The organism is Streptomyces sp. NPDC046261 (assembly GCF_040646235.1).
Lineage (GTDB): Bacteria > Actinomycetota > Actinomycetes > Streptomycetales > Streptomycetaceae > Streptomyces.
Genome location: NZ_JBEYZU010000012.1, coordinates 110,707 through 164,175 on the forward strand (window position 1 = coordinate 110,707; position 53,469 = coordinate 164,175).

At 71.5% G+C, this 53,469-nt stretch carries 60 protein-coding genes and 1 pseudogene (2 of these 61 cut by a window edge); 25 read left to right on the forward strand and 36 right to left on the reverse strand.

Annotation, left to right across the window (positions count from 1 at the left end; all coding sequences use genetic code 11):
* Positions 1-161 carry the 3' end of a type III effector protein gene (locus tag ABZ956_RS21330; RefSeq protein WP_361895793.1) on the forward strand. 523 nt of this gene lie to the left of the window's left edge, so 161 of the gene's 684 nt are visible here — the last part of the coding sequence; the start codon falls outside the window, past its left edge; it ends in the stop codon at positions 159-161.
* Positions 162-214: 53 nt separating this feature from the next.
* Here the strand turns inward: ABZ956_RS21330 and ABZ956_RS21335 are convergent, their stop codons facing one another.
* On the reverse strand, positions 215-727 hold the full coding sequence (locus ABZ956_RS21335) for a hypothetical protein (protein WP_361895796.1): 513 nt from the start codon (positions 725-727) through the stop codon (positions 215-217).
* Between the two features lie 258 nt (positions 728-985).
* Here ABZ956_RS21335 and ABZ956_RS21340 point away from each other — a divergent pair, with 258 nt between their 5' ends.
* The gene (locus tag ABZ956_RS21340) at positions 986-1,705 is read left to right on the forward strand and encodes a sulfite exporter TauE/SafE family protein (protein WP_361895799.1); all 720 of its coding nucleotides are present in this window, start codon (positions 986-988) and stop codon (positions 1,703-1,705) included.
* 115 nt (positions 1,706-1,820) lie between these two features.
* Positions 1,821-2,480, forward strand: coding sequence for an endonuclease (locus tag ABZ956_RS21345; RefSeq protein ID WP_361895802.1), 660 nt, complete (start codon positions 1,821-1,823; stop codon positions 2,478-2,480).
* A gap of 47 nt (positions 2,481-2,527) precedes the next feature.
* Here ABZ956_RS21345 and ligD read toward each other — a convergent pair whose 3' ends face one another.
* Together ligD and ABZ956_RS21355 are read right to left on the reverse strand one after the other, a co-directional pair.
* Positions 2,528-3,472, reverse strand: coding sequence for a non-homologous end-joining DNA ligase (gene ligD, locus ABZ956_RS21350; protein ID WP_361895805.1), 945 nt, complete (start codon positions 3,470-3,472; stop codon positions 2,528-2,530).
* A gap of 16 nt (positions 3,473-3,488) precedes the next feature.
* Entirely contained in the window at positions 3,489-3,875 is a 387-nt protein-coding gene (locus ABZ956_RS21355) for a DNA polymerase ligase N-terminal domain-containing protein (protein WP_361895991.1), read from the reverse strand.
* Between ABZ956_RS21355 and ABZ956_RS21360 the strand changes: the two genes are divergently transcribed.
* Positions 3,769-4,065, forward strand: a complete 297-nt coding sequence (locus tag ABZ956_RS21360) for a DUF2267 domain-containing protein (RefSeq protein ID WP_361895808.1) — start codon at positions 3,769-3,771, stop codon at positions 4,063-4,065. The genes ABZ956_RS21355 and ABZ956_RS21360 overlap by 107 nt on opposite strands.
* A 10-nt stretch (positions 4,066-4,075) precedes the next feature.
* Here ABZ956_RS21360 and ABZ956_RS21365 read toward each other — a convergent pair whose 3' ends face one another.
* From ABZ956_RS21365 to ABZ956_RS21375, 3 genes are all read right to left on the reverse strand, one after another.
* Complete coding sequence (locus tag ABZ956_RS21365) at positions 4,076-4,387, reverse strand: thioredoxin family protein (protein ID WP_361895811.1); 312 nt, start codon at positions 4,385-4,387, stop codon at positions 4,076-4,078.
* A gap of 196 nt (positions 4,388-4,583) precedes the next feature.
* Entirely contained in the window at positions 4,584-6,305 is a 1,722-nt protein-coding gene (locus tag ABZ956_RS21370; protein ID WP_361895814.1) for an acyl-CoA dehydrogenase family protein, read from the reverse strand.
* 96 nt (positions 6,306-6,401) lie between these two features.
* Complete coding sequence (locus tag ABZ956_RS21375) at positions 6,402-6,959, reverse strand: PadR family transcriptional regulator (protein WP_361895817.1); 558 nt, start codon at positions 6,957-6,959, stop codon at positions 6,402-6,404.
* Between the two features lie 166 nt (positions 6,960-7,125).
* Here ABZ956_RS21375 and ABZ956_RS21380 point away from each other — a divergent pair, with 166 nt between their 5' ends.
* Positions 7,126-8,103 (forward strand): PrsW family intramembrane metalloprotease, encoded by a 978-nt coding sequence (locus ABZ956_RS21380; protein ID WP_361895820.1) that lies wholly within the window; start codon positions 7,126-7,128, stop codon positions 8,101-8,103.
* A gap of 70 nt (positions 8,104-8,173) precedes the next feature.
* Here ABZ956_RS21380 and ABZ956_RS21385 read toward each other — a convergent pair whose 3' ends face one another.
* The 4 genes from ABZ956_RS21385 to ABZ956_RS21400 form a co-directional block, all read right to left on the reverse strand.
* Positions 8,174-9,154 (reverse strand): lytic polysaccharide monooxygenase, encoded by a 981-nt coding sequence (locus ABZ956_RS21385; protein WP_361895823.1) that lies wholly within the window; start codon positions 9,152-9,154, stop codon positions 8,174-8,176.
* 142 nt (positions 9,155-9,296) lie between these two features.
* Positions 9,297-10,790, reverse strand: a complete 1,494-nt coding sequence (locus tag ABZ956_RS21390; protein WP_361895826.1) for a cellulose binding domain-containing protein — start codon at positions 10,788-10,790, stop codon at positions 9,297-9,299.
* Between the two features lie 196 nt (positions 10,791-10,986).
* Positions 10,987-12,468, reverse strand: coding sequence for a HAMP domain-containing sensor histidine kinase (locus tag ABZ956_RS21395; RefSeq protein WP_361895829.1), 1,482 nt, complete (start codon positions 12,466-12,468; stop codon positions 10,987-10,989).
* Positions 12,465-13,205, reverse strand: coding sequence for a response regulator transcription factor (locus ABZ956_RS21400; RefSeq protein ID WP_361895831.1), 741 nt, complete (start codon positions 13,203-13,205; stop codon positions 12,465-12,467). The genes ABZ956_RS21395 and ABZ956_RS21400 overlap by 4 nt, the downstream gene beginning before the upstream one ends.
* A 33-nt stretch (positions 13,206-13,238) precedes the next feature.
* On the opposite strand from ABZ956_RS21400, the gene ABZ956_RS21405 reads away from it, so the two are divergent.
* Together ABZ956_RS21405 and ABZ956_RS21410 are read left to right on the forward strand one after the other, a co-directional pair.
* The gene (locus ABZ956_RS21405) at positions 13,239-13,781 is read left to right on the forward strand and encodes a hypothetical protein (RefSeq protein ID WP_361895834.1); all 543 of its coding nucleotides are present in this window, start codon (positions 13,239-13,241) and stop codon (positions 13,779-13,781) included.
* Between the two features lie 123 nt (positions 13,782-13,904).
* The gene (locus ABZ956_RS21410) at positions 13,905-14,561 is read left to right on the forward strand and encodes a hypothetical protein (protein WP_361895837.1); all 657 of its coding nucleotides are present in this window, start codon (positions 13,905-13,907) and stop codon (positions 14,559-14,561) included.
* Positions 14,562-14,603: 42 nt separating this feature from the next.
* On the opposite strand, the gene ABZ956_RS21415 is transcribed toward ABZ956_RS21410, so the two are convergent.
* Both ABZ956_RS21415 and ABZ956_RS21420 read right to left on the reverse strand, forming a co-directional pair.
* Positions 14,604-15,110 carry a GNAT family N-acetyltransferase gene (locus ABZ956_RS21415; protein WP_361895839.1) on the reverse strand — a complete coding sequence of 169 codons (507 nt, stop codon included), beginning with the start codon at positions 15,108-15,110 and terminating at the stop codon, positions 14,604-14,606.
* Positions 15,111-15,281: 171 nt separating this feature from the next.
* On the reverse strand, positions 15,282-15,656 hold the full coding sequence (locus ABZ956_RS21420) for a cupin domain-containing protein (RefSeq protein ID WP_361895842.1): 375 nt from the start codon (positions 15,654-15,656) through the stop codon (positions 15,282-15,284).
* Between the two features lie 105 nt (positions 15,657-15,761).
* Here ABZ956_RS21420 and ABZ956_RS21425 point away from each other — a divergent pair, with 105 nt between their 5' ends.
* Complete coding sequence (locus tag ABZ956_RS21425) at positions 15,762-16,202, forward strand: MarR family winged helix-turn-helix transcriptional regulator (RefSeq protein ID WP_361895845.1); 441 nt, start codon at positions 15,762-15,764, stop codon at positions 16,200-16,202.
* A gap of 48 nt (positions 16,203-16,250) precedes the next feature.
* Here the strand turns inward: ABZ956_RS21425 and ABZ956_RS21430 are convergent, their stop codons facing one another.
* The gene (locus tag ABZ956_RS21430) at positions 16,251-16,718 is read right to left on the reverse strand and encodes a hypothetical protein (RefSeq protein ID WP_361895847.1); all 468 of its coding nucleotides are present in this window, start codon (positions 16,716-16,718) and stop codon (positions 16,251-16,253) included.
* Between the two features lie 129 nt (positions 16,719-16,847).
* A complete protein-coding gene (locus ABZ956_RS21435; RefSeq protein WP_361895850.1) occupies positions 16,848-17,837 on the reverse strand; it encodes a helix-turn-helix domain-containing protein in 990 nt (329 codons plus the stop codon).
* 101 nt (positions 17,838-17,938) lie between these two features.
* Here ABZ956_RS21435 and ABZ956_RS21440 point away from each other — a divergent pair, with 101 nt between their 5' ends.
* Entirely contained in the window at positions 17,939-18,652 is a 714-nt protein-coding gene (locus tag ABZ956_RS21440) for an HD domain-containing protein (RefSeq protein WP_361895853.1), read from the forward strand.
* An 8-nt stretch (positions 18,653-18,660) separates the two neighbouring features.
* Here ABZ956_RS21440 and ABZ956_RS21445 read toward each other — a convergent pair whose 3' ends face one another.
* Entirely contained in the window at positions 18,661-19,206 is a 546-nt protein-coding gene (locus ABZ956_RS21445) for a hypothetical protein (protein WP_361895856.1), read from the reverse strand.
* Between the two features lie 208 nt (positions 19,207-19,414).
* On the opposite strand from ABZ956_RS21445, the gene ABZ956_RS21450 reads away from it, so the two are divergent.
* The gene (locus ABZ956_RS21450) at positions 19,415-19,801 is read left to right on the forward strand and encodes a hypothetical protein (RefSeq protein WP_361895859.1); all 387 of its coding nucleotides are present in this window, start codon (positions 19,415-19,417) and stop codon (positions 19,799-19,801) included.
* Between the two features lie 21 nt (positions 19,802-19,822).
* Here ABZ956_RS21450 and ABZ956_RS21455 read toward each other — a convergent pair whose 3' ends face one another.
* Positions 19,823-20,116 (reverse strand): hypothetical protein, encoded by a 294-nt coding sequence (locus tag ABZ956_RS21455; RefSeq protein WP_361895862.1) that lies wholly within the window; start codon positions 20,114-20,116, stop codon positions 19,823-19,825.
* Between the two features lie 305 nt (positions 20,117-20,421).
* Here ABZ956_RS21455 and ABZ956_RS21460 point away from each other — a divergent pair, with 305 nt between their 5' ends.
* Positions 20,422-22,038, forward strand: a complete 1,617-nt coding sequence (locus tag ABZ956_RS21460; protein ID WP_361895864.1) for a hypothetical protein — start codon at positions 20,422-20,424, stop codon at positions 22,036-22,038.
* Positions 22,039-22,565: 527 nt separating this feature from the next.
* Positions 22,566-22,748 (forward strand): hypothetical protein, encoded by a 183-nt coding sequence (locus ABZ956_RS21465; protein WP_361895867.1) that lies wholly within the window; start codon positions 22,566-22,568, stop codon positions 22,746-22,748.
* Between the two features lie 358 nt (positions 22,749-23,106).
* Here the strand turns inward: ABZ956_RS21465 and ABZ956_RS21470 are convergent, their stop codons facing one another.
* From ABZ956_RS21470 to ABZ956_RS21495, 6 genes are all read right to left on the reverse strand, one after another.
* Positions 23,107-23,427 (reverse strand): hypothetical protein, encoded by a 321-nt coding sequence (locus ABZ956_RS21470; RefSeq protein ID WP_361895870.1) that lies wholly within the window; start codon positions 23,425-23,427, stop codon positions 23,107-23,109.
* Between the two features lie 152 nt (positions 23,428-23,579).
* Positions 23,580-24,029 (reverse strand): DUF523 domain-containing protein, encoded by a 450-nt coding sequence (locus ABZ956_RS21475; protein ID WP_361895872.1) that lies wholly within the window; start codon positions 24,027-24,029, stop codon positions 23,580-23,582.
* Positions 24,030-24,119: 90 nt separating this feature from the next.
* Positions 24,120-24,971: a methyltransferase domain-containing protein gene (locus tag ABZ956_RS21480; RefSeq protein WP_361895875.1), complete on the reverse strand. Its 852-nt coding sequence runs from the start codon at positions 24,969-24,971 to the stop codon at positions 24,120-24,122.
* A 207-nt stretch (positions 24,972-25,178) separates the two neighbouring features.
* Entirely contained in the window at positions 25,179-25,610 is a 432-nt protein-coding gene (locus ABZ956_RS21485; protein ID WP_361895877.1) for a hypothetical protein, read from the reverse strand.
* A 207-nt stretch (positions 25,611-25,817) separates the two neighbouring features.
* Positions 25,818-27,074: a DUF1266 domain-containing protein gene (locus ABZ956_RS21490; RefSeq protein ID WP_361895880.1), complete on the reverse strand. Its 1,257-nt coding sequence runs from the start codon at positions 27,072-27,074 to the stop codon at positions 25,818-25,820.
* A gap of 89 nt (positions 27,075-27,163) precedes the next feature.
* The gene (locus ABZ956_RS21495; protein WP_361895883.1) at positions 27,164-28,027 is read right to left on the reverse strand and encodes a hypothetical protein; all 864 of its coding nucleotides are present in this window, start codon (positions 28,025-28,027) and stop codon (positions 27,164-27,166) included.
* 126 nt (positions 28,028-28,153) lie between these two features.
* Between ABZ956_RS21495 and ABZ956_RS21500 the strand changes: the two genes are divergently transcribed.
* On the forward strand, positions 28,154-28,825 hold the full coding sequence (locus tag ABZ956_RS21500) for a DUF4232 domain-containing protein (protein WP_361895886.1): 672 nt from the start codon (positions 28,154-28,156) through the stop codon (positions 28,823-28,825).
* A gap of 72 nt (positions 28,826-28,897) precedes the next feature.
* Here ABZ956_RS21500 and ABZ956_RS21505 read toward each other — a convergent pair whose 3' ends face one another.
* Positions 28,898-29,473, reverse strand: coding sequence for a TetR family transcriptional regulator (locus ABZ956_RS21505; protein WP_361895888.1), 576 nt, complete (start codon positions 29,471-29,473; stop codon positions 28,898-28,900).
* 170 nt (positions 29,474-29,643) lie between these two features.
* On the opposite strand from ABZ956_RS21505, the gene ABZ956_RS21510 reads away from it, so the two are divergent.
* A complete protein-coding gene (locus ABZ956_RS21510; RefSeq protein WP_361895891.1) occupies positions 29,644-30,399 on the forward strand; it encodes a ferritin-like domain-containing protein in 756 nt (251 codons plus the stop codon).
* A gap of 277 nt (positions 30,400-30,676) precedes the next feature.
* Here the strand turns inward: ABZ956_RS21510 and ABZ956_RS21515 are convergent, their stop codons facing one another.
* Positions 30,677-31,108 (reverse strand): nuclear transport factor 2 family protein, encoded by a 432-nt coding sequence (locus ABZ956_RS21515; protein ID WP_361895893.1) that lies wholly within the window; start codon positions 31,106-31,108, stop codon positions 30,677-30,679.
* Positions 31,109-31,206: 98 nt separating this feature from the next.
* Between ABZ956_RS21515 and ABZ956_RS21520 the strand changes: the two genes are divergently transcribed.
* Both ABZ956_RS21520 and ABZ956_RS21525 read left to right on the forward strand, forming a co-directional pair.
* Positions 31,207-31,770: a PadR family transcriptional regulator gene (locus tag ABZ956_RS21520; protein ID WP_361895896.1), complete on the forward strand. Its 564-nt coding sequence runs from the start codon at positions 31,207-31,209 to the stop codon at positions 31,768-31,770.
* A 183-nt stretch (positions 31,771-31,953) separates the two neighbouring features.
* A complete protein-coding gene (locus ABZ956_RS21525; protein ID WP_361895899.1) occupies positions 31,954-33,174 on the forward strand; it encodes a beta-ketoacyl-[acyl-carrier-protein] synthase family protein in 1,221 nt (406 codons plus the stop codon).
* A gap of 60 nt (positions 33,175-33,234) precedes the next feature.
* Here ABZ956_RS21525 and ABZ956_RS21530 read toward each other — a convergent pair whose 3' ends face one another.
* Entirely contained in the window at positions 33,235-33,468 is a 234-nt protein-coding gene (locus ABZ956_RS21530; RefSeq protein WP_361895902.1) for a hypothetical protein, read from the reverse strand.
* Between the two features lie 560 nt (positions 33,469-34,028).
* Here ABZ956_RS21530 and ABZ956_RS21535 point away from each other — a divergent pair.
* Complete coding sequence (locus ABZ956_RS21535; protein ID WP_361895905.1) at positions 34,029-34,976, forward strand: glycosyltransferase; 948 nt, start codon at positions 34,029-34,031, stop codon at positions 34,974-34,976.
* Positions 34,977-35,004: 28 nt separating this feature from the next.
* Here ABZ956_RS21535 and cutA read toward each other — a convergent pair whose 3' ends face one another.
* The 5 genes from cutA to ABZ956_RS21560 form a co-directional block, all read right to left on the reverse strand.
* Entirely contained in the window at positions 35,005-35,325 is a 321-nt protein-coding gene (gene cutA / locus ABZ956_RS21540; RefSeq protein ID WP_361895908.1) for a divalent-cation tolerance protein CutA, read from the reverse strand.
* A gap of 30 nt (positions 35,326-35,355) precedes the next feature.
* Positions 35,356-36,381, reverse strand: coding sequence for a peptidoglycan-binding domain-containing protein (locus tag ABZ956_RS21545; protein WP_361895911.1), 1,026 nt, complete (start codon positions 36,379-36,381; stop codon positions 35,356-35,358).
* Positions 36,382-36,426: 45 nt separating this feature from the next.
* Positions 36,427-37,011: a GNAT family N-acetyltransferase gene (locus ABZ956_RS21550; protein ID WP_361895914.1), complete on the reverse strand. Its 585-nt coding sequence runs from the start codon at positions 37,009-37,011 to the stop codon at positions 36,427-36,429.
* Positions 37,012-37,085: 74 nt separating this feature from the next.
* The gene (locus tag ABZ956_RS21555) at positions 37,086-38,360 is read right to left on the reverse strand and encodes an APC family permease (RefSeq protein ID WP_361895917.1); all 1,275 of its coding nucleotides are present in this window, start codon (positions 38,358-38,360) and stop codon (positions 37,086-37,088) included.
* Between the two features lie 149 nt (positions 38,361-38,509).
* A complete protein-coding gene (locus tag ABZ956_RS21560; RefSeq protein ID WP_361895920.1) occupies positions 38,510-39,760 on the reverse strand; it encodes a GH25 family lysozyme in 1,251 nt (416 codons plus the stop codon).
* Positions 39,761-40,092: 332 nt separating this feature from the next.
* Here ABZ956_RS21560 and ABZ956_RS21565 point away from each other — a divergent pair, with 332 nt between their 5' ends.
* Positions 40,093-40,917 carry a DUF1206 domain-containing protein gene (locus ABZ956_RS21565; RefSeq protein ID WP_361895994.1) on the forward strand — a complete coding sequence of 275 codons (825 nt, stop codon included), beginning with the start codon at positions 40,093-40,095 and terminating at the stop codon, positions 40,915-40,917.
* 87 nt (positions 40,918-41,004) lie between these two features.
* Positions 41,005-42,099 carry a glutamate--cysteine ligase gene (locus tag ABZ956_RS21570; RefSeq protein WP_361895923.1) on the forward strand — a complete coding sequence of 365 codons (1,095 nt, stop codon included), beginning with the start codon at positions 41,005-41,007 and terminating at the stop codon, positions 42,097-42,099.
* A 107-nt stretch (positions 42,100-42,206) separates the two neighbouring features.
* On the opposite strand, the gene ABZ956_RS21575 is transcribed toward ABZ956_RS21570, so the two are convergent.
* Complete coding sequence (locus tag ABZ956_RS21575; RefSeq protein WP_361895925.1) at positions 42,207-43,442, reverse strand: MFS transporter; 1,236 nt, start codon at positions 43,440-43,442, stop codon at positions 42,207-42,209.
* Between the two features lie 122 nt (positions 43,443-43,564).
* Between ABZ956_RS21575 and ABZ956_RS21580 the strand changes: the two genes are divergently transcribed.
* Positions 43,565-44,503, forward strand: coding sequence for a LysR family transcriptional regulator (locus ABZ956_RS21580; protein WP_361895927.1), 939 nt, complete (start codon positions 43,565-43,567; stop codon positions 44,501-44,503).
* Between the two features lie 9 nt (positions 44,504-44,512).
* Here ABZ956_RS21580 and ABZ956_RS21585 read toward each other — a convergent pair whose 3' ends face one another.
* Together ABZ956_RS21585 and ABZ956_RS21590 are read right to left on the reverse strand one after the other, a co-directional pair.
* Positions 44,513-45,337 (reverse strand): class I SAM-dependent methyltransferase, encoded by an 825-nt coding sequence (locus ABZ956_RS21585; protein ID WP_361895930.1) that lies wholly within the window; start codon positions 45,335-45,337, stop codon positions 44,513-44,515.
* 216 nt (positions 45,338-45,553) lie between these two features.
* Positions 45,554-46,648 (reverse strand): ABC transporter permease, encoded by a 1,095-nt coding sequence (locus tag ABZ956_RS21590; protein ID WP_361895933.1) that lies wholly within the window; start codon positions 46,646-46,648, stop codon positions 45,554-45,556.
* Positions 46,649-46,835: 187 nt separating this feature from the next.
* On the opposite strand from ABZ956_RS21590, the gene ABZ956_RS21595 reads away from it, so the two are divergent.
* The 4 genes from ABZ956_RS21595 to ABZ956_RS21610 are packed head-to-tail and all read left to right on the forward strand — an operon-like array spanning position 46,836 to position 49,435.
* Positions 46,836-47,732 (forward strand): SigB/SigF/SigG family RNA polymerase sigma factor, encoded by an 897-nt coding sequence (locus ABZ956_RS21595; RefSeq protein ID WP_361895936.1) that lies wholly within the window; start codon positions 46,836-46,838, stop codon positions 47,730-47,732.
* A 2-nt stretch (positions 47,733-47,734) separates the two neighbouring features.
* Positions 47,735-48,046: an STAS domain-containing protein gene (locus ABZ956_RS21600; RefSeq protein WP_361895939.1), complete on the forward strand. Its 312-nt coding sequence runs from the start codon at positions 47,735-47,737 to the stop codon at positions 48,044-48,046.
* Positions 48,043-48,975 (forward strand): anti-sigma factor RsbA family regulatory protein, encoded by a 933-nt coding sequence (locus ABZ956_RS21605; RefSeq protein ID WP_361895942.1) that lies wholly within the window; start codon positions 48,043-48,045, stop codon positions 48,973-48,975. The genes ABZ956_RS21600 and ABZ956_RS21605 overlap by 4 nt, the downstream gene beginning before the upstream one ends.
* 25 nt (positions 48,976-49,000) lie before the next feature.
* The gene (locus ABZ956_RS21610; protein WP_361895945.1) at positions 49,001-49,435 is read left to right on the forward strand and encodes an SRPBCC family protein; all 435 of its coding nucleotides are present in this window, start codon (positions 49,001-49,003) and stop codon (positions 49,433-49,435) included.
* A 111-nt stretch (positions 49,436-49,546) separates the two neighbouring features.
* Here the strand turns inward: ABZ956_RS21610 and ABZ956_RS21615 are convergent, their stop codons facing one another.
* The 3 genes and pseudogenes from ABZ956_RS21615 to ABZ956_RS21625 form a co-directional block, all read right to left on the reverse strand.
* Positions 49,547-51,946: a phosphotransferase gene (locus ABZ956_RS21615; protein ID WP_361895948.1), complete on the reverse strand. Its 2,400-nt coding sequence runs from the start codon at positions 51,944-51,946 to the stop codon at positions 49,547-49,549.
* A complete protein-coding gene (locus tag ABZ956_RS21620) occupies positions 51,943-52,911 on the reverse strand; it encodes an MFS transporter (RefSeq protein ID WP_361895951.1) in 969 nt (322 codons plus the stop codon). Before ABZ956_RS21620 ends, ABZ956_RS21615 begins: the two co-directional genes overlap by 4 nt.
* Positions 52,794-53,279: pseudogene (locus ABZ956_RS21625) on the reverse strand (MFS transporter); the annotation flags it as partial. The gene ABZ956_RS21620 and the pseudogene ABZ956_RS21625, both read right to left, overlap by 118 nt.
* A 90-nt stretch (positions 53,280-53,369) precedes the next feature.
* Between ABZ956_RS21625 and ABZ956_RS21630 the strand changes: the two are divergent.
* Positions 53,370-53,469, forward strand: partial view of a nucleoside deaminase gene (locus ABZ956_RS21630; protein ID WP_361895954.1) — the 5' end (the start) only. 518 nt of this gene lie beyond the right edge of the window; only the first 100 of its 618 coding nucleotides appear in the window; the start codon lies at positions 53,370-53,372; its stop codon lies off the right edge, out of view.

A 53,469-nucleotide genomic window follows, 5' to 3' on the forward strand; every position in this document is an offset into this window, starting at 1 on the left:
TCGCCGACAACGACGCCGCCCGACTCGTCGCTCCCCTCGCCGGCACCCATGCCTACCTGCGGGCCGGCCACCCGGACCTCGCGGCGCGCGTCGACGACATCACCCACCACACCCACCGGCTCCGCCTGAACAGCAGCGACCAGCGCCGGAACGGCACCTGACGTACCGCGCACGGCCGCGTGGACAGCGGCGGCCCAGGATCATCCGGCCTGGATCATCGCTGCAGCTCAGCGGTGAATCCCTGGTCGATGGTGAAAATCGTGACGTCGCCGCCCGAACGTGCGGTGCCGCTCCCCGACTCGGTCTCCGTGGCGGGGTGGAAGGCACCGGACGTGGTGGTGCCGCTGCCGGACTCCGATGCCTGCCCGGCATTCGTGACGAAGGTTCTGGTCATCTCGAGGGCCGTCGTCTCACCGGTGTTGAAGGTGAGGGTGTCCTGCGTCTCGGTCGTCACCGTGGACCCCGACACGGAGAACGAGCCCCGCATCCTGATCTCGGCGGACGTGATGTCGGGCCGGCCGGGCGCGGTGCAGGTGAGATCCCCGCTGCCCTGGGCGTCCCCGACGAACCCGCCGACCGTCATTCCGAAACTGCCGGAACAGCGGACGAGTGTGGTGGCCGCGGGTTCCGCCGCGACGGCGGCGGGCACTGGTCCGAACGCGAGCCACCCGGCGGCGAGCACCGCGCCGGCGCATCGACGCGCGGCCACGATCGCATACATGGTCATTCGCCCTCCCTGCTCATCGGCCGATCCCGCCGTGCGGCGGGATCGTAGGGGAGGACGGTGCGCACCATCCCTGAGCGAATTGTCCTATTCCTGTCACGGGGACGCCATCACTCACTCAGGTGAGGAGGCGCCGACGACAGCCCGCTACGCCACCTGGGTCATCCCGGACAGTGCGGCGCCCGGCTTCCTGCGGGCTGTCGCCGTACTGTGAGCCGCGATGTCGCCCCGAACCGCTGCCTGCGCCGACGGGAAACCGCCGTGCTGACCGCCGTGCTCGTGGTGGCGGCGACGTTCGCCACCTCGGTGCTGTCGGCTGTCGCCGGGTTCGGGGGCGGCGTGCTGCTGCTGTCCGTCTTCATCGCCGTCTTCGGTGTCCGCGACGCGGTGGCCATCCTCACCGTCGCCCAGCTGGCCAGCACGGTGAGCCGGGTGTGGTTCAACCGCCGGGAGATCGACCGCCGTCTGGTGCGGGTGTTCTCCCTGGGGGCCGTGCCGGCGGCGGTGGCGGGTGCCCTCCTGTTCAGCGCGGTCTCGCTGCCCGTCCTCACGCGGGTCATCGGCGCCCTCGTCCTGGCCATGGTCGTCTGGCGCCGCTGGCGACCCCGCAGCCTCAGGCTCGACGACACCGCCTTCGCCGCCGTCGGTGCGGCGTCCGGGTTCGGCTCGGCCCTGATGGGGGCGGCCGGGCCCATGGTCGCGCCGTTCTTCCTGGCCCGCGGGCTGGTACGGGGCGCCTACATCGGGACCGAAGCCGCAGCCGCCCTGGTGATGCACCTGGTCAAACTGCTCGTGTTCGGCGCCGTCGCCGTCCTGACCACCAGCAGTGCCCTGACCGGCCTGGCCCTTGCCCCGGCGGCCGCCGCGGGGGCCTGGGCGGGCAAGAAGATCACCGACCGGCTCCCCGTACCCGTCTTCGTCGCCGTCGTCGAGGTGGCACTCGTCGTCGCGGGTCTCCTCCTCCTCATCACCGGAGGATGAGACTCGTCACCGGAGGATGAGACCCATCAGCGGAGGTGATCCATCCGGCACAAAGCGGGGCGCGCGCCGGGGCGTCGGTCGACCGGAAGGGACCGGGCCACGGCAGACTCGTTCCATGAGCACCGGGGACCGGGACATCGCCGCGGCGCTGCTGCGATCGCACGGGCAGACGTACGCCGAAGAGGCCGGCATCCGGCTGCGGGACACCCCGCAGCCGCTGTACCGGCTCGTCGTGCTCGCCTGCCTGCTCAGCGCGCGTATCCGGGCGTCCATCGCGGCCGACACCGCGCGCAGCCTGGCGGAGGCCGGGATGAAGGACCCGCGGCGGATGGCCGGAGCCACATGGCAGCAGCGTGTGGACGCGCTGGGCAAGGGCGGCTACCGCCGGTACGACGAGCGCACCGCCACCCAGCTCGGCGACGGCGCGCAGCTGCTGCTCGACCGCTATCGCGGGGACGTCCGGCGCATGCGCGAGGAGGCGGACGGCGATCCCGGGCGGCTGCGGAAGCTGCTGCAGGAGATTCCGGGGCTCGGTCCGACGGGCGCGGACATCTTCCTGCGCGAGGTGCAGGGCGTGTGGCCGGAGGTGTATCCGAGCTTCGGCGGCAAGGCCGGTGAGGGAGCCGAACGCCTGGGGCTGCCGCGCGACCCCGGCGCACTGGCCCGACTGGTCAAGCGTGAGCAGGCCCCGGCGTTCGCCGCCGCGTTGGTGAGGGCGGCACTGGATAAGGAGATCGCCGACGACGTGCGGAAGACCGCCCGGGAAGGTGACTGAAGGGGCGCCAGGGGCCTGCGGGCTTGAAGGGGACGTCGGCGAGGCGCTCAGCCGCCTGTGCGCAGCGCTTCGAGCCGGCGGCGTGCCGGTCCCAGTGACCGGCCGCGTACCGTCCTGTCGTCCTGCCAGGGGTCGTGGTCGAGGCGGCTGCCGATCGTGGTGAGGGTCCAGCGGTCCGAGGTCAGCTCCGGTTCGTCGACCTCGTCCCAGCTCAGCGGGGTGGCCACGGGGGCGCCGGGCCGGGCCCGGACGGCGTAGGGGGCGACGGCCGTCTGGGCGTAGGCGTTGCGCTGGGTGTCGAGGTAGAGGCGGCCCCGGCGGGCCGCTTTGCGCGGCTCGGTGGTCAGCCGGTCCGGATGGCGGGCGGCGAGCAGGTCCGCCAGGTCGCGGGCGAAGGCGCGGACGTCGTCGAACGGCGTGCGCCGGTCCAGAGGGACGAGGACGTGCAGGCCGCGCGATCCGGTGGTCATGACCATGGAGGGCAGCCGGAGTTCGTCCAGCAGGTCCCGCAGCAGCAGGGCCGCTTCCCTGACGGGGGCGAAGTCGTGCCCGGGCGGGTCGAGGTCGATGACCAGCCGGTCGGGGCAGTCCGGACGGTCGGCCCGGGCGAGCCAGCGGTGCGGCGTGACGCACGCCTGCCCGGCGAGGTAGACCAGGGTCGCGGTGTCGTCGCAGAGGACGTGGGTGACCGTACCGCCCTCTTTGGCGAGTTCCGCACGGTGCACCCAGTCGGGGAAGTAGTCGGGGACGTCCTTTTGGAGGAAGCACTCGCCCTCCACCCCGTCCGGGCAGCGCTCCAGCATCAGCGGCCGGCCGCGCAGATGCGGCAGCATGCGCCGGGCGGCCGTGCGGTAGTACTCGGCGAGATCGGCCTTGGTGAGAGCGGTCTCATCGGTGCCGCCCCCGGTACGGCCACGGGTGCCGCCGGCGGGGAAGAGCACCTTGTCGGGGCGGCTGATCTCCACGGTATGCCGGCCGGCACGGATCCTCATGGCGTTCCCCTTCCGGTCACCCGCTCTCCGCGGCGCTCTCGGCCCGTACCTGCCGCAGGGTGCGCCCCGTACGGGCCGAGCGGGCCCGGGCGGGGTCGGGTGAGCCGTGTGCGGCGGCGTGCCGGTCCTTCCGTTTGACCAGGACCGATGCCTCGTCGCGGCCTTCGCGCATCCTGGTGAGCGAATATCCGCCGCGCAGTTTGCTCCCGTCCATCCAGAACGACGCGTGGCCGTGCCGCAGTGCCTCGGCCATCGGCACTTCGCTGCCGTCGCGGCCGGTGGTCTCGTTGCGGTAGGTGCCCTCGTCCCAGACGATGACCGTCCCGGCGCCGGCCCGGCTGCCCGGCGAGGCCGGTGAGGCGCTGCTCGCCGAGGCACACGACGTGCCGCGCCCGTGGGACAGCGGGGAGTTCGTCGAACGCCTCGCGCACGTTTTCGGCACCTCGGAGCCGGAAGCGACGGCCGACGCGGTAGCCGTGCTCGGCGCCGTCGGTGATGCCGTCGGCGACGAGGGGACCGAGGTGCTGTTGGGGGCGCTGCCTGCCGGCTTCACCGTCTTCTTCAGCCGGCCCGGCAGGGGTCGCCACGGCTGAACGGGTGCCGTCACGAGCTTCCCGTGCGTGCTTGGTCGATCAGATCCCGCAGTGTCTGCGGATGGGGTGCCACGACCTCGGCGAGTTTGGTGCCCTTGCGGAATGCCATGAAGACGGGCACGGGCCCGACGCCCGCCTTCTGGGCGATCTCGAACGCGCCGTCGATGTCCACCGAGAGGAAGTCGACGGTGTCGGCGTATTCGGGAAGTCCGGAGAGCCGTTCGAAGACAGGGCCGATCACCCGGCAGAGCGGGGCCCATGTCGCACAGAAGCCCACCACGACAGGCTTGTCCTGGCTGATGGCCACCTCGAACTCTGTCAAGCTCGTCAGCGGTGTGACAGCCATATGCTCCGGCCCCTCGACGCGTCGATTCTCAACCCTGCAGCGCCCGGGAAGCGGCGCGGCTCACGCAGCTCACCGTTCCACGACTCCCGCCGTCGCGCACGCCGACAGCCGCGAACCCCGCCGGGCACGCCGGCCCGCGCGGTGGCGGACCGGCGTCCCTTTCCCTCCGGTGTTACGGCGCCATCTCGTACGCCCCGGACAGCGCCTCGACGCGCTCCCATACGCGCGCCGAGCGGGCCTCGTCGACGACCGGGCGGCGGACCGCGCCCAGGGCCCAGTGCTGCTGGGCCTCGGTGGCGGAGTCCTTGCCGTGGAGCTCGACGGCGTGCGCGGAGAAGTCGCGGACGAGGACGGCGAACAGTTCGTCGAGGACGTCCTCGTCGAGGCCGCTCAGGCGTGCCTGTTCCAGGATCAGCTGGCCGTGCACGACGAGCGCGAACAGCTGGCCGACGGCGAGGAGGAGATCGAGGTCGCGGCTCTGCTCCTCGTCGGGGGCCGCGGTGGTGACGAACTCGCACAGCGCGTCCGCCTGCTCGCGGAAGCGGGCCACGTTCGGTACGCCGGCGTAGGCGTCGTAGGCGGTGCGCCAGTCGTGGAAGCGGATGGCGCCGAGGCCGCGGGCCGGTCCCTGCCGGAAGAGGAACGCGTCGTCGGCCGCGTCCAGGCGGGTCGGCACGGGCGCGTACTCGGCCGGGTTCAGCAGGTGGTTGCCCATGAACTTGAGGATCAGCGCGAGGTTGACGTGGACGGTGCCCTCGAGCTTCGGCAGGCCCCGGATCTCGGTGGCGGCCTGGGCGAAGTAGGTGTCCTTCTCGAAGCCCTTGGCCGCGATGACGTCCCACATCAGGTCGATGACCTTCTCGCCTTCCGTGGTCACCTTCATCTTCGTCATGGGGTTGAAGAGCAAGTAGCGGCGGTCGTCGGGACCGGCGGAGCGGAAGTAGTCGACGGCGCGGTCGCTGAAGAGCTTCATCCCGACGAGGCGGACGTAGGCGTCGGTCAGCTCGCGGCGCACGTGCGGGAAGGCGGTCACGGGGCGGCCGTAGAGGACGCGGTTGTGCGCGTGGGTGACGGCCTCGTACATCGCGTGCTCGCAGATGCCGATGGAGGCCGTGCAGAGGTTGAACTTGCCGACGTTGACGGTGTTGAGGGCGGCGTCGAAGGCGGCGCGGCCGGTGTGCAGGACGTCGTCGGCGGCGACCGGGTAGTTCTCGAGGCGGAACTCGCTGACGTACTTCGAGGAGTCGACGACGTTCTTCACGAGGTGGTACGACGGGTGGCGGCTGTCGGCGGCGAAGAAGACGTAGCCGTCGGGCCCCTCGATGTCGGTGCGGCGGCCGAAGACGGAGACGAGCCCGGCGGCGTTGCCGTTGCCTATGTAGTACTTGGAGCCGCTGGCCCGGAAGCCGCCGTCGCCTTCGGGCTCCAGGAGCATGTCGGTGGAGTAGATGTCGGCGCCGTGGGTCTTCTCGGACAGGCCGAAGGCGAACACCTCGCCCTGGGAGAGGAGCTCGGCCGCGCGGGTGCGAGCGGCGGCGTTGTCGCTCTGCCAGACCGGGCCGAGGCCGAGAATGGTGACCTGCCACGCGTACCAGTAGTCGAGCCCGTAGAAGCCGAAGATCTCGTTGAGGGCGGCGATCCGGGCGGTGTCCCAGCGCTTGTCCTCCTGGCCGGCGGCGGCCGCGGCGGGCGTGAGGAACGTCGCGAACAGCCCCTCCTTGGCGGAGAACGCGAGGAAGTCCGCCAGCCAGGCACGGGAGCGGTAGTCCTCGATCAGCTTGCGCTTGCCGCGCTCCTCGAACCAGTCGACGGTGGCGCGCAGCAGCCTGCGGGTCTCGGGGTCGAAGTGCGCGGGGTCGTAGGTGCGCGGGTTGAACAGCAGCTGGTCGGTCATGGAGGTTCGCCTCTCCGACTCGGGAGTTGGGAATGGTGGTTGGGGATGGGACGGGGCGGGGACAGGGACGGGGACGGGGCGGATTCGGCGCCGGGTTCAGCGCTCGGCACGGATCCGGTACAGCGTGGCGAGTACGTCGTCGAGCCAGGCGAGCGTCATCCGCTCGTAGGCGATGCCGCCGCGCAGGACGACGTGTTGCAGTTCCCGTCCGGCGTCGGGCGTCGTGGGGGCCTCGGGTCCGGTGAAGTCGCGCAGTTCCCCGGCGAGGTAGTGCGTGAGCCGGTCGGTGTGCGCCTGGTGGTGCCGCTCGACCTCGCGGATGAGGGCGGCCGGGTCGTCGAAGGCCGCGCCCCGGATCTTCACGGCGAGGTCGTGCCGGACGCTCTCGGGCTCGATCGGTTCGTGCAGCCACTGGGAGAGGGCGGCCCGCCCGAGGGCGGCGACGGAGTACTCCTTCTTGTCCGGCCTGCCCTGCTGCGGCACCTCGCGGACGTCGATCCAGCCGTCGCCCTCCATCCGCTTGAGGACGCGGTAGATCTGCTGATGGGTGGCGGTCCAGAAGTAGCCGATGGACCGCTCGAACCGCCGGGCCAGCTCATAGCCGGAGCCCGGCTTCTCCAGCAGAGAGACGAGGATCGCGTGCTCGAGCGCCATACCCCGGATCCTGCTATGCAACTCGTTTCATAGGCAAGCATCGGCCGTCCGGGTGAGACGCGGCTCACCCGGACGGCCGGGGCAGAGCAGGGGCGTGGACGCGGCAGGCACGCCCACCGCCAGCCCTAAGATCAACCCAAAGCAGGCAAACCAGGAGGAACCCCCTATGGCGCATCCCGTCGGCCCCGGTGACGCTCCAGGGCCTCCCCCACCGCCGCCGGGCGTGCCGCCCGCGCGAACGCGCCTGTGGTGGCGTTGCCTGGTCGGCGGGGTACTGCTGTGGGCGGCCACGGCCGTGGTCACCTACGGCACACGGAACACCAACCTGCTGCCGACGCTCATCCTGCTGGGCAGCTTCCTGACGCCGACGGTATTCGTCCTGTGGGCCTACGAACGGGACGGCCGCGCCCTCGGAGCCGGCCTGATCCTGGGGTGCTTCGCGCTGGGTGGCCTGCTCGGTGTGCTCGGCGCGTCGGTGCTGGAGGCCTATCTCCTGCACCCGTCGGTGGGCCTGTTCCTCGGCGTCGGCCTGATCGAGGAAGCCGTCAAGATCGTCGCGCTGATGCTCGTCCTCCGCCGCCACCCGCACGTGTCGGGGGTCCGGGCCGGACTCGTCCTCGGCGCCGCGGTCGGCTTCGGATTCGCCGCGTTCGAAAGCGCCGGCTACGCCTTCAACGCGGTCACCACCGTCCACGGGCTCAACTTCCGCGCCCTGATCGAGACCGAGATCCTGCGCGGAGTGCTCGCCCCCTTCGGCCACGGGCTGTGGACCGCCATCGCCGGTGGCGTGCTGCTCGCCTGTCGCGAGCCGGGCGGCAGGTTCCGCTTCACCGCGCCTGTCGTGGGCACCTATCTCGGCGTCGCCATGCTGCACGCTCTGTGGGACTCCATGCACGGAATCGCGGTATGGCTCGTCATCCTGCTCACCAGCACCACTCTGGACACTCAGCTCTTCGCCAACGGCTATCTGCCCGAGCCCACCGCCGAACAGAAACACCTGTTCACCGTCTTCTCGGTCGGTGGCCTCGTCGTCGTCACCCTCGCCGGCCTGAGCTGGCTGCTCGCACTCGCCCGGAGCGGAGCCCGGCCGCCCAAGCCCGCCCCACCGCTCTGGGGCGAGCGCCGCAGTCCCCCCGGCGGCTGACATGCCGGGGGGCCGATGGCGATCTCACGCTCACACGAGGCGGGCGGATGCCGCCACTCTGTCGCCTGCCTCAGGCGCGGTTCCGGAGGGCGCGTCGCCGCATGACCAGCAGCAGGATGGCGGAACCGGCTGCCAGGATTCCGGCGCCCCCGACGGCCAGCACCGTCGTGCGGCTGTCGCCGCCCGTCTCCGCGAGATGCCCGCCCTGGGCGGCCGGGGCGTTGGCGGCCTTCGCCGCCGAGTGCGGCTCGTGCCCGTCCCGGACGTGCCCGCCCTCGCCATGACCGTCCCCACCGTCCCCACCGTCCCCACCGTGTCCGCCGTGGTCGACCGTCGACTTGGCGGCCGATTCGGCGATCTGCTCGTCGCTGGGAGCGGCCGCCGCGGCCGCTGCCAGTGTCTTCGTCGCCGGGGCCTTCCCGCCGAGGTCCACGTCGGAGCAGGTGTAGAAGGCCTCAGGGCTGTCCGAGCGCTGCCAGATGCTGTAGACGAGGTGACGGCCGGACCGCTTCGGGACCGTGCCGTCGAAGATGTAGCTGCCCTCCTTCAGCGTGGGGTTGGTGACCTTGGCGAACGGCTTCGCCTCCAGGTCCGTCCACTTCAGCGGCTTCTTCGGGTCGTAGCCCTCCTTCGTGATGTACAGCTCGAACGTGCCGCGGTGCGGGGCGGTCGCCCGGTAACGGAAGGTGTGCTTTCCGGCGGCCAGTCGCGTACCCGGCCAGTCGGCGCGAGGCATGTCCAGGCCCTTGTACTTGGCGCGGCCGGCACTGCACAGCTTGCCGTCCGGGATGATCTGGCGGTGGCGGCCGGCGGCGTCGCCGATGTTGACCTCGTTCCAGTCGTAGAGCGGCTGGGTGCCGCCTGCGGCGACCATCGCCTTGCAGGCGGCCGTCCGCGGATGCTCGGGGCCTTCCGCGAAACAGGCGGACACCCGGCTGACGGGATCCGTCAACGAGCCGTGTGCCGTGGCCGGTCCGGCGGTCAACGCGGTGAGGGCGAGGGGGGCGACGCCGAGCAGGGACACTCGCAGGGCCTTGTGACGCATGTGCATGGGGGTCTCCTAGTGGGTGAGGGGGGTGGCCCCGCACGCCGGCCGTGTGGTGGGGGGTGCCGTGCGTGCGGGGCGGTGTGGGGGGTGCGTGGGGGTATGGAGGGGCTGCGTGGGGGGGGGTGTGCGTGTGGGGGGAAGCTCGTCAGCTGCGGCCGGCCGCCGCGAAGGCCTTCGTGAACGCGAACTCGTCCTGCAGGATCGAACTACAGGTCGCGGAAGCGGAGTTCTGGGCACCGCCCGGGCACTGCTTGTCGCGCGCGGCGGACCACATCGACAGCCAGCCGATGCCCTTGGACCGGGCGAACGTCACCAGCTGGGCCGCGTCGTCCACCTGGAAGACCTCGACGGCCACGTCGTTGACACCGATCATCGGGGTGACCGCCACGGCCTTCCACGCGGCCTGGTCGCTCAGCCCCAGCACGCCCTTGACCTGCGCCTGGGTGGCGGTGGCCGCGTCGATCGCGTACTGACCCATGTCGCCGTTGAAGGACGATCCGTAGTCCATCGCCATGATGTTGACGGCGGATATGGCCACGCCGTTCCTCTTCGCGTTCTCGACCAGCTTGACGCCGTCCTGGGTGAGACCCGTGGGCATCACCGGCAGGGTGAAGGACACATCGAGGCCCGGGTGCTTCTTCTGGAGCAGGGCGATGGCCTGGGCCCGGCGCGTGTTGGCGGCCGTGTCGGGCAACGCGCTTCCTTCGATGTCGAAGTCGACCTTGGTGAGCTTGTACGCGTCCACGACCTTGCCGTACGCGGCTGCGAGCTCATCGGCAGAGGAGCAGGCGAGCCCCAGCTCGGCGCCGGCCGCGCCGCCGAAGGAGACCCGTACGTCGCCGCCCGCCTCCCGCAGCGGGGCGATCTGCTGGGCCACGGGGTTGCTGCCGAGGTCGCTCACGCCGCCCCACTTGGGGGTGCAACCGCCCCCGGAGGTGATGAAGGCCAGGTTGAAGTTCTTGACGCCGGTCTTCTTGGCGGTGCCCAGAAGGTCGTAGGCGGGGTGGAGGACGGTGTCGACGTACGGGGCGAACGCGGCGCTCTTGCCGCCCGGAGCCGGCGAGCTCGCGGACGGGCCCGGCCGGGACGGCTCCGACGACGGCTTGGAGGTCGGCTTGGACGACGGTGTGGAGGTCGGTCCGGACGTCGGACCTGATGTCGGATCGGAGGTCGGGGCGGTGGGCCGGGGGCGGTCGGGGGACTCGCCCAGGGAACACGTGCCGTTGTCGATCCGGCAGGCGACCGGCCCGCCGGCCCTCCCGTCGCCGGCGGCGACGAATCCGACGGTCACGGACTTGCCCGGGGCGATCGTCCCGTTCCAGCTCTCCGGTGCGACGGTGACGCTCCGGCCGTCGACCGTGTGCTTGCCGTTCCACAGCGAGGAGATCTTCGTGCCTTCCGGGAGCTCGAACGTCAGCTTCCAGCCCGACAGCTCCTTGGCCGTGCCGTTCGTGACCACGAACTGCCCGGTGTAGCCGCCCGCCCAGGAGTTGGTCCGGGAGAAGGCCGCGCCGACCGACGCGGCGCTTGCCGTGCCGGTGATGGTGAACGCGGCGCCTGCCGCCAGCACAACGGAGATGCCGACGCCGGTCAGCTTCGCCTTACGGCTCACTCGTCGACGATGTGCGGAGGAACCCATCGCGTACCTGCCTGTCGTGTGTTGGGGGGTGACGCGGCAGCACGCTAGCGGGAGCGAAACGGACCAATCGCCGAATCGTGAGCCCGGCCCCGCTATTTATGGCGGACTTAAGAAACGCATGGGTGACGGTTAAAGAAGCGGGGCCGCTTCCGGGAGAAACGTCCCGGGCGGACGGGAGTTGGCGGGGCCGGTCCGCTCAGGAGCCCGCACGGCCCGCCCCTCCTCCCGTACGGCGCCGCACGCCCACGCGACGGATCCCGCGGCGCCGTTCACCCCGTCGCTGCTTGTTTCCCCGTTCCAGCGAGAGCCACACCCGTATCTCGGTTCCGCCGAGCACCGACCGTCCGATCCGTACGTCGCCGCCGGTGGACTCCGCGACCCGGCGCACGATGTCCAGGCCGAGGCCGGTGGAGCCGGGGCCGCCGGCGCCATGGCCGCGACGCAGCGCGGCATCCGGGTCCGTGATGCCCGGGCCCGCGTCGGAGACGAGCACGATCACGGCGTCCTCGCTGTGATGCACATCCACCGCGAACGCGGTGCCCTCGGGGGTGTGCCGGAAGACGTTGCCGAGCATCGCGTCCAGTGCGGCGACGAGTTCGGGGCGGGCGACGGGGACCCGTACGGTCGCGTCGACACCGGCGAGCCCTACCGTGCGCCCCTCGTCCTCGGCGAGCGCGGACCAGAAGGCCATCCGGTCACGGATCACTTCACAGGCGTCGCAGCCGAGCGTGGGGCGCTCCTTGCGCTCGCCTTGTTCACGGGCCGTGCGGATCAGCTGGTCGATCTCGCGTTCCAGCTGGGCGACGGCGGCCCGGGTCTGGTCGGCGGCCGGGCCGTCGCCGAGCGAGGCGGCGTTGAGACGGAGGACGGTGAGCGGGGTGCGCAGCCGGTGCGAGAGGTCGGCGGCCAGCTCCCGTTCGTTGGAGAGGAGCTGCACGATCTTGTCGGCCATGGTGTTGAACGCGACGGCCGCGGCGCGCAGTTCCGCCGGGCCGTCCTCGCGTACGCGCACGCCCAGCTTCCCCTCCCCCAGCTCGGCGGCGGCCTCGGCGAGCCGCTGCGCCGGGCGGACCAGGCGCAGGCCGAGGCGGTCCGCGGTGGCGAGGGAGCCGAGGATCAGCCCGAGGCCCACGCCGGCGAGGATCACCCAGGACGTGGTGACGCCGTTGGTGACCGCGCGGTGCGGCACGTACACCTCGACGACCGCGAACTCACCGGTGCTCAGGGCCGTCGGCTGGAGCAGGGCGTAGCCGCCGGGCACGGAGGTGACGGCGGAGCGGCCACGGCGGGCTGTCTCCACGTCGCGTGGGGCGGCCCGGCGCCGGCCGATGTCGTACGCCTCATACGCCTCATACGCCTGATGCGCCTCGTGTGCGTCAGGCGCCTCGGGCGCGTCGGCCGTATCAGCCGTCCTTCCGGGCCGGGTGCCGGCGTGGCCGGGTACGTGGACGGCCATGCGTCCGTCGCCGCCGGCCTGCGAGCTGGCGACCGCCCGTTCGAGCTGGTCGCGGTCGGTGGTGATGGCGAGCGCGGGCCGGATCTGGGCCGCCTGGCGCTCGGCGTCGGCGAAGGCGCGGTCCCGGGCCAGTTCCTTGACCACCAGGCCGAGCGGCACGGCGAAGGCCAGCACCACCATCACCGTGACGGCCAGCGAAACCCTGATGAGCGCCCATCTCACGCCTGCTCCAGGAAGGCCGGCGGAGGCGTCGAAGGCGGCCCCTGGGGAGGCTCCAGCTTCACCCCCACCCCGCGGACGGTGTGCAGATAGCGCGGCTTGGCGGCGGTCTCGCCCAGCTTGCGGCGCAACCAGGACAAGTGCACGTCGATGGTCTGGTCCTCGCCGTAGGACTGCTGCCATACCTCGGCGAGGAGTTCCTTGCGGGGGACGACGACGCCCGGCCTGCCGGCCAGGTAGGCGAGCAGGTCGAACTCACGGCGCGTCAGGTCAAGGGCGGTTCCGTCAAGTTCCGCCAGCCGGCGCAACGGGTCGACCGACAGGCCGCCGACCCGCAGCACCGTCGGCGGCAGCGGTTCGCCCGCGGCGCCGCCGCCCCTGCCGGCCCTGCGCAGCACGGCGGCCATGCGCGCGGTCAGGTGTGCCACGGAGAACGGCTTGACCAGGTAGTCGTCGGCTCCGTCGGTGAGCAGCCGGATGATCTCCGCTTCGTCGTCCCGCGCGGTGGCCACGATGACGGGGACGTCGGTGATGCCGCGCAGCATCTTCAGCGCCTGCGCCCCGTCGAGATCGGGCAGTCCCAGGTCGAGGATGACCAGGTCGAAGCCGACCTGGGCCACTTCGCGCAGCGCCTCGAGGGCGGTTCCGACGCTGCGTACGGTGTGCGAAGCCTCGGTCAGCTGCCGGATGAGGGCGGAGCGCACGAACGGGTCGTCCTCGACTACGAGCAGTCTTGCCATGGCCCGCACCGTACGCCATTCGGGTGAGGCACTATGAGCCAGGTGAGGCGAGGAATCATGCAGGCCCTGGCGTGGGCGCTGGCGACCGCGGTCGCCATGGCGGTGTCCTGGTACGGGGTACGTACCGTTCTGGCCGGCACGGCCTACGAGCCACCGCGCGCCCTGCCGATCTCCGGTGGCGCGGCGCCGACTTCAGGCGGGTCGGCCTCCTCGACCCACGGGCCGCAGCCGTCGCCGTCTCCCGCACGGCCGGGTGCCGGGACCCCGTCCGCGACCCGCGCACCACTACCCACCCCACCCGCCCTCGGTACCGGGGCCGTACAGGGCGCCGACGCCCAACCGCCGTCGGCTGCGGGCGAGGTGAAGAGCTATCCGGTCCGGGGCGGGCGAGCGGTCTTCGATCTCGGCGAGAGCTCGGCCACGCTCGTTTCGGCGACGCCGGACGAGGGTTGGCAGATGCGGGTGTGGAAGCAGAGCGCCTGGATCCGGGTGGACTTCGTGGCCGGCACAAAGACCACCTCGGTGTTCGTCACCTGGAACGGCCACCCGCCCCAGGTCCAGACGGTGGAGAGCTGACGCCTGGGGGACGGGGCGCCGCCGGCCCCGGTCGTCCTCGGGGAGGCCGGTAGGTGACCTCGACACATGGCGGGGCCGGCGTGACACTTCCCGCGATGCTTCGTCCGAGAAGGGAGCTCCAGCGTGATTCACCTCAGTGAGACCCTGGCCCTGCAGACCGTCGAGGACTTCCTCGACGCGGATGACCTCGCCCGGCTGGTCAAGATCATGGACGCCGAGCTGGCCGCCACCGGCTGGAAACCCCGCTCACCGGCTGACGTGGTCCTGGCTCCGGCCCAGGCACAGGAGATCCTGCAGGCCGCCACCGTCCGCGCGATCCCGGTCCTGCGACGGGTCCTCCCCTCGGTCACGACGCATGCGCCGTGGGCGTACACAGAGCTGACGCCCGGACAGGATGTTCCCGCTCACATCGACGGCATCCCCGACCCCGCCGTCCGGCCGCGCCGGCTGGGGCGCATCGGCGTGGTCCTCGACGGTCCGGGCGGGGGCGGCGAGTTCTACGTCGAAACCACCTCCAGCCCCGCCATCTGGTCGGGGCAGGCGGTCGGGGAGAGCGAGGGATACGCGCCGGGTACCACACTGACCCATCGGCTGCCGCATGACCGCGCCCACCACTCCACCCCGGAGTGGCTGCGCGATGCCGTCCGCACCCGTTGGGTCGCCCACACCCCGCCCGGCGTCGCCGTCGCCTACGGAGCCCAGGTCCTCCACGGCGTACTGCCCGTCCACGCCGGCCGGTTGCGCAAGTTCGTCACCGACCTCACCGACGCCCCCGCCTGAACCCGCGCGTCAGCCATACAGGGTCGGGCCCGTTCCGGCTGGTCACCGTGCGAGGTCCTGAAGGATTGCGCTCAGGTCCCGGGTGTAACGCGTCCCCGGACGGCCGTCCAGCAGGATCTCACCGGTGGGCACGAATCCGGTGCGGGCCAGTACGGCCCGCGATCCGGGGTTGTCGAGCGTCGTCACGGCCCGCAGCGCGGTCAGCCCGTACTGCTCCGCGGCAAGGACACAGACCCGTCGTACGGCGGTCGTCGCGAGACCCTGACCGGCGGCCTTCTCGGCGATCCGGTACCCGAGCTCAGCCGAACCGTCCGCCACATCGATCAGATTGACCCGCCCCACCACCTCACCCTCGCTGCCCACCAGGACGTGGAAGAAGTGCAGACCGGCGGCCTGCTCGGCGAGCAGGGCGGCGTGCCGGGCGGCGAAGTCGGTGAAGTAGTCGTCGCCGCGGTCGGGTATCGACGCCGCGAAGTAGGCCCGGTTCTCCCACTCGAACGCGAGCAGGGCCGGGGCGTGATCGAGGCGCAGAGGCTGAAGTTCGGGCATGGGAGAACGTTACGTGTACGCACACGGGCCCCCGGCGGGCCAGGCACCGGGCCCTCTCCACTCGGGGCCACCGGCATCGAGCTGACGTAGTTCGGGCTCCACCAGCGCGCACTGTCAGCGGAGTACGCGCTGGTGGGCACGCCGGGGGGTACCGGTACCCCCCGGCGGTCCCTAGTTGGCCCAGGGCGGCGTGAGGGTGCTGCCGTCGCTCAGCTCGGCGCTGAGCCCGACGCGCGTGGTGACCCACATGGACGCGGGCTCGTCGGTGGTGTTGGCCACCGCCAGCGCGGAGCCCGCCGGGGCCACCGCGGCGTCGCCGGCACCGAGTTCGGCGGTCTCGCCGTCGATGGTGAGCCGCAGCCGGCCGGACAGAACGTAGAAGGCCTCCTCGTGGCTGATCACGTGCGGCTGCGCCACCGTTCCGGCCGGGATCTCGCCGCGCCAGGCCGCAAGGTCCCGGCTGCCGGTGGCAGGCCTGACGTAGGAAGTGAAGCGGACGCCGTGTATCTCGTGGACGGCGGCTTCGTTGCTGCGGATGAAAGGCATGTCGGGCTCCCCGTATGACGTAGGGGACGTCATGGACGTCGATAGGACCTATAGACAAGTTGCTTGCCCATATAGACAAGCAACTTGACCAGTTATAGTCAAGCCATGGATGACGCCCTGGCCCTCCCCGCGCTCGTGCTCGCCCTCTCCGGACAGCTGGTCCAGAAGATCCATGCGCGCGTGTCCCAGGAGGGGTTCGAGGACCTGCGCCCCGCGCACGGCTTCGCCTTCGCCCGCATCTCCTTCGGCGATGCCACCACCGCCGATCTGGCCGAGCACCTGGGGGTCACCAAGCAGGCCGCCGCCCAGCTGGTCGAGGAACTGGTCCGCAAGGGTTACGTGCTGCGCCTCCCCCACCCCCACGACGCCCGCGCCAGACTCCTGGGACTGACCGAGACCGGCTGGGCCGCCACCCGTGCCGCCGACCAGGCGGCACGGGCAGCGGTCGCACCATGGCGAGAGGCACTGGGCGAAGAGCGCTTCAAAGAGCTCGTCGCCGACCTGACCCGGCTCGCACCGCACGGTCCGATCCGCCCCGCATGGTGAGCCGGGACCGGCACCGGACGCCGCACCTACGTCAGCCCATTACGGCGGTCAGTTGATGGACAGCCAGGGAGAGTAGACCCGCGGTTCGGGGTAGATGAACTTGCGGGTCTCGCCGTCGTAACGGGCGTTCTGCAACTGTATGTTCCCGCCCTCGCGCATGTTGTAGTTGCACTGGGCCCACTTGCCGGCGGTCAGCTTGTTGCGGCAACCGCCGGAGCGGCCGTAGTCGGTCCGCCACAGGCCCACCGCGGACTTCCCGTCGGCCTTGGTGTCCTTGACGTAGACCTTGTCACCCGCCTTGTCGAAGCACGTGATGACGCCGGTGCTGGCGATGCAGGGCAGTGCCGCCGTGACCGCTTCGGCGTTCTCGCTGCTGACCACACTGTCGTCGACCTCAATCCCCTCGACGTTTTCCGCGAACGCCTGCCCGCTGAAGGCCGTGACCGACACGACCAGTGCGGCGATGCCGATCCCGGCGGACGACAGCGACTTCTTCCAGTGCGTGCTTCTCGACATCTTCCCAACCCCTTCGCGATGGATCGCCCACCCGTGGACGGGTGGGCGATCGAGCTTCCCGATGCGCACACCGTACGCGCAAGCGAACAGCGTGCGCAAGGGTCGTGGCTTCGCCGCTCGAAGTCGCCGTCAGGAGCGTTGCGAGGGGACGGGTGGTTCGTCGGGGCGTCGTCGACGGAAGGCGGTGCGGTAGGCGTGAGGGGAGGTGCCGGTGTGGCGGGTGAAGTGGTGGCGCAGGGTGGTGGGTGAGCCGAAACCGGTGCGGTCGGCGATGTGTGTGACGGGCAGGTCGGTGGTTTCCAGGAGTTGCTGGGCGCGGTGGATGCGGGCACGCAGGAGCCACTGCAGGGGCGTGGTGCCCGTCTGGGTGCGGAAGTGGCGGTTGAGGGTACGGACGCTGATCCTGGCGTGGTCCGCGATGTCGGCGAGGGTGAGGGGCCGGTGGAGGTGGTTCTCCATCCAGCGCAGCACCGGCTGGAGCGCTGTGGGGTCGGTGGGGGGCAGCGGGTGTTCGATGTACTGGGCCTGGCCGCCGTCGCGTTGGAGCGGCATGACGGTCCGGCGGGCGGTGGCGGCGGCGAGGTCCGCGCCGAGGTCGCGGCGTACCAGGTGCAGGCACAGGTCGAGTCCGGCGGCCACGCCGGCTGAGGTGATCAGGGTGCCGTGGTCGACGAACAGCACGGCGGGATCGACGTCGATGTGAGGGTGACGGCGGGCCAGTTCGGCGGCGTACTGCCAGTGTGTGGTGGCGCGGTGGCCGTCCAGCAGGCCGGTGGCGGCCAGGGTGAAGGCGCCCACGCACACCGAGGCCAGGCGCGCCCCTCGGGCCGCCGCCTGTTGCAGCGCCTCGGTGACCGCGGGGTGCGGCGGGCCCAGGAAGCCGGCATGGGCCGGGATGACGATGGTGTCGGCTCCTTCCAGGCCGTCGAGGTCGTGGGGGGTGTGCATCTGGAAGACGCCGTGTTCGGGGGAGGTGGTCACGCTACGGCCCGGGGCGCAGATCCGGACCTCGTAGTGCGGGCTGCCGGCGGCTTGGTTGGCGGTGCCGAAGACCTGGCCGGGGAGGGAGAGCTCGAAGGGGACGACGCCGTCGGGCGCGAGAACAGCCACCACAGTCATGGCCAGAACTTAGCGCAGGTCGTCATTACGGCCACTGGGCCGGGGTCGCGGAAGGCCGCAGGATCGGGGAAGTCGTTGCTGATCGCGAGGGAGTTCCCGCCGTGACCCATGCCCTGCCCGCCCTGTCCGCCCTGCCCGCCGCATACGAGGCTTTCGACCTGCCGCACACGCAGCTGGCCGTCCACGCGCTGCGCTTCGCCGAGGAGGCGGAGTCCCCGCTCATCTTCCGGCACAGCGTGCGCAGCTACCTCTTCGCCCGGGAGCTCGCCGGCCATCACGGTATGAAGGCCGGGGTGGACTTCGACGACGAGCTGGTGTTCCTGGGCTGCGTCCTGCACGACCTGGGCCTGTCCGAACAGGGCAACGGGGACCAGCGGTTCGAGGTGGACGGCGCCGACCTTGCCGCCCGCTTCCTGCGCGACCACGGTGCCGATGAGCAGACGGTGGCGGTGGTGTGGGACGCGATCGCCCTGCACACCTCGGAGGGGATCGCCTCCCGCAAGGGTCCGGAGATCGCGCTGACCCATGCGGGCATCTCCGCGGACGTCCTGGGCAGCGACAAGGACCTCCTGCCCGACGGGTTCGCCGACCGCGTGCACGCCGCCTTCCCCCGCGAGGACCTCGCCTTCGCCATGACCGACCTGATCGTCCAGCAGGCGCTGGCCAATCCCGCCAAGGCCGGCCCTCTCAGCTTCCCCGGCCAACTCGTGCGCCGGCACCTGCCGCAGGACGCCCTGCCCGACTGGTACGACCTGATCGCCCAGGCCGGCTGGGGCGACCGGCCCACCACCGCCCGCCCGACCACCGCGCGTTAGACCTTCACCTACCCTCGGCGGTTCGCGGGGCGGTGACGGCGGTAGTAGGACACGGTGACGGCGGCGAGGAGCGGGCCCCAGAGGATCAGTGGTTGGTAGAGGATGCCCACGACGAGGTTTCCGGCGGCCGTCATGTCGTCGTGCGGGTAGGTCCACCACCGGACGACGTCGGCCCAGAGCGCGGTCATGGCCACCGCGCCGAGAGCGGCGGGAACGACGGCCGCCATGGGGCGCACTTTTCGCCCTCCGATCAGCGGTATCCACCGGGGCACGACCTCGCCCCACGGGCGTACCAGGCCGACCGTGAGGAAGGCCGCGAGCTCACAGACGACGCTGAGCGCCAGCATCCAGACCTTCGCGCCGACCGTCTGGAAGTCCTCGAAGCCGGCTTCGGTGTAGCCGGCCGGGTATCCGAGCACCAGGGCGATGCGCCAGAGCCCGCTCGGCAGGACCACCCACGGTGTCAGGCGTGCGGCCCGGACCGCCCAGCGGGGCGGCGGCGCCACGGGGGTGACGGTGGTGCTGGCGGTGGGTGCGCTCGTATCGATGCTCATGTCGATCATCGTCGCGCGCGGTCCGACCGGCCGCGTCCACCTGTGCGGTCGACCCGGGCGGCCGTGGGAACGAGGTTGGGACGGTGGCCTCCCCCGTGCGGGGGAGGCCACCGTCGTTCCCGAGGCGAGGCGTAACTGGTGATCTTTCCGTGCGTTGCTCCATCCGGGCTCCATGTGGCGGGGCCCAGGAAGAACGAGGTCGCTCACCATGCACGACACCATCAAGAAGATCATCACGGGGATCGCGACAACAGCGGCGGCGCTCGGCTGCCTCGTCGCCGCAGGACCGCCCGCGTCAGCGGCGGGCAAGTGGTGCAACAACTCGGTCTGTATCGAGACCTACGACCACGGAACCTACCTGGGCAGGGTGGAGGTGTCGGTCGTCAACACCAATCAGCCGCACCGCATCAGCGCCCGGGTGTGGACCACCAACGGCTGGAGCGCCAGGACCAAGACGGAGGACGTCGCATCCTTCAGGACGTACCGGGACCAGGTCTATCCCCAACGGCACTTCCCGGCCGGTACGCGGCTCTGCGCGGAAGGCTTCCGCGGCGGGGCGAGCGTGGGCCTGCCCTGCGTCACCCTCACCAACTGAGGCACCGCCCGACGGCGCGCCCTAGGGCACGGAACGGCGCGCGGTCAGCTTCTTGATGGCCCACCCCGTGACGGCGAGCGCGGTGCCGGAGCCGAGACCCGCGACGAACCCGGGCAGCGAGGCGCGCAGGACCCCGTCGACGGTCAGGTCGGGAGGCTGGGTGCCCGGCGCTACGGGGTGGGCGGCGCCGGGGGATGCCGGGCTCGCGGAGGCCGAGGGGGACGCGGGCGCCTCATGGGCCTGGGCCGTGCCGGCGGGTGCCATGGCGATGAAGACGGCGAGGAGGGCCGCGTGAGGGCGGGCACGGTAGCTCACCGGCGCTGTTTTGTGGCGGGTTTGGGCGTGACGGACGTGCCGGGTGTGCCGCTTCTTAGGATGCATGGTGCCCCTTGGGGGGTATGGACCGGGCCGCCGCCCCCTGCTGCCCAGCTGGTCCGCGGCGGCCCGGTCGTATCGGAGCCGGCGGCGGTGTCACCGTCGGCTCCTACCAGGACACACCCTGGCAAGGAGTGGCTTACGTGCTCTTACGAGTGAATGGTTGTCACATCACCGCCGCTGGGGCCCGTGTGATGTCAGCATCGTGATTCTCTGAACGTTCTGACAGCAGGGAGCCTTCGGCCATGCCCGTTCAGACCTCGGCTGAGCAGGGGCCCGGCGGCGCTCTGCTCGGCCTGCGCGACGCGGTGCGCGCGCTGCACAAAGAGGCGGGCGAGCCGTCATACCGCGTCATCGCCAGCAGCATCGGCTGCAACGAGGCGCGGACGGCGACAGCGTCGCACAACACCGTCGGCGACGTGCTCACCGGTAAGCGGCTCACCCGCTTGGAGACCCTCAAGCTCGTGGTCCTCCAGCTGCACAAGGACAGCAAGGACCCGCGACCGCCTGACGTGGTCTGGCCCCCCTTCGAAGCACTGTGGCGCGAGGCGAAACAGGAGAGGGACCACCTCGTTCTCCCCGAACCGGTGCGGGCGTTCACCACCGCACTGCGCGGCGCGGTGATCGGCCCGCTGGGCGGGGACTTCGACGAGATCAGCGAACGGCTGGGCGCGCCGGCGGCGTCGTCCAGTGACGACGCCGCGGTGCCCGCCGCCGCGCTGAAGGCGATCTGCGAAGGCACCCGCGTGCCCGGACGGCGCGAGCTCGAATGCCTCCTGGACCTGCTGGACCAAGACGGCCGGGGGCTCCAGCCCGAGGCCCGGCAGGCGCTGATGGTGTCCTATTACGACATGCTCCGCGCCTGCGCCCCGCACCGGTACGCGGACTGCATGCTGCGCGACGAATGCGACGCCCAGCGTCAGTTCCGCGGCATTCTCGAGGACCGGCTGCACGCTCTCGAGCACCGGCGGGAACGGGAGCGCGAGGCGGAGCCGGAGCCGGAGCCGGAACCACGGGAGACCGAGGAGGAGTGTGCCGCTCCCACCCGTCGTCCGCGGCTCGACGCGTGGCTGGTCAAGGACGAGCTCGATCTGGAGCGCCGGCGGACCCGGGCCCTGCGGGCGAATCTGGCCCGCCAGCAAGAGCACATCACCCGCCAGCAAGAGCACATCAAGAGCCTCAAGGGGAAGCTGTCCGAGACCGAGGAAGCGGCCTCAAGGGCACGCAAGGACACGGCGGACGCCCAGAGTCTGGTGCTCGACATGCGCGGCCAGCGTGACGAACTCAAGCGCAAGAACGCCGAGCAGGCGGCGCTGCTCGAGGTCTCGGCCACCATGGCCTTCGCGGCCGAGCACGACCCCCCGCCCGTCATCCCGAGCGTCCCCATGACGGACTGGGACGTCACCTCTTGGGGCGATTACGTCCAGTGGGACGTGTACGACAGCCACTCTTGTCCCTACCCGGTCGTGGACAGCTACCTCATGCAAAGCGTCCCGCCCGAGGGAAGGACGCCGGACGGCTACGCCCTCCACTCCTTCGAATACCCGCTGTACCCACCGTCCTCGTGGTCGCCCGCGGCCCCGCCCGACGGAGCGCCGCCCGAAGGCACCCTGGCGACCGCGCTGCCCAGCCACACCGGCGTCGCGACCTTCCCCTCGCTGTCAGCGACCTTCGCCGATGCGAATGTGACAGCGCACCCGGAGCAGGGACGCATCCCCGCCGCGACGTCAGCGACATCAGTGGCATCAGCCGAAGCCGTTACGCCGGCGCCCGAGGTGCCGGTCCCCCGGCCGAAGGGGCCGCTCCGGCTCCTTCGGGCAGTCTTCCGATCCGGCAGCGGGCGGCACGCTCGACGGAAGTAGCGGACAGGGGCCTGCGGGCCCTGCCTCGGCCCCGGTCGGTAGGACCGTAGGCCCGGGCCATGGTCGGGCCCGACCGCGACCGGCCCGGCGTGCTCTTCGTCGACGGCCGTGAAGCGTCCACCGGCGGCGCCCTCACCCCGACCGGGGCAGCCGAACGCCGACCGCCAACTCACCGAAGGACGGCTGGCCGTCAATGGCACAAAGTGGCGGGGACGGGGATCAATTACGACCACACTCGCGCCCGGTTTTGGGGATTTTTTGTTCGTTCGGGCAACGCTGCCCTTTGCGGTTCGTCATGTTGGCGTATCGAAGTCTTGGCCCGGTAGCGTCCTGGGAAACGAGAAAGCCCTGGCCGGCCGTCAACCAGTGCCAGGGCCTCTCTCTCCCTGTTCATCTCGATCCTGGAGGGTGCTGTGCCTCCTGACCGCACACTGCGACAGGCCGTTTCCGGCGCTGTGGCGCATTGGGCCGACGGTAACATCCCGCGCCGTGGCTCCGGCCAAACCTGGCAAGTCCGTTACCTGACGTTGAGCCTTCAGCAAGCGGTATTCCTGGCGCTGCTCGTGATCGGCCTGGTGCTCGTCTTCTCACCCGACGCCTTCGCCTCGGCGGCGGTCACGGCCGCGGCACCGGCTCCGGCCGTGGCCGTGACCGTGCTGGTGTACGTGGACCGTTCCTGCCCGCGGTGCCGACGTCCGCACGACACGTAGGGCGCATTCGCCGCCGGGCCGGACGGGAGGGGAACGCCGGCCCGGCGGTAACCACCGCCCTGCCCCCGCAGACGACCCTGCCGCCGGTGACGTAACCCGCAGGTACAGCAAGCACCCCGAAAGGGCTACCCCCGAGATGAAGAACGGTGCGGGCTCCACGGCGACCTGCCACAACCCGGCCTGCTCCAGCCCCTTGGAGCCCTCCACCAGGTCGGGCAGGCCGAGAAAGTACTGCAGCGACACCTGCCGTAGGGCCTATTACAGGACCGGTACGACCCGCAGGACGTCGCCTGACGCCGAGCGCCACGACCACTACGTCCAGCAGATCCTCGACGAACTCGGACAGCGCGTCGACCGTTTACGCGACCTCGCGCACGCCGACCGCACCGGGCTCACCGGAGCGGACTCCCTGCGCTCCCAGACGCTCGCGCTGCTCAAGGGCTCCGCGGAGATCAGCAAGGACATCCAGGACCTGGACGCCGCCATCGCCCAGCAGGCCCGCGACCGGGGCATCAAGGTCGTCGACATCGCCGCGGCCCGTAACATCTCCGCCGACAAAGTCAGCCGTGACTGGCCGGCCGACAGCATCGACCGCCGTATGAACCAGCGCCAGCAACGCCGCCACAGCAGCAGCAGCAGCAACATGCACAACAACGCCGACGCCCACGACCTGACGCACGAGAGCCTGTACCTCCCCGGCCGGTACCTCCCCGGCGAGGGGCTCTACCCGGACCTTTCGGGGCACGGTCACGACTCGACCGAAGGCCCGCCCGGGCCGCTCGTACACCAGCGCTCCCCCACCGCACGCCGGTTCGCTCGCTGCCGCCGGGCTCACACTCCGGGCGCGGGCCGCACCGCGATCCCGTTCCGCTCGAACAGCGCCGCGGTCACACCGTCGCCCGGCACCAGCTCCCCGGCGAACGACCCGTCGTACACCGCGCCCCGCCCGCACGACGGGCTGCGCGGCATCAACAGCGCCTCCGTGCAGCCCGCATGCCGCGCCGCCGCGAGGGCTCGCCGCGCTCCGTCCACGAACTCCGCCGTCACATCGCGCCCGGTGTCCTCGACGACCCGCGCCGTCCCGTCGAGCACGTCATGCCCATCGCCGCCCACCAGTTCCGCGGGCCGCCGCGGTGTGGCGAGCCCACCGGCCACCTCCGGGCAGAAGGACACGACATGACGTCCGGCTACCGCCTCCGCAATGTCCGACGACGTCTTGTGACGCCCGTCGTACCGGCACGGCACTCCGCGCAGACACGCGCTGACCAGTATCGCTTCCATCCCGCCAGGCTAGCCGGGCGCGGCCCGCGGGTGCTCAGCCAGAGGGCGGAACTCGCGCAGCGGTAGCCGGCGCGACCGCGCAGGGCGCGCCTACACGGGGCGGCGGCCGCTGAAGATGCCCCAGCGGAGTTTTCGGCTGCGGGCGGCTGCTGCCCATAGGGGGAGGTTGTCGAGCAGGTGGTCGACGTAGTCCGGGCTGATGATGGCGCGGAGCTCGGCTTCCCGGCGGGCGGTTTCGTGGGTCAGTTGGTCGTAGTGGACGGGCAGTTGGTCGCTGTGATCGTCGAAGTCGACGTGGTCGAGGCCGAGCCGGGCGAGCTCGCGGAGGTAGAAGGCGGGGGTCGCCAGCTCGTCCACGCCGAGGCGGGACACCACCGGGTGGAGCGACTGGGCGGACGCGTCCTCGGCGGCCATGAGGTCGGTGAAGGCCAGGACGCCGCCGGGTTTGAGGACCCGTACGGCCTCGCCCAGCACGCGGGCCCGGTCGTCGCTGTGGCAGAAGGCTTCCAGGGAGCACACGGCGTCGAAGTGCCCGTCCGGGTACGGAATGTCGTGAAAGGAGCCGGTGACGACCTCGATGTGGCTGTCGAGACCGCGCTCGGCGTTGGTCCTGCGGTGGCGCTCGTTCTGGGCCTCGCTGAGGTTGAGTGCGACGACGCGGCAGCCGAAGCGGGCGGCCAGGTGGCGGGCGGTCCCGCCGTATCCGGATCCGAGGTCCGCCACGGACCGTCCGGGGCCCAGGCGGTCCACCATCCGGTCCGCCAGCCGCTCGACGGTGCGCCGGGAGGCGTCCGCGATCGGCTCCTCCGGGCGGGCGTAGATGCCGGTGTGGATGTCGTCGCCGCCCCACACGGCATCGTAGAAGGCGTCGACGTCACCGGTTTCGTAGTAGCGGCGTGTCGTGTCCTCGGTGGTGCCGGATGCGGCGCCGTCATGGTTCACGCGTACTCCCTCGCTCGTCGCCCGATCGACCTCGTGGGTCGTGGACCCCATTGGTCCACTTGGGCAAGCCTCGCCGCGTACGCAACAGCAATCACAGTGACCAATCGGCCATTGTCCGGTGGTCATGAGCGGAGCCGAAGAGCGAAAGCAGCAGCGGTGGCGCCGTCGCGGCTCTTCGTCCTCGGCTCCGGCCGTTCGGCGGCGGGGTCAGGCGGCCCAGTGGCCGGTGGACTTGGCGTCCGACCTGAAGGAGAACACGAAACGGCTGCCGTTCAGCACGCTACGCGCCACAGTGGTCCACTTTCCCGCCTTGGCGAGGGTCCAGTGGTCCTGGTTGCAGAGCCATCCACCCGAGCTCTTCCAGAAGCACACCGCTACGTAGCGGTCGGTGTTCGTCTTTATGTTGATGTCGGCGCAGTTCGCCGTGGTGGTGAGCGTGGAGGCGCCGTTGTCGGGGTAGAAGTCCTGGCCCTTGGGCTTGGAGTACGCCTTCGCGCTGCCGTAGCAGGACTGCACCGCGTCCTGGCTCCGGGAATCGGCCTCGGTCGCGCCGGCGGCGGCCGACCCTCCGATGAGGGTGCCGGCGGCGAGCGCGAGCACGGCCGCGGTCGAGACGAGTCGTCTGGCGTTCCTCTGCATGATCCGGATTCCTTTCGGTCAGGAAATACCGTCCCCCCGTCGATCATGGCGAAGTCACCGTGCTCGGCCCGGAGCGCGCACGGGCCTATCGGACGGAGGATGCGCCGCCGCCCATGATGGTTTTCCCCTCGTGGACAGTCGAGACAAGGGAACGCATTGGCGAATTCCTGTCCGTGGTGTGACGCGTCGGCGAGCGGCGGCCGCGGCTCAGGTACGGCTGCGGAACGGCACCGTCAGCCACGGGCTCTCCGGGTCGGTCGTCAGTGCCCGGTGGGCATCGAGGACCGTCGTGTACCAGCGGCCGAACTTCTCCTCGTCGAAGTGCAGGCACCGTCCGAGTACGTAGCCGGCGGAGAACTCCTCCCACGAGTCGTACGCCGACTGTGCGGCGCCGGCCGCGCGTTCGAGTGCCGTGTGCATCTCGGCCTCGGTGGCGTACCGGGCGCCCCGGCCCCAGCGGGCCATCTTGGAGCCGCGGCCGATGTCCCAGGCCGCGATGGTGCGCACGAAGCCGTCGGGCGGCAGGAGGCCGTCGGCGCGGAAGCGCGCCTCGTAGCGCAGCACCTTGCCGACCAGGGCGCGCAGATGGGTCACGAACTCGTCGAAGTCGCGGTCGTCGGTGGCGGTGCCCGTCTCCTGCGCGCGCTCGCGCAGCGTCAGCTCCACCTGGTCGCGCCATTGCGCGGGATCGACGCGACCGCCCCGCGCGCTGATCAGCGCGGTCCGCGCCCCCAGGACGAAGTCCCAGTACCAGGGGCTCACGTCCTGGCCGAGAAGCCGCTCTTGCGTGCTGAGCCAGTCCTCGCGTCCGTGCACACCCCAGTCGTCGGCGATCCGCTCGACCTCGCCCCGGTAGCCCATGCCGTGCCAGTGCGGGGTGTTCCACGCGTCGCCGTTGCGGAAGCACAGGTGCGCTCCGCAGGCGAGGCCGCGCAGCAGGGGGCCGGGGGCGGGGGCACCGGTGCGCCGGGTGACCACACGGTCCATCAACGCGTCCGGCGAGAACAGCTCGTGGTGCAGTTCGAGCCAGGTGTCCCGTTCGTCGTCGCTTGCCAGGAAGTACTGCTCACAGGGGGTGGCCGCGTTGACCGCGAGGATCTCCACCTCCTCGGGCAGGATGTGCGCGAGCGCGCCGAGGGTCGTGTGCTCGTAGACGAGGAACGGATGGGGCCGCGGCAGCAGGCCGGCGGTGTAGACCTGCGCGATGGTGCGACCGTCGGGCGTCTCGTTGGTCAGCATGGGGTACGTGTGCTCACCGGCCGCCCGCGCCTCGTCGAGGCGCACCGGGTAGTACACGCCCTCGATGGCGAGGGTGCGCAGGTAGGCGTACGCGTTGTCCGCCCGGCTGAGCTTGTACAGCTGCTGTTCCAGGTCGGTGGGCGCCTGCCAGTGCCCGCCGTCCGCCGGGGCCGGGACGACCGGGAAGAACTCGTCGTGGAGCTCGTCCTCGGCTGCCGTGTGCATGGGGTTCCTTTCGTTCCGGTCCCGGCCTGGTTCCGGCCTCGAGATCGCTGCGTACCGCGGGGCTCCGCCGGGAGCGGGGCGGGGGCTTCTCAGCCCGCCGGACGGCTCGGCGCCTGAGGAGCGGGGGCGAAGGCGGGGGCGGCTTCCAGCGCCGGGGCGTCCTGGTCCGGTTCGGTCCGCAGCTGAGCGGCCACCGCGTCCGTGCGCTCACGCAGTGCGCGCACGCGCTCGGCGGCCTTGGTGCCCGCCTGGGGGCCCTCCGCGGGCAGGACGGGCACGCCGTTGGCCTGCGCGGTGAGGACCAGGCTGTGCATGACCTCCGCCTGCTGGGCGAGCAGGGCCGTGGTGAACATGTTGGCCCGCAGCGTCTTCTTCATGCCGAGCCCGCCCCGGTAGGTGATCTCGCAGGCGACCGTGACGGTCTCCAGCCGCTGTTCGCCCGCCTGCTCCAGCGCGGCGAGCATGACGGAGGCCAGGCCCTCGACGACCTTGGTGACCACCCACTTGCGCCCCGGAAGCATGGGCAGCAGATCCCGGATCCGGTCGATCTCGGCGTCGAGCGCCTCCGTCGTCATGGCGCTGAAGGCGTCGTGCAGCTGGAGGTGGACGACCTTCGACCAGGGGATGTCCTCGCCGTCGAAGCCGACGGAATCGGGGCCGAAGCGCAGTGCTCCGATGGAGTCCAGCGGGCGCAGCGCCTTCGCGGTGATGGCGGGGACCCGGGGGTGACGGCAGATGAGGGCGCCGAGCGAGAACTCCCACTCCTGGTGCGTGGGCGCGGCGGGGGCGGGCAGGGAGCGGAGGACGGAGAGCACCCAGTCACCGGAGGCGTTCGTACCGGCGCGTCCGGCGTCGGCGCCGCGCTGCACGGCCTGTGCGACGTCCCTGCCGAAGCCGGCGGCAGCCGTGCCCACCGAGTCGCCGAGACTCTTCACCCGGTCGAATATGCCCATACCCCTGACCCTGCCTCACCTGCGATGATCCTTGTGGCGGCGACACTCTACCCAGTGATCGCGGTACCGGTGACCAGCCGTGAGCGCCGGACGGCATGAGACGATCGGCCGATGAGGAGGACGGAGTTGAACCGACCGCTCGGCCTGTTGCTCGTGGCCTGCGTCGCCGCGCTGACCGGATGCGGTGCGCGGTCCGGCGAGACGCCCGCCGACCGGACGAAGGTGGCGCCCGCGTCCTCCGCGCCGGACCACCTCGTCAAGGCCGACCGGCTTGGCTCCCCCGGCGTCCGCACGCCCCAGGCCGCGCTGCCCACGGCGGCTTCCGGCCCCCGGAACCCGTCCGGCCCGCCCTCGCGCCCTTCCGAGTGTCACCAGCAGGGCGTCCAGGTGATGGGCGGGACGGTGGACGCCGCCATGGGCCTGCGCGCCTTCGACGTCCGGCTGGTCAACTGCGGCGCCGCGCCCTACACGGTGAACGGCTACCCGAGCGTGCGTGTCCTGGACGAGCGGAAACGGGTGGTCGATGTGACGATCCACCAGGACGTCAAGGCCGGCGGCCGCAGCGACGCCGGGGAGGCCGCGCCGCGGCCGGTGAGGCTGCGGCCCGGGCAGGCGGCGGTGGCGGTGGTGATGTGGCGCAACACCTACGACGACCCCAGCCGGCCACCCGTGCGCGGCACTTACCTGAACGTGGCCCCGGCCGCCGACGCTCCCTGGCAGACGCTCACCCCGGACGGTGGCGTGGACCTGGGCAGCACCGGAAAGCTGACGGTCGGCCCCTGGAGGCCCGCCCCCTGACAGAGCCGGCGGCGCCGTCGACAGGTGATGACGGCCCGTTCCACCGGGCGAACGTTCGCGGCCGGGCCCGGCTCAGGGTGTCACGATGCGCTCGACCGCGGCGGTGACGAGTTGGTCGCGCTCGGCTTCCGAGAACACGCCCGGCAGGGTGAGCTGTTCGACGATGAGCCAGTTGAACGCCAGGTACAGCAGTCGGACGGCGGTCGCGTCGCCGGGCAGTCCGGATGCCTCGTGGTACGCCACGTTGGCGTCGATGTCCGCACGCACGCGTTCGGTCAGCAGCGCGCTCAGCTCCGGGCGCCGGGTCGCCTCCAGGCGTAGTTCGAGCAGCGCCAGGTAGCCGGTACGGAAGGCGCTGACGCGGCCGACGACCTCGCGCATCAGCATCGCGTAGGTCTCGCGGTCCGGTGTGCTCGCCCGCTGCCGGGCGATCGTCGCCTCGTCGGGCTGGAGCCGTTCGTAGACCCGGGCACCTGCCTGGATCAGCAGACCGTCGCGGTTGGGGAAATAGTTGGAGGCCGTGCCGGTGGGTACACCGGCCTCGGTGTCCACCGCCCGGAAGGTCAGGCCCCGGGCGCCGTCCCGTGCCAGTACCTCGATGGCGGCGTCGACGAGGGCCACCCTCCGTTCGACGTTTCGGCGCACCATGGATACCACTCCGATCGCAGTACTACGCTCTGACCACTACGGTCAGAGTAGTATATGCGGAGCCTGCTGGATCACCGCGTGACGCGCCCGAGACGGATTCGGAACAAACGTTTGGTTGACTCGTCCGCGGAGTGAGGCGATGGCACGACAGGCAGGGGCGGTACGACCACATGAGCGCAGGGGGATTCGCCGAGTGGACGGCGCACTTCATCGCGGAGGCGGAACACCGGCGTGGCGTCGGCGACCCTGACTGGGCGCAGGGTGCCGCCCTGCCCGACGCGGTGTGGCGGAGCCTGCAGCGCTTCCAGGTCGGTGAGAACGGTGACGGGGCGAACCTGATCGGCAAGGCGGACGGGGCAGGGGACGCCGACTACGCCGAGGCGGTCCGTCTGTTCGTCGCCGAGGAACGGAACCACGCGCGCCTGCTGGCGCTGTTGCTGGCCGCCGGCGGGCAGCCCACCATCGACACGTGCTGGAGCGACCGGGTGTTCGTCCGGCTGCGCCGGTTGCTCGGGCTGCGCATGGAGTTGATGACGTTGATGGTCGCGGAGCTCGTGGCCGTGCGCTACTACCGCGCTGTCCGCGACGGTTGCGGGGATCCGCTGGTGTCGGACGTGGCGGCCCGCATCCTGGCGGACGAGGAGCGCCACATCCCGTTCCACTGCCGCCGCCTACGCGCGTCCGTCGCCGAGCTGCCGGGACGGCCGCTGCGCCGGCTGACGATGACGGGCTGGCGCGGCCTGGTCCTCGGCGCGACGGTGTTCGTCGCTTTGGACCACGGCCCGGCCCTGGGGCGCCTGGGAGTGGGGCGCGGGCGCTTCGTGGCCGACGTGCTGGCCTCGACGAACGGAACGGTCGAGGACGTCCTGGACGCCGCGCGGCCCTTGGACGTCCCGATGCCCCGGGTCGGCTCCGGCACGTCATGACCCCCGTTCGGCTCCGGCACGTCATGACCCGCGTGTCAGCGGGGCAGCCGAGTCGGCCGCCCGCACGGGGGCGTCGTGCGGGCATGCCACCGCGTGGGCCCGGGCGTTGATGCCGGCGTCGAGGAACGCGGCGAGACACATCAGCACAATAGCCAGCCTGTCCCATCGAGGTCGCTTCATGGGCCCCACACTTGCCTCCGGCAAGTGCTCGGTGCCAGAGCGCCGTAGTGCGAACGGCGTAGGACCGGACCGTCATCGGAGCGACCCGTTCCTCCCTCTACCGAGCGCCGGCGTCCGGGAGAAGGCCGTCGGCGACCAGGCCGGCGAGGACCGCCTCTCCGAGGACCCGCACCGCGGACTGCGGGCGGACCATCACCGTGAACTCCTTGATCCTCCCCTCCTCGTCGAAGTGCAGGAGGTCGATGCCGTGGATCTCCTTGCCGTTCACGGTCGTACGGAAGAGCAGGATCGCCGACGGGGCTTCGACACCGTCGGCGCTCGTCTGCGCGGCGCCGTCGAAGTGGCCTATGTAGCGGAAGTCCTCGAAGGTGCGCAGGAGGACGCCGAGGAGGCCCATCACCATCGGCTTGCCCTCGAACGGGGTGAACTTCACCGGACTGTAGAAACGGATGTTCTCGGCGAACAGGCCGTTCAGGGAAGCGAGATCGCGGCTCTCGACGGCAGCGCGGAAGCGGTCTGCGGGTGCCATGGGCTCGGACCCTCCTCGATAGTCACCAATATGATTACTCACTTTATTGAGTATCATGCCGGGAGGTTCTGCCGATAGAGGCGAGGAGGGGCGGACCGATGGCTTTGCGTCACGCCGTACTGGCGGCACTGCTGAACGAGGAGTTGAGCGGCTATCAGCTGGCCAAGACCTTCGACGCGGGCGTGGCGAACTTCTGGCACGCACTGCCCCAGCAGCTGTACACCGAGCTGACGAAGCTGGAGAAGGAGGGGCTGGTCGTGGGCCGGGAGGTGGTCCAGGACACCCGGCCCAACAAACGCCTGTTCAAGGTCACCGACGCCGGTCTCGCCGAGATGGAACGGTTCGCGGCCACCGCGGCCAAGCCCTCGTTCATCCGCGACGACCTGCTCGTCAAGGTCCAGGCCGCCGACCACGTCGACGCCGGCGAGCTGATCACACGCCTCACCGAACGGGCCGCCTTCGCCGAGGCCAAGATCGAGCTGTTCGGCGCACTGCTGCGCAAGATGCGCGGCGACCGCGCCGAGGAGGAGTTCCTGCGCCACGGCGAGCGCGTCGGCCCGTACCTGACCTGCCTGCGCGGCCTCGCCTTCGAGCGGGGCAACCGGGACTGGTGCGAGCTCACCGCGGCGATTCTGCGGGAGAGGCAGCGCTCCAGCCGCTGAGGAGGCAGGCGTCGATCATGACAGTGTATGGCCGAACCCCATAAATCCCCGGCTCCGGACTCCGTGGATCACAACACCTGATCACCCGTCATTCGCTTGGCAAAGTGGCAGGTGAGTCGATCGCTTCCCGCGGCCCGACCACGGCGCGGGATGTGTATCTCTACGACAAAGGGGGTTCCTCTCATGAGTGCCGACACCGCAGTGGTGGTGACAGGGCTCGGGGCCACGACGCCGCTCGGCGGGGACGTCGCCTCGACCTGGTCCGGGATGCTGGCCGGGCACTCCGGCATCAGCCCGATCGAGGAGGAGTGGGCGGCCGCCCTGCCCGTGCGGATCGCGGGCAGGCTCAAAGTCGAACCGACCGAGGTTCTGGACCGGGTGCAGGCCCGCCGCATGGACCGTTGTGAGCAGATAGCGCTCGTCGCCGCGCGCGAGGCATGGGCCGACGCCGGGGAGCCCGACGTCGAACCCGAGCGGCTGGCCGTCGTGATCGGCACGGGCACCGGTGGCGCGTTGACCATGCTCGGCCAGGACGACGTCCTGGAGACCTCCGGAGTGCGGCGCGTCTCGCCCCACACCGTCCCCATGCTGATGGCGAACGGTCCCGCCGCCTGGGTCAGCATCGACCTCGGCGCCCGCGGCGGCGCCCACACCCCGGTCAGCGCCTGCGCCTCGGGTGCCGAGGCGATCGCGACGGGCCTGGACCTGATCCGTCTCGGCCGGGCCGACGTGGTCGTGGCCGGCGGCACCGAGGCGTGCGTCCATCCGCTGCCACTGGCCGGGTTCGCGCAGGCCAAGGCCCACTCGACGCGCAATGACGAGCCCGGGCGGGCCTCCCGGCCCTTCGACGTCGACCGGGACGGGTTCGTCATCGGCGAGGGGTCCGTCGTAGTCGTCCTGGAACGCGCCGAATTCGCCGCCGCGCGGAGGGCCCGCGCCCATGCGACACTCGCCGGAGCCGGCGTCACCTCGGACGCGCACCACATCACCGCCGCCCACGCCGACGGGCAGATCCGCGCCATGCGGCTGGCCGTGGGGTCCGCGGGGCTGACCCCGCTCGCGATCGAGCATGTCCACGCCCACGCGACCTCCACGCCCAAGGGTGATCTCGTCGAGGCCCGGTCCATCGGCGAAGCCATCGGCACCCACCCGGCCGTCACCGCGACCAAGTCCATGACCGGCCACCTCTTCGGAGCGGCCGGAGCGATCGGCGCACTGGCCGCGATCCTCGCCGTCCGCGACGGCGTCATCCCCGCGACCCGGAACCTGGACACCCTGGACCCGGAGGTGAAGCTGGACGTCGTCACGGGCTCGCCCCGGCGAGGCGCGCTCAAGGCGGCGCTGACGAACTCCTTCGGCTTCGGCGGTCACAACGCCTCGCTCGTGTTCACCCCCGCCCCCTGATCCGGAGCCGGCTGTCTTCGCATCGCCCCGGACGGCCCCCGGGTACGCCCCGGGGGCCGCTCAGGCGTGATCGGTGAGTTCCGTGTAGCCCTTCTTCCGTGCGCAATGGGCGCAGCAGAAGAACTTGCCGTCGGTCTCGTGGCCGTGGCCCAGGATGCGGCATCCGCAGTTGTCACAGATCGGCGCGAGCTTGTAGGCCGCGCACTCGAAGCTGTCGAAGACATGGACCGCGCCTGCCGCGTGCACTTCGAAAGCCATGCCGTAGTCGTTTCCGCATACCTCGCACTGCGCCATGCCGCACCTCTCCTGGCCGGGTCGCCCGCCGGGACACCCTCGCGGTCCGGCGCTCGCTCGCCAGGATGCATCCGGCGGGCCCCCGTGCCCCGCAGCGCCACGGTGCGGCCGGGCGAACATCGCCCGTATCGCCCGTACGGCCGGACGCGGGCGGTCGCTGCCCCGCTCGGCCAGCGCCCCGGGTCGCGGCCGGTGGCGGCACGCCTTAGATTGCCACTGGGCGCATCATCGTCTTGCGTTCGCGCAACCACGCGCGCGACCCCGACGGCTCTGACGGAGTTCTCCGCGCCGCCCGGCGCCGAGGCCCGGGCCGCCGGCCTCGCGCAGGAAGGCATCGCCGGCGCCGGCTCGTACGCCCGGCGCCGACCGGTACCGCTTCGGTACGGGTCGTTCAGCCATCGGGATTCGTTCACATCCACCACATGCGACAGCCCGGCGGGGAGCGCCTGCCCTCGGCGCGGGCGGCGTCGCCCGCGCTCTGCCCGGCCCGTGCGCGTGGCGCCCTGGCCGTACGCGGCGCGGGGCGGTGGCCGGCGTGAGGATCGAAGGGACTGAGCAACGTGACGATCAAGACTTTTCTCGGTTCCGACGCGGATCCCCCCGAGGATCTCGCCGCGGTCAAAGCCGCTTGCGCGACGGACAGCGGTGCTCCCGTCCGGATATCCGTCGTGGTTCCGGCGCGCAACTGTGCCGCGACGATCGAGGGGGTGGTGGCGCCGATCGTCGAGGACCTCCTGACCACCAAGGTCATCGACGAGGTGGTGGTCGTCGACCACGGCTCCTGCGACGACACCGCCCGGCTGGCGGCCCGTGCCGGGGCACGGGTGGTCGACTTCCCGACCGCCGGGCCGATCACCGACATCCCGGACTCCGGCAAGGGGTCGGTGATGTGGAAGGGCATCTGGGCGAGTGACGGCGACATCATCGTCTTCATCGACGGCGATCATCTGAGGTTCGACTCGTCGAAGGTCTCCCGGCTGATCGGCCCCTTGCTGCGCGATCCGTCCCTGCACCACGTACGGGCCTTCTACGACCATTACGAAGGCGGCCGCACCACCGAGGCCATGGCCCGGCCGATGCTGTCGCTGTTGCATCCCGAGCTGGCCGGCATGCGTCAGCCGCTCAGCGGCGAGCACGCCACCAGACGGCCGACGCTGGCCGAGCTGGTGTTCCCGGTCGGGTGGGGTACCGAATTCGCCATCCTCGACCAGATCAGCCGCCGGCACGGCGCCGAGTCCATCGGCCAGGTGGATCTGCGCTACAAGGAGCACGTCAAGGGGGACTGGGCGCACATCTCCCTGCAGGCTTTCGAGCTTCTCTACGTGGCGCTGCGGACCGAGCTGCGCGCCCAGGGGCAGGCACTGCCCGAGCACTGGGGCAGCGTGGTCATGACGCCCGGGGAGCGTCCGGGTGAGGTCGTCCGGCGCGCCGCCCGGACTGCGGAGTTGCCGCCGCTCGTGGGTCTGCCGGGCTGGCCCGAGCGGGAACGGGAACGCTCCCGTTCCTGACCGGAGGGCGGGTGCGCCCGGCCGGCCCTCAGGGGCGCGTCTCGGCCGTGACCCAGTCCAGGTACGCGGCGTGCCCGCCGGTCACCGGCACGGCGATGACCTCCGGGGTGTCGTAGTCGTGCGCGCCGACGACGAACGCGGTCAGCTCGTCCACCGACGCGGAGCGCGTCTTGAAGTCGATCCGCCATTCCCGCGCCGATTCGACCTTCCCCTGCCACCGGTAGACCGAACCGATCGGGTAGATCTGCGCGCAAGCCGCCAGTCCGCCCTCGACGGCTGCGGCGGCCAATGCCTGCGCCTTGTCCTCGGAGTCGGTGGTCGTGGTCACGACGGCGTGCTCATTCTTCATGGCACAGAGCGTAGAGGCGGTCGGGGCCGGTCAGCCCCGCTGGTCGTCCATGGCCGTCACGCGGGGCGTGCACGACCAATGGCGGAAGTCCTTCGTGCGTTCCCATATGGCCCGTCCTCGCCGGATGCTCCACTCGGGGTCCAGGGCGGTAGCGGGGGCGGCGCGCAGTTCGCGTAGTTCCAGGTCCGAGAACTGGAACAAGCCCCACTCCCGGTTGCCGTCGCGATGGGCCCAGATCCACAGCGGATCCAGGTGCGCGAGACACCGCACGAGGCGCACCGCCGTCTCCGGCTCCTCGGGGAACACCTCGCGCAGCCGCCGCTCCACCTGCTCGGGCGACCACCTGGGAATGTCGGGGCTCTTCTTGTACAGGGCCTTCTTGGTGGGGTCGTCCGCCATCGCGGTCACGGGTACCCCGGCGAACACCTGGAAGGCCGCGAGCCGCATCTTCGTGTAGGGGCCGAAGACGGCGTCGGCCGGCAGGTCGAGTCCATGGTGCTGGAGCCGCTTCTGCAGCTCTTGTACGCACACGTTGTGATCGCCTTTGGACAGTGTCGCGGCGCATGCCTTCGACGAGAGCAGGGGTTGTCCGCTCGAGTCGGCGTTTCCGGCGGGCGCGCCGGGCCGCGCCGCACTCCGCTTCGAGCCCTCGAGAATGAGCATCCACACGCATGCCAGCAGCAAGAGGGCCGTTGCCGCGAGCGCGGTGAGGCGGGCCCTGCGGGGCAGGGACGAGGCGCGGGCACCTGCCACGGTACGGCCGGGCGGGGGCGCCGGGACGGCGGCGAGCCGGTCCCTGGCCTCCAGCCACGCGTCGACCTGGTGGTCTCCCCCGCAGGCCCGGACGAACGTGGCCAGCATCTCGGAGCGGGGCAGTGCCTGCCGGCGCAGGGCATCGGCCAAGGTGCTGCGCGCCAGCACCTCACCCCGGTCGGCGGCGCGCTCCTCCAACTGCCGGTAGGTCAAGCCGGATCGTTCCTTCAGCCGCCGCATCAGAGCGACGAACTCGGCCGCGTCCCGTGCCTCGTGCGGCGCCACATCCCCCTGGCTGGCCATACCCAGCATCCTTGCCGCGGTCCGCGCCGCTTGGCAACGCCCGGTTCAGGATCCGCCGGACACCTCGCCGGGCGGGGTGCGACCGGCCCGGACGGACGTCGCCCGGTACACGACGCTCCGGCGCAGCGGCCCGGCGGGCACGGTCGGATCGTCGAAGTCGTCGGCCGGGTCACGGGTCATGCCGATCCTGCGCATCACCGCCTGCGAACGGAGGTTGGTGGCCGGTGTCACCGCCAGGATCTCGGGCAGGCCAAGCCTTCCGAAGCCGAAGGAAAGCACCGCGAGAGCGGCCTCGGTGGCATAGCCGTGTCCCCAGGCCGGACGAGCCAGCCGCCAGCCCGCCTCCACTCCGGTGAACGGCATCTCCTCATCCACCGGGTCCAGCCCGGCGAATCCGATGAACTCGCCGGTGGCACGCACTTCGACCGCCCACCATCCCCAGCCCCGCCGGTCGAGATCCGCTCGGAAACGCGCGACGGACGCGTCGCTCCGCTCCCGCGTCAGCAGCCCCGGAAAGTACTCGCGCACCTCGGGATCGGCGTTCATCGTCGCCCACGGTGCCAGGTCGGACTCGCGCCACCCCCGGAGGACAAGTCGGCTGGTGCGCAGTTCGGTCGGTTGCTCGGTCATCGCGTCAACCTAGCGGGATCACGTCGACCGGAGCGATCGATTATCCGGGCCCGTGCTCTCCCTGTGGCGTCACCCTACGGGCGGCGGTGGGCGGTGACCGTGCGGCGGATGCCGTAGGCGGTGGCGCCGAGGGCCAGGACGGCGGTGCCCCGGATCACGGAGGACGCGGGCAGGGCGAAGGCCAGGGCCAGGCAGCCCACCAGGCCGATCACCGGAACGGGCCGTGCCGGGCGGCCCTCGGCCGGGGTGAGGGTCCACGCGGAGACGTTGGCGATCGCGTAGTACACGAGCACGCCGAAGGACGAGAAGCCGATGGCGGCGCGGACGTCGGTCGTCGCGGCGAGCACCGCCACCACCGTGCCGACGGCGAGTTCGGCCCGGTGCGGCACGTGGAACCGGGGGTGGACGGCCGCCAGGGCGTGCGGCAGGTGCCGGTCGCGGGCCATCGCCAGGGTCGTGCGGGAGACGCCCAGGATCAGGGCCAGCAGCGACCCGAGCGCCGCGACCGCCGCACCGGCCCGCACCACCGGAGCCAGCCCGCCCGCGCCCGCGGCCCGTACGGCGTCCGACAGCGGCGCCGTGGCGTCCGCCAGCTCCCGCGGGCCCAGCACCGTCAGGACGGCCACGGCGACGGACGCGTACACGACCAGGGTGATGCCGAGGGCGATCGGGATGGCGCGGGGAATGGTGCGCCGCGGGTCGCGGACCTCCTCGCCCAGGGTGGCGATGCGCGCGTACCCGGCGAACGCGAAGAACAACAGGCCCGCTGCCTGGAGCACTCCGCCCCACGTGACGTCCGGGCCGGCGGCCAGCCGCGCGGTGTCCGCGGAAGCGGAGGTGAGGCAGGCGACCACCACGGCGGCGAGCACCGCCAGTACCACGGCGACGATCACCCGGGTGAGGAGGGCGGACTTGCGCACCCCGGCGTAGTTCACCGCTGTCAGCGCCACCACCGCCGCGACCGCCACGGCGTGGGCCTGGCCGGGCCGGACGTAGGCACCGACCGTGAGGGCCATGGCCGCGCAGGAGGCGGTCTTGCCGACGACGAAGCCCCAGCCGGCGAGGTAGCCCCAGAACGGGCCGAGGCGCTCGCGGCCGTAGACGTAGGTCCCGCCGGAGGCCGGATAGCGGGCGGCCAGGCGGGCGGAGGAGGTGGCGTTGCAGTACGCCACCACGCCCGCGACGGCCAGGGCCACGAGCAGGCCGGAGCCCGCGGCGGCGGCGGCCGGAGCGAGGGCGGCGAAGATCCCGGCGCCGATCATCGACCCGAGGCCGATCACGACCGCGTCGCCCACGCCCAGGCGTCGCCGCAGCACGGCCCCCGCGGGCACGCCCTCGGGCACGGTCATGTCGCTTCTCCGCACCGGCGGGCTCGCGCACCGCCCTCGCACGTCCGGCTGTCGCCCGGCAGGATAGACGACCTCCGTCTCCCGGCAGCCATCCCTTCCTGCGCGGCGCCCGGCCGTTCCGGTACGGTCCGCCCCAGCTGACCGTGGACTCAGGTGAGGAGCGCCTGCCAGGTGTTGGGGCCGATGATGCCGTCCGGGGTGAGGTTGCGGGTCCGCTGGAAGGAGACGGTCGCATCGCGCGTACCGGCGCCGAAGACGCCGTCGACCTGCAGTGCCGCTCCATGGGCGTTGAGCAGGGACTGGGCGGCCCGTACGGCGTCTCCGGCCGAACCCGACCGGACCGTGGTGATCAGTGCCTGCCAGGTCTTGGGGCCGATGATGCCATCGGCGCCGAGATTGTTGGCCTGCTGGAAGGCGACGACGGCGGCGTGCGTGGCGCCGCCGAACGCGCCGTCCACCTCCAGCGACGCGCCCCGGGCGTTGAGCAGATACTGGGCGGCGGTCACCTGCGGGCCCTTGTGCCCCTGCCGCACGATCGGCCAGGCGATGGTCGGCGGAGGCGTGTAGTCGCGCTTGGCGAAGGTCTTGAGGTCCTCGAGCGAGCCGTTGAAGACGTTCTGGTCGCCGGGGAACGGGCCGGACCGTGCGGTCTGCCAGACGGTGTAGCCGGACCAGCCCTTGGGGAGCGGGGCGGGCGTGCCGTTGTAGTTGGCGATCCACAGCGGTGACTTCGTCGCGAAGGCGGCCGAGTTGCCGGTGCACTGTGCCCACCAGTCCGTGGTGGTGTAGATGGCCGGGTAGCGGCCGGTCCGGGCGTGGTACCGCTCGACGAAGGCGCTGATCCAGTCGACCATGGCGCTCTGCCCGAGCCCGTAACAGACCGGAGCGCCCTGCACCGGGTTGTGCTCGATGTCGAGCGCGCCCGGCAGCGTCTTCCCGTCCGGCGTCCATGCCCCGCCGCTGTCGACGAAGTTGTCGGCCTGCACGGTGCCGCCGGAGTTGTCGGGCCGGGCGAAGTGGTAGGCGCCCCGCACCAGCCCCGCGGCGGCGGACCCGTCGTACTGCTGGGAGAAGTACGGGTTCTTGTACGTCAGTCCTTCGGTGGCCTTCACATAGGCGAACGAGGCCCCGGCGGCCGCCACGGCGGGCCAGTCCACTGCGCCCTGGTGGCTGCTCACATCGAGGCCGCGTACCTCGGCCGCTATCAGAGGGTCGGCTTGTCTGCCGGTCCGGGCCGCGAGGCCGGAGCCGGCGTGGTGGTCGTCCTCGGGAACGGCCCGGACGCCGGGAGGCGGCGGCGCCGGCTCGCCCGCGCGGGCCGTGCCGGGCTGGACGAGGGCCGCGAGGACCAGGGCACCTGCTCCTGCGGTCAGGTAACGGCGGATCAGGGATGTGCTCAACGGAGGTGTTCCCTTCTGGAGTGCCGGTGTGCCGGTGTGCCGGTGTGCCGGTGTGCCATTCATGGAGGGGGAGCGACATCCGGACGCTATCGACGAGGACATGCCAGGGGCCATCCCGTGGGGGGTTGAGCCGGCCCGTGAACCACGGCGGTACCGCGTGAGGCGTGTCAACCCCGCGGCCGAGGCGGGGCCGGCGGGAGGGCCCCTGTTCTCCACCCCGGGGTGCAGTCGCGGCGCCGTCGCCCGTGCGGGTCGTTTCGCGCCGGGGGCCCGGGGGCAGCTGAACCTACCCATGGCGCGCGGACGGAGCGCGTGATGCGAGAGGCGGCATGATGCGGCGGTGGCCGGACGGCGACAGCGCGCAGGCGGCACGCGAGACGGGTACGGTCGCGGCGGCACGTGCGGGACTGGTGGCACGCGGAGTGCTCTATCTCCTCGTCGGAGTGCTGGCCCTGCGCATCGCGCACGGCGGCGGCGGTGAGCAGGCCGACCGGGGCGGAGCGGTCCAGGAACTGGCCCAGAAGCCGTTCGGCCAGGTGCTGGTCTGGGCGGTGGGCATCGGGTTGATCGGCATGGCCCTGTGGCGGCTGTCGGAAGTGGTCTTCGGCGCGGCGGGCCCCGACGGCCGCAAGGCCCGCAGGCGGCTGCAGTCGGCCGCGCGCTTCGTGTTCTACTCCGTCATCGCCGGCTCGGTGATCGCCTTCGCGGCGGGCGAGCGGGGCAGCGGTGCCGGCTCGACCGACGAGCAGTCCAAGGACATCACCGCCCGGGTGCTGGGCTGGCCCGGCGGCCAGGTGCTGCTCATCATCACCGGCGCCGTGCTGGCGGGCGCCGGTGTCTGGATCGGGGTACGGGCCGCCCTGCGCGCGTACCGCGAGGACCTCGACCTGCCGCGGATGTCCGCCGGCGCGCGGAAGGCGGTGGACGTCCTCGGGGTCGGGGGCGGCGTCTGCCGCGGTCTGGTCTTCGCCGTCGCGGGAGGTTTCGCCATCCAGGCGGCCGCGGCGTACGACCCCGGGCAGGCCAAGGGGCTGGACGACACGCTCCGCACCTTCGCCGGCACACCGGCCGGCTCGTGGCTCCTCACCGTGGTGGCCGTGGGCCTCCTGCTGTTCGGGCTGTTCTCCTTCGCGATGGCGCGCTGGCGGAAACTGTGACGCCGTAGCGGGCGGTCTCCCGCCGGACTATCCCGGGCGGGGTCGGGAAGCAGCAGGACGGGCGGACCACCGAAAGGGGCGGCAGCAATGCGGAGTGTCGGTGTGGAAGAGGAACTGCTTCTGGTGGACCCGGACACCGGAAATCCGCGGGCCGTCGCCGGGACGGTTCTCGCTCATGCCGGGGTGGGGTGCGAGGAGGAGACCGGCGCGGGCCTGGAGAAGGAATTGCAGCGGGAACAGCTGGAGATCGCCACCCGGCCGACGACCGCGATGACGGATCTGGCGGCCGAGGTGCGCCGCCGTCGCGGCATGGCCGCTGAGCAGGCACGGTCCGCCGGGGCCGAGGTGGCGGCGCTGGCCACCTCACCGCTTCCCGTCGATCCGTCGCTGAGCCCCGGGCGGCGCTACCGGAAATTGGCAGCGGAATTCGGGCTCACCGCGCAGGAGCAGCTCACCTGCGGCTGTCACGTGCATGTGGGCGTCGCTTCGGACGAAGAGGGCGTCGCGGTTCTGGACCGTATCCGGCCGTGGCTGGCTCCCCTGCTGGCGCTCAGCGCGAATTCCCCGTTCTGGCAGGGGCGGGACAGCGGATACAACAGTTACCGCAGTCAGGTGTGGGGCCGCTGGCCTTCCACGGGGGCGGTGGAAGTGTTCGGTTCGGCCAAGGAATACCACGCGCAAGTGCGCGCGCTGCTGGGAACGGACACGCTGGTCGACACCGGCATGATCTATTTCGATGCCCGGCTGTCGAGCCGTTACCCCACCGTCGAGATCAGGGTGCCCGACGTCTGTCTGGACGCCGGGGACACCGTGCTGATCGCGGCGCTCGCCAGGGGGCTGGTGGAGACGGCGGTCCGTGCCTGGCACGCCGGCGAGCCACCGGCGCCGGCCACGGTGGGGCTGCTGCGGCTGGCGAGCTGGCGGGCGGCCAAATCCGGCGTCTCGGACCGGCTCGTGCACCCGCTGCGGTGGACCCCGGCCCCGGCGCGGACGGTGGTGCGGGCCCTGGTGGACCACGTCCACGAAGCCCTGTACGACGCCGGGGACCTGGCGTTGGTGCGGGAGTCGCTGGAGCGGCTGCTGAGCGGGGGCGGCGGGGCCGGCAGGCAGCGCGGGACGCTCGCGCGTACCGGCGAGCTGCGGGCCGTCGTCGCGGACGCCGTCGAGCACACGGTGTCCTGAGCCTTCGCCCCGCGGCCGGTCAGCGGCCGCCCTGACCAGGGCTCAGCTTCCCCGCTCGCCCCGCCGTCCTCGCCGGACGCGTCACGGCGGGCAGGAACCGACTAGGTTCACCCGTCGCGGTCCTGCGGTGCCGGGCCCGTCGCCCCGGTCATGGGGCTCAGGGCGACGGTCGCCAGGGCCCCGAGGGCCAGGGCGCCCCCTGTCCACAGGACCGGGGCGGTTCCCCAGCCGTCCGCCGTGAGGCCGCCCACCAGCGCCCCGAGCGCGATCGAGGCGTTGAAGACGCCGGCGAAGAGAGCGGACGCCGCCTCAGGGGCGCGCGGTGCCGCGGCCACCAGCAGGGCCTGGGTGGTCACCGACACTCCCCCGTACGCCACGCCCCACACCACCAGCAGCACCGCGGCGGCCACCAGTGAGCCGCCGAGCCCCGGGACGAGCAGGACGGCCGCCGCGAGGACCGCGCTGATCACCAGCAGCGTGGCGCGCGGGGACCGCGCGGCCCCGGCTCCGCCGGCGAAGTTCCCGGCGACACCCGCGACGCCGTAGGCGAGCAGGAGCGTTCCGATCAGGCCGGCGCCCGCGCCGGAGATGTCCTCCAGTACCGGACGTATGTAGGTGTAGGCGGCGAAGTGGCCGGTGACGAGCAGGGCCATGGCCGCCAGCGCCCTGCGCACGGTGCGCCGCCCCGTCAGCCCGGCCACTCCCCCCAGCCTCACCGCCCGCTCCACCGGCAGGCGGGGCAGCAGCAGCCACAGCGCGGCCGCCACGGCGACGGCCAGACCGCCGGCCGCCGCGAACGCCGTACGCCAGCCGGCCGCCTCGCCGAGGAAGGTGCCCGCGGGCACGCCGAGGACGGAGGCGACGGCGATGCCACTGAAGATCAGTGAGGTCGCGGCGCCCACCGACCTCGCCGGCACCAGCCGTACCGCGAGCGGGGCGGCCACCGCCCACACCCCGCCCATGCCCGCGCCCACCAGGACCCGGCCGGCCATCAGCACCCCGAAGTGCGGCGCCCACGCGGCCAGCAGATTGCCGGCCGCGAGCAGCAGCATCAGGGCGCACAGGACCTGGCGCCGCTCCGCCCGGCCCACGGCGGGCATGACCAGGGGCGCGGACACGGCCGCCACCAGCCCGGTGACGGTCAGGGCCAGTCCGGCGGTGCCCTCACTCACTTTCAGCGCCGCGCCGACGGGCGTGAGGAGGCCCACCGGCAGCATCTCCGAGGTCACCACCGTGAAGGTGGCGGCGGCGAGCGCCGCCACCGCGGCCCAGCCGCGCCGCGGTGACAGCGCCTCTTCCCCCTGCGCCCGGCCGGCGGTCGTACGTCGTGCTGTTGTCGTCATGTCCCCAGGCAACCCGGGGCGCGCGGCGGGAACAACGGCCGGTCTCTCATCCTTCAATGAGTCAGATTCATTGATCCATTTCAGAGCACCCGGGGCGCCGGGAGAGGGCGGGCACAGCGACGGTGAACGGTCTGGACATCCGTGAACTGGAGTGTTTCCTCGTACTGACCGAGGAGCTGCATTTCGGGCGGACCGGGGAACGGCTCTATGTCAGCCAGAGCCGGGTCAGCCAATTGCTGCGGTCGCTGGAGGGCCGGATCGGGGCCCGGCTGGTCGAGCGCACCAGCCGCCGGGTGCGGCTCACACCGCTGGGCGAAGAGTTCCTGGCCGGGCTCCGGCCCGCGTACGACGGCCTGCACGCGGTCGTGGACGCGACGCGCTCCGCCGCCCGCGCGGTCGAGGGTTCGCTGCGGCTGGGCTTTCAGGGAACGGCCAACGACCAGATGATGCGGGCGGTGACCCGCTTTCAGAAGCAGCATCCCGGTTGCGTCGCAGAGATGATCGAGGTGCCGTTGTCCGACCCCTTCGGTGCCCTGCGGAGAGGGGAAGCGGATCTGGCCGTGGTCCTGGCGCCGGTCATGGAGAGCGACCTGGTGGTGGGGGCGGTCTTCTCGCGGCAGCCGCAGACGCTGGCGGTCTCGGTGCGTCATCCCCTGGCCGCACGCGCCCGCGTCGGGGCGGAGGAGCTGGCCGGGTGCGCGTTGATCGGTGTGCGGGGACCGGCGCCCGCCTACTGGCGTGATGCCATGGCGCCCTCCGTCACCCCCGGAGGGCGTCCGATACCGGCGGGCCCCCTCGCCGGCACGCTTCAGGAGGGCCTCACCCTGGCCGCGGCGGACCGGGGCGCGATGCTGCTGTGCCGGCCGACCGCGGAGTATCACGGGCGCAGCGCGCTGGCCTACGTCCCGGTCACCGGCCTCCCGGACTCCGAGCTCGCCCTCGTCTGGCGGCGCGACCACGAGACCGCCCGCGTACGGGCCTTCGCCGAAGCGCTGGCACGGACGGAGGCCCGGACGCGCGAGCACGGCGGCGACGGGGCGGTGGGGACCTCAGCCGGATGACGGCCCCGGCTACGGGCGCTCAGCCCGTGCAGGGGGCTCGGCGGATCCGGCGGATGCGCGGGAGAGGGTGACCCGTACGAAGGCCGGCAGGGCCCGGTCCACCACGGGGAGGCGGTAGCCGTAGCGCAGGAGGGCCGCCAGCGGGTCCCGGACCCGGTCCGGTCCGACGTGGCGTGCGTCGTGCACTCCCGGATGGCGGTCGCGCAGGCGGCTCACGTCGTGCGGCGCGATGCTGAAGCTCATGGGCGGGAAGCGGTAGGGGCCGATGCGCATCAGTCCGCGGCGGCTGAGAGCCGTCAGCCAACCGGGCAGTCCGTCGAAGGCGAGGGTGGCGCCCGGGAACCGGGCGGCGCAGGCGCCGATCAGCCCGTCCATCTCCTCCGGCCCGAGGTACGAGGACAGTCCCTGGGCCAGCAGGAGCACCCGGCCTCCGTCGGGGTCGGCCTTCTCCATCCAGCGGGGGTCGAGCGCCGAGCAGGCCGCGGACTGCCGGCGGTTCCCGGGCGGGAGCACCGATCGCCGCAAGGCGATCACCTCGGGCAGGTCGACCGTCAGCCACCGCACGCGGCCGTTGTCCACCCGCCAGAACTGGGTGTCCAGGCCCTCGCCCAGGGCGACGACAGCGCCCTGCGGGTGCCGGGCGAGGAATCGCCGCACCTCCTGGTCGAAGAACCGGGTGCGCAGGGCCAGATACCGGCAGGCCCACCAGAGGGGGCGGCCGAATGTCTCCTCGAACGGGAACGCGCATCGCCCGATCACCTTCGCGGCCATCGGGTCGGAGACCAGTCGGGGAAAGCGCGCGGCCGCCGCGGCCCGGTAGTACAACGCCCACAAGGCCGTTTCCGGAATTCCCTCCAGAGCGGGTCGTACACGGTGCCCGTTCCCCGGCGGAGGAACGCTCCGGCTCATGAGAACACCCCCTGGGCCGTGAACAAAGCAGCGAAAAACGCCGTGAACAACACCATGCGTCGATACTGTCCCGGCGACCTGCCGGTAAAGCCTGGCGGACTTCCCCGAACTCATGGCCGGGCCGCTGGGGGAACTGCCCTCTCACCCCGCGGGCGCTCCCCCCGGAGCGGTGGTGGGCGGGTCGGGGTCGCGGCCGCCCGGGTGGCGGTGACGCCAGGTCCAGAAGACCGCGCAGGAGACGGCCGCCCACAGGGTGAGCACCACGAAGGGGAAGAGGTGCTGGTGCTCGCCGAAGTAGACGGCCGTGTGCTGGGCGTTGACCGAGGCGCCCGGGGGCAGCCAGCGGCCGATCGAACCGAGCAGCGAGGGCAGCAGGGGCCAGGAGACGGCCCCGCCGGAGGAGGGGTTGCCCAGCAGGACCATCAGGCCCCACGTGGGGAGCATCGCCCAGCGTCCGATCAGGGCGTTGAACATGGAGAAGACCATGCCCGACGTGAACATGGTCAGCGCCAGGATCAGCCATGACTCGGCGAAGGGCAGCCGCAGCGCGCCCAGTCCCCAGTCCACGACAGCGGCGATGGTGAAGCCGCCCAGCAGCGCGTAGCAGACGGTGAAGGCGATGCGCTCGGCCGGGTTGAGCGCGGAGGCGTGCACGCTCAGCTGGATCGCGCCGACGAAGCCGAGGATCACCGCGGCGAGCGTGATGTAGAAGAGCGCGAGCCCGCGCGGGTCACCCTTTTGGAGCGGGTTGATGTCCTTCACGGTCACCGGCACCCCGATGGCCTTGCCGACCCGGGGCGCGGTCTCGGAGAGCAGTTGCGCGACGGTGGCGCCGGACGCGCCGGAGACGTCCAGTTCGGCTTCGGCGGCGCCGGGGCGTTCCTGGAGGATGGCGTAGACCTTCTGTTCCTCCACCGCGTTCCTGGCGTCCTCGTAGGTGGCGTAGTGGTGCAGTGTGAGCTCGGCGCCCAGCGCCTTCTCCATGCCCTGGACGAATTCGGCCCGCTTGACCTCGGACGCGGGCACGCCCGTGACGGCGGTGGGGACGCTGTGGGGTGTCGGGTCGGCCATGGCGTACGTGTAGGAGCCGGCGAAGAGGCCGGCGGCCGCGGCCACGATGAAGGTGAGCACGGTGGCCGGGAAGAACGGCGAGTGGCGGAACGCCCGCCGGCGCTCACCCGCGCGATGCCGTCGGACGGCGCCGGCGGGGCCGCCGTCGCCGCTCGTTCCGCCCATGCGGCCACCCTAAGCCGACCTGACGGACATGGCTCGGCCGGTACTGCCGTGCGGGTGCCGCAACGGCCGGGCCGTGACCGGATGTCCACCTTCGCCGGCCCTTCGTCCGGATTTCGGCCACCGAGGCATGGTGAGGCGGGACACGGGCAGAAGCGGCTCTGACAGCCGAGCTAAGGAGGGTGTGCGCGTGACCACCACACATGCGACGCGGTCGGCGGTGGCCGAGGAGAGCGGCACGCAGGTGTGCGGGCCTCGGGCCGGTGATCCGGCGATTTTCGAGGTGGACGATCCGGGCAGCATCGACCCGCGGGACGCCCGGTCCCTGACCAAGGTGTTCCTCGATCGCCTGGAGGTTCTGGAGGAGGGGACGCACGAATACCAGTACGTGCGCAACACCCTCATAGAGATGAACCTTTCCCTGGTCCGCTTCGTGGCCAAGCGCTTCCGGTCGCGAGCGGAGCAGATGGAGGACATCGTCCAGGTCGGCACCATCGGTCTCATCAAGGCGATCGACCGCTTCGACCTCACGCGCGAGGTGGAGTTCACCACGTTCGCCATCCCCTACGTCACCGGCGAGATCAAGCGCTTCTTCCGGGACACCAGCTGGGCCGTCCACGTGCCCCGCCGGCTGCAGGAGCTGCGGGTGGAGCTGGCGAAGGCGACGGACGAGCTCTCCAGCCGGCTCGGCCGCGCCCCCGGCGTCAAGGAGCTGGCCGAGGTGATGGACCTCTCCGAGGACGAGGTCATCGAGGCCCAGATCGCCAGCAACGGCTACCGCGCCAACTCCCTCGACATGCCCACCGACGACGACGCCCCGCAGCGCGGCCGCGCGGCCTCCCGGCCCTGGGCCGACCGCATCGGCACCACGGACGAGAACCTGGAGAAGGTCGAGAACCTCCACGTCCTCAAGCGGCTGCTGCCCGGCCTCGACGAGCGGGAGCGGCGGATACTGCGGCTGCGCTTCGGCGAGGAGATGACCCAGACCCAGATCGGGGCGGAGCTCGGCATCTCCCAGATGCACGTCTCCCGGCTGCTCAGCCGTACGCTCGCCCGACTGCGCACGCACCTGCTCGCCGAGCAGTGACCATGACCCGGGCGGCTCTGGACGTCAGCCCGCTCGTGGGGCGACCGGGCCTGCGGCTGGCGGGGGAAGTCAGCCTGAGCACGCACACCACATGGGAGGGCGCGCTGGAATCGCTGCCGGCCATGGGCCGTCTCCCCTGCCTGGAGCTGGCCGCCGTCACCTTCGTCGACGTCGCCGGCACCGCCGCGCTGGCGCTCACGGCCCAGCGGCTCGGGAACGGCCGGCGGATCATCGTGGACCGGCCACCGCCCTCACTCCTGCGAACCTTGGAGACGTTCTGGTCCGGCTTGGCAGCGATCGAGGTGACGGGGTGAGGGACGTGACAGCCGGGGACGCGACATTCACCCACCCGGCGCTGTTCTACCGGGACCAGTGCGAGTACGTGTCCGCCAACGTCTCCTTCATCCGCTCCGGGCTCGAGGCCGGGGAGCCGGTCGCGGTCGCCGTCCCCCAGGACAACCTGAAGCTGCTGCGCGGGGAGCTGGGGCAGGACGGCGCGGAGGTGCGGTTCGTCGACATGGAACAGGAAGGCCGCAATCCGGGCCGGATCATCCCCCGCGTGCTGCGGGCCTTCGCCGACGCCCACCCCCACCGCCACGTCCGCCTCGTCGGCGAACCGATCTGGGCCGGCCGCTCCCCCACCGAGTATCCCGCGTGCGCCCAGCACGAGGCCCTGATCAACCACGCCTTCGCCGGACGCCGCGTCACCGTCCTGTGCCCGTACGACGCCGCCCGGCTCGCGCCCGAGGTGCTGGCGGACGCGCACGCCACCCACCCCGTCGTCATCAGCGACGGGCTGGAGCTGTCCAGCGGCTCCTACGCCCCGGACCACGTCATCGCCGCCTACAACCAGCCGCTGCCGCGCCCGCCCGGAGCCTTCGCCTTCACCTTCGACAGCTCGTTGCTTCCCGACGCCCGGCACCTCCTCCTCGAGCGGGCCGTCGCGCTGGGCCTGCCGCCCGGGCGCCACGACGACCTCGCGCTGGCCGTCGCCGAGCTCACCACCAACAGCGTCGTGCACGGCGGTGGCTCGGGCACGGCACGGATCTGGGCCGAGGGCGACCACCTGGTGTGGGAGGTCGAGGACGGCGGGCACATCGGCGACCCGCTGGCGGGCCGCTGCCCGCCCCCGCCCGACCGCCCGGGAGGCCGCGGCCTGCTGCTCGTCCACTACGTCAGCGACCTCGTCCGCACCCACACGGTGCCGGGCGGCACGACCACGCGCTGCTATCTGCGGCGCTGACCGCCGCCCCGCATACGATGCCGGTATGAGGCCCTTCCTGGTCCGGTACCGCTCCCGGCTGCCCGTCGGCGAGGCGTGGCGTCGCCTGACGGACTGGGAACGGCACGCGGCGCACGTCCCCCTGACGAGCGTCGTCGTGACGACGCCGCCGCCGACGGGGGTGGGGACCCGGTTCGTGGCACGGACCGGGCTGGGGCCCGCATCCGTCGACGATGTGATGGAGGTCGTCCGCTGGCAGCCGCCCTCCGACGGCGCCGCCGGCCTGTGCCGCCTGCAGAAGCGGGGCACGGCGATCACCGGCTGGGCCGAGCTGGAGGTGGGCGCGCACGAGACGGGTTCGTGGGTCGTCTGGCGCGAGGCACTGCACGTGACGGGGCTGCCGCGGTGGTGCGACGCCCTGACGAACCGGGCCGGCCACCGGGTCTTCGGCCGCGTGGTGCGGGGCCTGCTGGAGGACTGACCCCCGGACGGCGACCGTTCGGCAGGGAGATTCACCGGGCCTGCGCGGGCGGAGCCGGCCGGCGGGCGGCACCTGCCGTCTCCTGGTGTGCCACCGCCGCGGGGCCGCGCATCAGTTCCCGTCGGCTGCTTCAGCGAGATCGATCAAGGCCCAGAGGTTCCGCCACCACTGCTCGAGAAAGCCGTAGTGGCGAACGGTGTGTGCCACGAAGTAGAGCCCGAAGCGGTTGACCGCCAGGTCCCTGAGGGCGAGGCGGTACCCGGATTCCCACTGGGTCCTGTCGATGGCGGTCCGGGCATGGGTCTCGAGCGACTTGCGGTGGATTTCCGAAAGCTCCCCGACCACCGTGGCATTGATGTCGGCGGGTTCCATGGCGGTGCAGAGCAGCTCCGCCAGATCGTGCTGGGGAATGTGCAGGGTGGCGAGCTCCCAGTCGTAGGCGCAGAGCCGGCCGTCCGCCCGGATGGCGAGGTTGCGTGGATTGAAGTCGTTGTGCACGAGGGTCCTTGGCATCGCCTCGATCCGCGGCCACCAGCGGTCGATGGTCCCGATGCACGACATCAGCCGATCGTGGTGGCGTTTGTCGACGAGCTCGGGGAACTCCCCCGCCGCGTGGTCGGCCAGGGCCAGCCACAGGTCCCTCATCTCCACCATGTCCGCGGCATGGGGAACGTGCCCGATCCACGGCATCCGGCGGAGCGCCGATTCCTTGCCGTACCAGATGGAGTGGAGTTGCCCGAGGTCGCGCAGGGCGATGCCGAGGTGCCGGCGTGACCATCCGCGTGCGTGGTCCGACGTGTCCATCCGCTCCATGTCGCCGAGGCACTCCATCACGATGACATACGCCTCCCTCCGGTCATCGCGATAGGTGCGGTACTTCTTCGGCACCAGCCTGGTGAATCGGGTGTCGGTCTGCTCGTACAGGGCCAGTTCCCGTACGTCGCATCCCACGAAGCCGAGGCGCTGCTCGAATCTGCGGTAGTGGGTCGCCACCGGACCGCCGCAGAGGGCGGCTGCCATTCCGGCCATCTTGATGACCTCCCGGTCGGTGGGCTTGATCTTCACCATGACGTCGAGCTTCTGCTCCACGTCGTCGTGGTCGACCCTCAGCTGCATCGGAAAGAGTCCGACGGCCTTCTTCACCGTCCTCGACGTCAGCTCCGACAGGACGCTGGGCCCCATGGGAATGTGGACGGTTTCGACGCCGGTGACCTTGACGCCCGGCATTTCGGAGTGACCCAGCGCCGATTCGAAGAACTGGGCGTCGAGCTCGTCCAGCTGGAACCAGCGGACCGGCCTGTTGCGCCCGAGGCGTTCATGGGCGCTGGCGAACTGTCCGGAGACGGCTGCCGAGACCGTCGAGAGGTCCAGGGCCAGTGCGAAACCGGCAATGATTTCCGCCAGCCGGGCCGCGCTTCCCGGGCCCGTGCAGCCCATCGTTTCCAGGAGTTCGTGCTGGGTGGGGAGGTGGGTGCCGCCGCCGACCGTGCCGACTGCCAGTCCGGGGAGCGTCATGCTCGCATAGACGCCGTCCGGCGTCCGTTCCAGGATGAACTGCCCCACGCTCGACTCGTGAACACAGGCGATGTCCTGACCCGTCGCGGTGAAAATCGCTGCCACCATGTTGGCGGTATTCGCGTTCGAACCCAGCACTCCGCTGTGCACGGCCCCGGCCGCGATGTGCTGATAGCCCCTGACCAGCTCGTCAGGGGTCGTCTTCAGGACCCGCTCGACAACGCCTTGCGGAAGGACGCAGTCAGCGGACACCCTGATGCCGCGACCCTCCGCCATGACCTGGGACGACGCCTTCTTGTCGCCAGAGGTGTTCCCCTCGATGATGAAGGACTCGAGTTCCTCGTCCCCGACCAGGTGCGGCTGCCGCAGAATCCACTGACAAGCGTGCCACGTGCAGGCAGTGGTCATGTTCTGCCCGGCCGCGTCCCCGGTGGTGTACCTGAAACTCAGGTGAACGGTCCGGCCCAGCACCACCGGTTCGATCGAGACGAGCTCGGCATGGCGGGAGACCTCCCGGACAGCCGTGCGGAGGTCGTCGAGGTGCTGGACGATCGCCGAGGCGAAGCGGCCGGCGGCCGACAGCCGGGAAAAGGCGAAAACGGGTGCACGCGTCATCACCTGTGAGACAGCGCGGGTGCTGACGCCGCCTGCCATGGTGACGGCCAGGGCTCCCCGCGTCGCCGAAGACACGAGGGCGCCCTCTGTGGTCGCCATGGGGGCATAGATCTCACCCTGGACGTTCTCCCCGCACAACAACAGGGGCCCGGCCACGCCGACGGGGATCTCCACGGCACCGACGAATCCCTCGATGTTCCCGGTGAGTTTGCCGGCGTCGAGCTGTGTGTGCTGCAAGGAGTCCAGCCCATGCCGGGTGATGGAGCGAAACCAGCCGAGCCGCTGGAGGCGTGCCGACTCCGTGTAGATTCCCCTGGCGGGAACGTACCGTCCGGCGGCGCGCGATGGACGGGACTGGCCCGGAATTCCTCCAGGGCTCATGCGGCACCACTTTCTTTTCGCGGGCACACGCCTGCCCGAGGGGCTTTTTCCGGGGCGGCGGTGCCCTGGGGCACGCCGGGGAACGAGGAAGATCGCAGTACGAGGAAGGGGACGGCCAGGGCGAGGGTGCCGACGGCCAGGCCGTTCCACAGCCCGAGCCAGGTCCCGACGGCGCCGGCGAGGAGGGCGGCCACCGGCTGGGAGCCGTAGACGACCCAGCGGCTCGTGGCGAGCATGCGGCCCTGCAACGCGGGGTCACAGACGGCCTGACGGACGGTGCGCTGGGTGGCGCCCTGGACGACGGCACACCCCACCTGGACGAACATCCCCACCCCGACGGCCACCTGCCAGGGGCGACCGGGCTCCGCGAGCAGGAGAGGCACCTCGGTGAACGGGGCCAGGGCCAGGGTGGTGAGCATGACGCGCACCGGTCCGTACCGCGCGACCACCGGGCGGACGGCGAGCGCGCCGCAGAACCCGCCGAGCGCGGCCACGCTCAGCGTCGTGCCCAGTGCCGCACTGGAATAGTGCAGCTGGCGCAGCACGTAGACGGACCACAGCGTGCTGAGGAAGGCCATGACGGCGACGTACGCCGTGGCCGCGAGCACCAACGGCCGGATCACGGGATGGGACCACACATAGCGCATTCCCTCGGCCATCTCGGCCCGGAAACTCGTGCTCTTCCTGGGCCAGGACGCGGCCGGTTCGGGGGTGCGGATGCGAGCGAGGAGCAGCGCGCAGAGCAGGTAGGAAGCGACGTCCAGGCAGATGGCGTAGGCGGCACCGAGAACGGTGACCAGGGCGCCGCCGAGCTGGGCACCGGCACTGTCGGCCAGGAATTGACGCCGCCGAGCTTGGAGTTGGCCTCCAGCAGTCGCGAACGGGGCAACAGCGAGGGAAGGAAGCTGATACGAGCGGTGGAGCCGAACACCTCCGCGACCGCGCTCACCAGCGCCACCCCGCACAGCACCCCCAGGGACAGCCGGCCCATGGCATCGCCGAGCGGAACGACAAGCAACGCGGCACCGCTGACCAGCGCCGCGCCCACCATCACGGGACGCTTGCGGTACCGGTCCGCCAGCGCCCCGGCCGGAAGCGACACCAGCAGGGGCGGAAGCTTCTGGGCGAACGACAACAGCGCGACCTCCCAGACGGAGGCATCCAGCGCCACCACCGCGACCAGCGGAAGCGCCACCTGTGTGACGCCGCTGCCCACGAGGTCGACGGCGTTCGCGCTCCAATACCGGACGAAGCCCGGATGCCGCCAGAGGCTGCCGTCCGACGTGGCGTCGCTCCCCGCACCTCGCTCCCCACCACATCGTCGTACCGTCATACCTACGACAACGATCACCACAAGAAAGGGTTCGCGCCTACCTGGGGCGCCTGCTTGACCACGACCTCGCACAGGCCCTAGAACGGACCGATGTCCTCACGAGCCCCATCGCGACGGCGTTTCCTGTGCGCGGCCGCCACGGCCGCCCCTCTCTCACTGGGCGGCGCGCTGCCGCGGGCTCACGCCCACG

Excerpts from the sequence above, each read along its gene's own strand:
- ABZ956_RS21335 (WP_361895796.1), bottom strand. The coding sequence starts at position 727 with ATGACCATGTATGCGATCGTGGCCGCGCGTCGATGCGCCGGCGCGGTG.
- ABZ956_RS21345 (WP_361895802.1), top strand. The coding sequence starts at position 1,821 with ATGAGCACCGGGGACCGGGACATCGCCGCGGCGCTGCTGCGATCGCAC.
- ligD (WP_361895805.1), bottom strand. The coding sequence starts at position 3,472 with ATGAGGATCCGTGCCGGCCGGCATACCGTGGAGATCAGCCGCCCCGAC.
- ABZ956_RS21370 (WP_361895814.1), bottom strand. The coding sequence starts at position 6,305 with ATGACCGACCAGCTGCTGTTCAACCCGCGCACCTACGACCCCGCGCAC.
- ABZ956_RS21375 (WP_361895817.1), bottom strand. The coding sequence starts at position 6,959 with ATGGCGCTCGAGCACGCGATCCTCGTCTCTCTGCTGGAGAAGCCGGGC.
- ABZ956_RS21380 (WP_361895820.1), top strand. The coding sequence starts at position 7,126 with ATGGCGCATCCCGTCGGCCCCGGTGACGCTCCAGGGCCTCCCCCACCG.
- ABZ956_RS21385 (WP_361895823.1), bottom strand. The coding sequence starts at position 9,154 with ATGCACATGCGTCACAAGGCCCTGCGAGTGTCCCTGCTCGGCGTCGCC.
- ABZ956_RS21390 (WP_361895826.1), bottom strand. The coding sequence starts at position 10,790 with ATGGGTTCCTCCGCACATCGTCGACGAGTGAGCCGTAAGGCGAAGCTG.
- ABZ956_RS21400 (WP_361895831.1), bottom strand. The coding sequence starts at position 13,205 with ATGGCAAGACTGCTCGTAGTCGAGGACGACCCGTTCGTGCGCTCCGCC.
- ABZ956_RS21405 (WP_361895834.1), top strand. The coding sequence starts at position 13,239 with ATGAGCCAGGTGAGGCGAGGAATCATGCAGGCCCTGGCGTGGGCGCTG.
- ABZ956_RS21415 (WP_361895839.1), bottom strand. The coding sequence starts at position 15,110 with ATGCCCGAACTTCAGCCTCTGCGCCTCGATCACGCCCCGGCCCTGCTC.
- ABZ956_RS21420 (WP_361895842.1), bottom strand. The coding sequence starts at position 15,656 with ATGCCTTTCATCCGCAGCAACGAAGCCGCCGTCCACGAGATACACGGC.
- ABZ956_RS21425 (WP_361895845.1), top strand. The coding sequence starts at position 15,762 with ATGGATGACGCCCTGGCCCTCCCCGCGCTCGTGCTCGCCCTCTCCGGA.
- ABZ956_RS21430 (WP_361895847.1), bottom strand. The coding sequence starts at position 16,718 with ATGTCGAGAAGCACGCACTGGAAGAAGTCGCTGTCGTCCGCCGGGATC.
- ABZ956_RS21435 (WP_361895850.1), bottom strand. The coding sequence starts at position 17,837 with ATGACTGTGGTGGCTGTTCTCGCGCCCGACGGCGTCGTCCCCTTCGAG.
- ABZ956_RS21445 (WP_361895856.1), bottom strand. The coding sequence starts at position 19,206 with ATGAGCATCGATACGAGCGCACCCACCGCCAGCACCACCGTCACCCCC.
- ABZ956_RS21450 (WP_361895859.1), top strand. The coding sequence starts at position 19,415 with ATGCACGACACCATCAAGAAGATCATCACGGGGATCGCGACAACAGCG.
- ABZ956_RS21460 (WP_361895864.1), top strand. The coding sequence starts at position 20,422 with ATGCCCGTTCAGACCTCGGCTGAGCAGGGGCCCGGCGGCGCTCTGCTC.
- ABZ956_RS21475 (WP_361895872.1), bottom strand. The coding sequence starts at position 24,029 with ATGGAAGCGATACTGGTCAGCGCGTGTCTGCGCGGAGTGCCGTGCCGG.
- ABZ956_RS21485 (WP_361895877.1), bottom strand. The coding sequence starts at position 25,610 with ATGCAGAGGAACGCCAGACGACTCGTCTCGACCGCGGCCGTGCTCGCG.
- ABZ956_RS21490 (WP_361895880.1), bottom strand. The coding sequence starts at position 27,074 with ATGCACACGGCAGCCGAGGACGAGCTCCACGACGAGTTCTTCCCGGTC.
- ABZ956_RS21495 (WP_361895883.1), bottom strand. The coding sequence starts at position 28,027 with ATGGGCATATTCGACCGGGTGAAGAGTCTCGGCGACTCGGTGGGCACG.
- ABZ956_RS21505 (WP_361895888.1), bottom strand. The coding sequence starts at position 29,473 with ATGGTGCGCCGAAACGTCGAACGGAGGGTGGCCCTCGTCGACGCCGCC.
- ABZ956_RS21510 (WP_361895891.1), top strand. The coding sequence starts at position 29,644 with ATGAGCGCAGGGGGATTCGCCGAGTGGACGGCGCACTTCATCGCGGAG.
- ABZ956_RS21515 (WP_361895893.1), bottom strand. The coding sequence starts at position 31,108 with ATGGCACCCGCAGACCGCTTCCGCGCTGCCGTCGAGAGCCGCGATCTC.
- ABZ956_RS21520 (WP_361895896.1), top strand. The coding sequence starts at position 31,207 with ATGGCTTTGCGTCACGCCGTACTGGCGGCACTGCTGAACGAGGAGTTG.
- ABZ956_RS21525 (WP_361895899.1), top strand. The coding sequence starts at position 31,954 with ATGAGTGCCGACACCGCAGTGGTGGTGACAGGGCTCGGGGCCACGACG.
- ABZ956_RS21530 (WP_361895902.1), bottom strand. The coding sequence starts at position 33,468 with ATGGCGCAGTGCGAGGTATGCGGAAACGACTACGGCATGGCTTTCGAA.
- cutA (WP_361895908.1), bottom strand. The coding sequence starts at position 35,325 with ATGAAGAATGAGCACGCCGTCGTGACCACGACCACCGACTCCGAGGAC.
- ABZ956_RS21545 (WP_361895911.1), bottom strand. The coding sequence starts at position 36,381 with ATGGCCAGCCAGGGGGATGTGGCGCCGCACGAGGCACGGGACGCGGCC.
- ABZ956_RS21550 (WP_361895914.1), bottom strand. The coding sequence starts at position 37,011 with ATGACCGAGCAACCGACCGAACTGCGCACCAGCCGACTTGTCCTCCGG.
- ABZ956_RS21555 (WP_361895917.1), bottom strand. The coding sequence starts at position 38,360 with ATGACCGTGCCCGAGGGCGTGCCCGCGGGGGCCGTGCTGCGGCGACGC.
- ABZ956_RS21565 (WP_361895994.1), top strand. The coding sequence starts at position 40,093 with ATGCGGCGGTGGCCGGACGGCGACAGCGCGCAGGCGGCACGCGAGACG.
- ABZ956_RS21570 (WP_361895923.1), top strand. The coding sequence starts at position 41,005 with ATGCGGAGTGTCGGTGTGGAAGAGGAACTGCTTCTGGTGGACCCGGAC.
- ABZ956_RS21575 (WP_361895925.1), bottom strand. The coding sequence starts at position 43,442 with ATGACGACAACAGCACGACGTACGACCGCCGGCCGGGCGCAGGGGGAA.
- ABZ956_RS21590 (WP_361895933.1), bottom strand. The coding sequence starts at position 46,648 with ATGGGCGGAACGAGCGGCGACGGCGGCCCCGCCGGCGCCGTCCGACGG.
- ABZ956_RS21600 (WP_361895939.1), top strand. The coding sequence starts at position 47,735 with ATGACCCGGGCGGCTCTGGACGTCAGCCCGCTCGTGGGGCGACCGGGC.
- ABZ956_RS21610 (WP_361895945.1), top strand. The coding sequence starts at position 49,001 with ATGAGGCCCTTCCTGGTCCGGTACCGCTCCCGGCTGCCCGTCGGCGAG.
- ABZ956_RS21615 (WP_361895948.1), bottom strand. The coding sequence starts at position 51,946 with ATGAGCCCTGGAGGAATTCCGGGCCAGTCCCGTCCATCGCGCGCCGCC.